This window comes from Amycolatopsis sp. cmx-11-32, assembly GCF_047608695.1.
Taxonomy (GTDB): Bacteria; Actinomycetota; Actinomycetes; order Mycobacteriales; family Pseudonocardiaceae; genus Amycolatopsis.
The window spans coordinates 610,294-667,461 of record NZ_JADNQN010000002.1 but is presented as its reverse complement, the minus strand read 5'-3'; the positions used below and the strand labels follow the sequence as shown (position 1 = coordinate 667,461).

Here is a 57,168-nt window from a genome sequence, read left to right as displayed (position 1 = left end):
CGGGCCGCCCATCCGGCGATCCTGCGGATGCCCGCCGGTGCCCGGATGCTGAGGCGGCTGCGGTCCCGTGGGACGGGGACCCATCGGACCCTGTGGTCCACGTGCGGGCGCGGGGCCATGGCCACCACCCTGGGGCGGAGGCGCGAAGCCACCCGGAGGCCCCTGAGGCGGCGGCTGCGTTGGCTGGCCCTGGAAGGGCATCTGGGTAGGAGGCTGGTCGAAACGCGGCTGCTGCGGCCCACCGTTCCCGGCGAAACCGGCGGCCTGGACGCCGTCGTGCGGCCGGTTCGGCTGTCCTCCACCCGGCGGTGGGAAACCGCCGGGTGCGGGGCCGTTTCCGGACGCCATGCCGTGGCCGCCCGTGCCGGAACCCGAGTTCGGCGCCATGCCGTACCCGCCGGAAGACGACCCGCCCGAACTCGACGGCGCACCCGTCGAGGAGGGCGCACCACCGGACGAGGAAGGTGCGCCGGTCGAAGCGGGACCGCCCGTCGAGGAGGGCGCACCGGATGAAGCGGGAGCACCGGTCGAAGCCGGGCCGCCGGACGAAGCAGCGGGCGGCATCCCACCGGACTGCGCGGGACCGGAAGCGGGTCCTTGCGCGGGGCTCGAAGAGGGCGCCTGAGTTGCATTGGAAGCGGGGCTCGGAGCCGGTCCCTGCGCTGGGCTGGGAGCCGGACTCGCCGCCGGTGCCTGTGCGGGCGTCTGGGCGGCCGCGGGTGCCTGCTGCTGATTCGCCGCCGCGGCCTGCTGCTGACCGCCCCCGTTGTCCGCGGCCGCCGCCGGAGCGTTGTGGGGTTGCGCCGCGCGCTGACCGTCACCGGTGTTCGCGGGAGTGTCGGCCGGACGTTCCGGCGGCTGCGTCGAAGACTGGCTGACCCGGTCACCGGCCGGAGAGTTGTCCGCCGTCCGCTGCGGCCCGCTTTCGGAACTCGCCGTCCGCGCCTGCGACTCGGAAGAACCGCCACTAGAGGACGAATCGCGACTCGACGAAGAATCGCCATCAGAGGACGAATCGCGGTTCGAGGAAGTGTCCGGAGAACGCGAAGGCGTTCCGGAATCGCCTGAATCCACATCCGGCGCCGGAGGACCGTCACCCGCCGTCGCGGGACCTGGCGTGTTCGCGGCGCGGATATCGCCGATCTGGCTCTTCGCCCCGTCGACACCGCCGCCGACGGCTCCGCCGGAAGCGCCCATCAGGACGTCCTTGGCCGAAAGCTTGTCGAGGTCCCCGGTGACGGTGGCCTGCCCGACCGTGCTGGCGACACCTTCGGCAGCGCCCCGCACGGCACCCCGCGCCGCGCTGTCGACGATCTGGCCGCCCACACTGTCCGAAAGTCCCTTGGTGGCGCCCTTGCCGATGCTGCTGCTGCCCGCGCCGACGACCCCGTCGACGGCGCCGCTGATCGCGGAATCCTTGGTCTTGCTGGAATCCCAGCTGTCGCGGTCGCCCTTGGCCATCTGCAGGCCCTGGATGCCCGCGTCCATGGCGAGGTTCATCGCCGTGTTCTGCAGGACTTCCTTGCCGATCTTCTTCAGGCCCTCCTTGAGAAGTTTCTCGAGGAGTTCCTTCGCGACCTTCTTGAAGCCTTCCTGCGCGAGCTTCTGCATCAGCTGCCGGAAGATCATCTGGACGGTCATGCGGGTGGCGATCTGCGCGGGCGCGATCCCGGCCGTCGAACCACCGAACGTCACCGCGGCGGCCGCGAGCATCGCGATGATCTGCGCGGCGAGGATCACCAGCGAGATGATGATCATGTACTTCGTGTACTCGACGTCCAGCGCCGTCGCGTTGCACGAGTCTCCGAGCGCCTTCGAAGAATCGGCGAGCGACTTGAAGTAGGCCTCGTCGCCTTCGACGAATTTCTTCCACGCCTCGGCGAACTTCTCCGCGCCCTCACCGGTCCAGCCGCCGAGGACCTCGGTGGCGCCCTTGGTCGCGGTGTCGGCGATCGGCTGGACGGCCTTCGACGCGTTGTGCCAGGCGTCCCGAAGTTCGCGGAGCTTGTCCTCGTCGCCTTCGGGCCAGCTTTCCCCGACGACGATCGGCAGGAGCCACTTGACCGCGTCGGGCATCTCCATACCCACGGCGCTAGACCTTCTTGTCCAGCGTCGTCTTGATCTCTTCTTCGGCGTTCTTGAACGCCGTCATCGACCGTTCGACGTTGTGCTGCATGCCCCGCAGCGCCTCGACGATGTTCGCGAACCCCTCGGACGAACCCTGCGCGCCCGGCTCGTAGTCCTTCGCGAACTCCTTGCCGGCGTCGTCGTTCCCCCAGCACTGGCCGAGCGAGTTGATCGCCGCCATCAGTTCCTTGCCGGCGTCGTCCAGCTGATCCGCGGCAATTCCCAGCTTGGCCGCGGCCGTGACGACCACGTCCGGATCCGCGGTGAATCCGCCACCGCCACCACCGCTCGTCATCAAACGCCCCTGGTCAGCCAGCTCGAAGGCGGCTCTTCCTCATTGTCGTCCTGCTGACGCACCCGTTTCGGGATCGGTTTCGGCGCGGGCGGGACGGGCGGTGCCGGAGGCGGCGGTGGGACGTCGTCTTTGCGCAGCAGCGGATCCTCGAAGTCGGCGTCGGACTTCACCGGCGCAGGCTCCTCCTCTTCGGCGAGGAAGTCCGGGATCACGGGCATCAGCCCCTGCAGCGACGGTGCGCCTTCGATGAGGTCCGAGAGGTCCGGCAGTCCTTCGGTGATCGGGGCCATCAGCTCGGCGACCTGCTGCTTGACCTGCAGCGATCCCTGGCGCACCAGGGTCAGCACGGTGTTGGCCAGCTGCGCGGGGTTGGTGCGCTCGAAGGCGTTCGGCTGGATCTCGAGTTTGCTCAGCGTGCCGGTGGAGTCGATGGTGGCGCGGACGAGGCCGTCCTGCGAAACCACCGTCGCGGCCAGCTGCGACGCGGCGTCCTGTGCGTCCCGAAGCTGGGCCGTTTGGCGCTCGAACTGTTCGAGCAGCGTGTCGACCTGGTCTTTCATGGCGGCATTACGCGCTTCGAGGCGTGCGCTGTCGTCGCCGGCCGTCGTCACTTGAGCCCCCGCGAGTGCTTGATCCCGGGCATACGCCACCCGGTGTCGGTAGCGTCACCCTAATGCCAACGGCGGAGCGGTATCGCGTGTTCTCCGTTTTCGCACGGTGAGAACGTGACCGGCGGCCCCCGCCGGCGGGGGCCGCGACCACCGGTCACCAGGAAGAACGAGAAGGCGGCCGGTGCGCTTTAGGGTCGCCTCTCGGCGGCTATGCGCAGTGTGGCTCCAGCCGGACGGTATTCCACAAAGGCGGTTCTTCAGTGAGCCCGGGGGACACGGAAAGCGCACCGACCTCTGTGTCCAACGGTGCTCGTGATGCTGTTGTTCCCTGGCCGGACGATTTGTCTCCACTCGAAGTGGGATCATGGCGGATGTGCCAGTGGACGCCGAGGTCGAACCGGGAACGCTCCTGGTCGCCGCCCCCACGATGTTCGATCCCCATTTCAAGCGGACCGTCGTGTTCGTCATCGATCACCGGGACGAGGGAACGCTCGGCGTCGTGCTCAACCGGCCGAGTGACGTCCCGGTCTACGACGTGCTCCCCAACTGGGGTGGACACGTCGCCGAACCGCAGTCGGTGTTCGTCGGCGGGCCGGTGGAGAAGAAGACCGCCCTGTGCCTTGCCGCGCTGCGGACCGGCGAGACGGCGTCCAGCGTGCCCGGCGTGATCGCGGTGCGCGGCCCGGTCGCCTTGGTCGACCTCGACACCGATCCCGAGATCCTGGTCCCGAAGGTCCGCGGGGTGCGGGTCTTCGCCGGGTACGCGGGTTGGGACTCCGGTCAGCTCGCGAGCGAGATCGAACGCGACGACTGGGTGATCGTCCCCGCGCTGCCCAGCGATGTCCTCGCCTCGCCGCACCACGACCTCTGGGGTCAGGTGCTGCGTCGTCAGGGCATCCCGCTGGCGCTGCTGGCCACCCACCCGGGAGACCTCCAGCGCAACTAGATGACTGATTCCGTGAAGATCGCGCGAAGTGCAACCCCGCGAACGCCCCTTCGGCGCGAACGCGTCATGGGGGCGTGGTCCGGCACTTGGTCCTGGTGTCCCCAATGCCACATTGGGGACACCAAACGAACCGGGAGATTCGCGCCAAGCGCCTCTGAGCAGTGTGAACACGACTTTGCCGGGACCCTGATCCTCAAGTAGGCAAGGAGGCCTTCACCAACCTTGACGATACGGACATACGGCACCCAATCGGACGATGTGACTCGAAAAGCGTCCCCTGTGGACAGTCGCAGCGCCTCGCCGAGCTTCACGTGATTTTCACGGAATCAACCGTCTAGGCGGTGGCGGTGTCGGCCTTCTTGAAGACGCCGCAGGTCCCGCAGGCGCAGCCACTGCAACCGGCGGGCCGCGCTGGTTCGGGCTCCGGGACGGTCGCGGCGGCACGGTTGCCGAGCACTCCCCCGGCGGCGACCAGCGCGATCAGTCCGAGTACACCCACCACCGAGGCGAGCACGAGCCCGGACGTCGTCGGCATGACGAGCGCGGCGGCGCCCGCGAGCACGGCGATCACGCCACCGGCCAGCGTCGGGAGCCCGGCGACCTTGTTGCCGAGGCGGAAGGCGTCGTCGCTGCGCATCGTGGCGGCGGTGCGCACGCCCGCGCCGCGGTCACGCGGCAGCTTCTCGCGCAGACCGAGGAACCCACCCCAGCCGACAAGGACACCCAGCACGATCGGGACCAGCGCTATGACGAACACTCCACGAGGATAAGCGTGACGTTCCGGCAACCTCCCGGATACCCTGATCGACTGTGCTACAGGCCATGTCACGCCGCGTCCTGAAACCACGGAGCCTAGCCGCCGCCCTGATCGGGGCCGTTCCCCTCACCTTGATGGCGGTCCCCGCCGCCCAGGCCGAGCACCGTCCGTTGCGGTTGCTCGGCGAACAGATCGTCCCGAATTCGCTGCTCTACCAGGGCACCGTCGTCGGAGGTCTGTCCAGCATCGACTACGACCACCGCACCGGTGAGTACGCGCTGATCTGCGACGACCGGTCCGCCCTCAACCCCGCGCGGTTCTACACGGCGAAGTTCTCCCTGGACGCCAAGGGACTCGGACCGGTCACTTTCACCGGCACCAAGCCGTTCCTGCGGCCCGACGGCACGACGTACCCGCCACTGGCGAAGAACGACCCCGCTCGGCCGCCGAACATGCAGACCATCGACCCCGAAGAACTGCGGGTCGACCCGTGGACCGGCCACTACCTCTGGTCGCAGGAGGGCGAGCGATTCGGTGCCGCCCTGATCGACCCGTCGATCCGCGAAGCGAAACGCGACGGGGCCTATGTCCGCGACCTGCCGATCCCCGCCAACGAGAAGATGACCGCGACCGTGGGGCCGAGGCAGAACCTCGTCCTCGAAGGCCTCACCTTCGCCGGTTTCGGCTCGCTCGTCGCGAGTTCGGTCGAGGGGCCGCTGCTGCAGGACGGCCCGGAAGCGAACACCACGTCGGGCGCCCTTTCGCGCATCACGCTGCAGTCGCGCTTCGGGCCGGTGCTCGCGCAGTACGCGTACCCACAGGAGAAGGTCTTCGCGTCACCGAACCCACCCGGCGCGTTCGCGACCACCGGCGTCTCGTCGCTGCTGGCCGTCGACCAGGCCGACCCGACGCGCTACCTCGTCATGGAACGCTCGTTCGTCACCGGTGTCGGCAACAAGATCCGGATCTACGAAATCGACACCAAGGGCGCCACGAACATCGCGAAAACACCTTCGCTTGCCGACGCCAAGAACGTCAAACCAGCCAAGAAGCGCCTGCTCGCCGACCTCGCGGACTTCAAGTTGTCCACTGTGGACAACGTCGAGGGGATGACGTGGGGCCCGCGCCTGCGCAGCGGCGAGCGCAGTCTGGTGCTCGTCAGCGACAACAACTTCTCGGCGACGCAGGTGACCCAGTTCATCGCTCTGGCGGTCCCCTCGGAACGGCTTTGACCAGCGGGTTAAACTGGTCTCATGAACATGGCTCGGCTGCTCCTTGGCCTGCCGCGCTGACCTCGGCCAATCGGCCGGGACCAGCGCGGCGACCCCTCATGCCCTCCGGGCTGGGGGGTCGAGTTGTTTTTGGAGTGGCTTGACGTGGAAGAGCACGGAGGATCGATGAACCAGGCGAGCGAAGCGCCCAGCGGCGCCGACTCGGCCCCTCAGCACCGCTACACCGCGGAGCTGGCGGGCCAGATCGAGCAGCGCTGGCAGGACTACTGGTCCGACCACGGCACCTACCACGCGCCGAACCCGGTCGGCCCGCTCGCGGACGACAGCGGCGACGTCGGGTCGGACAAGCTGTTCGTCCAGGACATGTTCCCGTACCCGTCGGGCGCGGGCCTGCACGTCGGGCACCCGTTGGGCTTCATCGCGACCGACGTTTTCGCGCGGTACCACCGCATGATCGGCCGGAACGTGCTGCACACGATGGGCTTCGACGCCTTCGGCCTGCCCGCGGAGCAGTACGCGGTCCAGACCGGGCAGCACCCGCGCAAGACCACCGAAGAGAACATGCAGACCTACCTGCGCCAGATCCGGCGCCTGGGTCTTGGACACGACGAGCGCCGCCGCGTCTCCACGATCGACCCGGACTACTACAAGTGGACCCAGTGGATCTTCCTGCAGATCTTCAACTCCTGGTACGACGAAAAGGCAGGTAAAGCTCGCCCGATCGTCGACCTGGAGACCGAGTACGCGCAGGACGAACGCCGGACGCCGGACGGCCGCAACTGGTGTGAGCTGACCCGCGCCGAGCAACTGGAGATCATCGACTCGCACCGGCTGGTCTACATCTCCGAGGCGCCGGTGAACTGGTGCCCCGGGCTGGGCACGGTGCTGTCGAACGAGGAGGTTACCTCCGACGGCCGCAGCGAGCGCGGCAATTTCCCGGTGTTCCGGCGCAGCCTGCGGCAGTGGATGATGCGGATCACCGCCTACGCCGATCGGCTGGTCGACGACCTGGACCTGCTGGACTGGCCGGAAAAGGTCAAGGCCATGCAGCGCAACTGGATCGGCCGCTCGCACGGCGCGCGCGTCTCTTTCGAGTCCGGCGAGCGGAGGATCGAGGTCTTCACCACCCGCCCGGACACCCTGTTCGGTGCCACGTACCTGGTGGTCGCGCCCGAGCATCCGCTGGTCGACGAGCTGACCGCCGCCACCTGGCCGGAAGGCGTCGACGCCCGGTGGACCGGTGAAGCCGCGAACCCGGCCGAGGCCATCGCCGCCTACCGGGTCGCCGCGTCGCGGAAGTCCGAATTGGACCGTCAGGAGAACAAGGAGAAGACCGGCGTCTTCACCGGCTCCTACGCGGTGAATCCGGCCGACGGCAAGGAAATCCCGGTCTTCGTCGCCGACTACGTCCTGATGGGCTACGGCACCGGCGCGATCATGGCCGTCCCCGGCCAGGACACACGTGACTGGGAATTCGCCGAGAAGTTCGGCCTGGAGATCATCCGCACCGTCCAGCCGACGGAAGGCTTCGGCGAGCTGGCTTTCACCGGCGACGGACCGGCGATCAACTCTGGGTTCTTGGACGGCATGGGCGTCGACGAGGCCAAGAAGACGATGATCGGCTGGCTGGAGGAGCACGGCCACGGCCGCGGCACCGTCCAGTACAAGCTGCGCGACTGGCTGTTCTCGCGCCAGCGTTACTGGGGCGAGCCGTTCCCGGTCGTCTACGACGAAGACGGCCAGGTCCACGCGCTGCCGGACAGCATGCTGCCGATCGAATTGCCCGAGGTCGCCGACTACTCGCCGGTGACCTTCGACCCGGAGGACAAAGACAGCACGCCGTCCTCGCCGCTGGCGCGCGCCACCGACTGGGTCGAGGTCGAACTGGACCTGGGCAACGGCGAGAAGACCTACCGCCGAGACATCAACACCATGCCCAACTGGGCGGGTTCCTGCTGGTACCAGCTGCGGTATCTGGACCCGACCAACCCGGACGTGTTCGTCGCGCCCGAGAACGAGGAGTACTGGGTCGGTCCGCGGCCCGCCGAGCACGGCGTCGACGATCCGGGCGGCACGGACTTGTACGTCGGCGGCGTCGAGCACGCGGTGCTGCACCTGCTGTACTCGCGGTTCTGGCACAAGGTGCTGTTCGACCTGGGCCATGTGTCGTCCAAGGAGCCGTACCGGAAGCTGTTCAACCAGGGATACGTCCAGGCGTACGCCTACACCGATTCCCGCGGCGTCTACGTTCAGGCCGACCAGGTCGAGGAACGCGACGGCAAGTTCTTCTCCGGTGACGAAGAGGTCAAGCAGGAATACGGCAAGATGGGCAAGAGCCTGAAAAATGTCGTAACGCCTGACCAGATGGCCGCCGACTACGGTGCCGACACCTTCCGTTTCTACGAGATGTCGATGGGCCCGCTGGACGTCTCGCGGCCGTGGGCGACCAAGGACGTCGTTGGCGCGCAACGATTCCTGCAGCGCCTGTGGCGACTGGTCGTCAACGAGGAAACCGGCGAGCTGCGGGTGTCCACAGTGGATGCGACGGACGCCGATCGCAAGCAGCTGCACAAGGCGGTCGCCGGTGTCCGCGAGGACTACGCGGAACTGCGGTTCAACACGGCCGGCGCGAAGCTGATCGAGCTGAACAACTACGTCACCAAGACCTATGGCGGCGCCGAGGCCACGCCGCGGGAACTGGTGGAGCCGCTGGTGCTGATGCTGGCGCCGCTGGCCCCGCACCTGGCCGAGGAGCTGTGGAAGCGCCTGGGCCACGCGGATTCCCTGGTGCACGGGCCGTTCCCGGTCGTCGACGAGAAGTACCTGGTCGAGGACACCGTGGAGTATCCGATCCAGGTCAACGGCAAGGTGCGTTCGCGTGTCACCGTGCCCGCCGACGCGGGCAAGGACGCCGTGCAGGCGGCCGCGCTGGCCGACGAGAAGGTCGCCGCCCTGGTCGGCGACGGCACACCGCGCAAGGTGATCGTCGTCCCAGGGCGTTTGGTCAACATCGTCCTGTAGCCGCGACGGCCGAAAGGCGCCAGCGTCGAGGGTCATGAGGCGATTCGATGGAGTTGTTCAAAGACAACGAAATCGAACGGAGAACACCGCATGACCCTCGACGGCAAGGTGGCATTGGTGACCGGCGGCAGCCGCGGGATCGGTGCCGCCACGGCGATCCGGCTCGCCGAGGACGGCGCTGACGTCGCACTCACCTATCAGCACAACGCCGGACTCGCGGCCGGTGTCGTGGACAAGATCAAGGCTCTCGGCCGCCGCGCGCTGGCGGTCCAGGCCGACAGCGCCGACGCCGCCGCGATCTCCTCGGCCGTCGAAACGACGGTCGCCGAATTCGGCAGGCTCGACGTGCTGGTCAACAACGCGGGCGTCGGTTTCGTCGGCCCGCTCGACCAGACGAGCCTGGCGGACATCGACCGGGTGCTCGCGGTCAACGTCCGCGGTGTCTACGTGGCCTCCCAGGCCGCGGCCCGGCACCTCGGCGACGGCGGTCGCGTGATCACCATCGGCAGCTGCATTTCGGACCGCGTGCCCGGTCCGGGGATGTCGCTGTACGCGGTGAGCAAGACCGCGCTGCTGGGCTTGACCAAGGGATTGGCCAGGGAGCTGGGGCCGCGCGGCATCACCGTCAACATCGTGCACCCCGGCCCGACCGACACCGACATGAACCCGGTCGACGGTCCGTACGCCGCCGACCAGCGGGGCCTGACGGTGTTCGACCGCTACGGCTCGCCGTCGGAGGTCGCCGCCACCGTGTCGTTCCTGGCGCGGCCGGAAAGCAAGTACGTGACCGCCACGACCGTTTCGGTCGACGGCGGGCACGCGGCCTAGCCGGTGGTCAGGCCGATCTCGCGCGCGAGATCGGCCAGCATCGCGTCGAAGAGGACGTCCGGTTTCGAGAACGGGATCGGATAGTTGCCGAAGACCTCGAGCGTGACGTGCCCGTAGAGCCGGGCCCAGAACTGGATCATCAGGTACGTCACGCCGAGGTCGAGCTTCTCCAGCGGGAACTCCGCACCGGATTCCTTCAACACGGCCAGCAATTCCGCCTGGAACGACGTGAGATCGTCGCGCAGCTCGGCGGGGACCACGTCGTTCGACGGCGTCACCAGGTCGTGCATCGCGAGCACCCGGCCCGCCGCGGCGAGGAAGATCCGCCCGAACGGCTCGTCCAGCCGGTTCCCCGCGTCTCCCGCCGGTGACGCGAAGACCAGTGTGAACTCCTTGGTGTGGGCGAGCGCCCACCGCCGGAATCCCTTGCAGATGGCGAAAAGCTGAAGCGCGCCCTCGTCCGGGAGCTGCGCGATGTCGTCGGCGAGATCCGCGACGACGTCCGCGCGAAGGTGCTCGACCAGATCGTCACGAGACCCGTAGTAGCGGTACAAGGCAGGCGCCGTGATGCCGAGTTCGCGTGCGATCGCCCGCAGCGTCACGGCCTCCGGGCCCTGCTCGACCAGGAGCGCCCGCGCCGTCCGGCGGATGTCCTGATCGGTCGCAGCCCGCTCGCGGCCCCTGCGGCTGGGGTTGTTCATCCGGGCATTCTAGGTGGTCAGTGCGCCCATTACCGGGGATCAACCCAGAAGGCGAGCCTGGAGCCTGGTGAGTGGCCGCAGCGCCAGGAAGACCGGAACGGCCATCCCGAGCGCGACGAAGAAGTGCACGATCCACGCCCCCGCCAGCGTCGGCCCGCCCCACGTGCCCTCCGGATCGCTGCCCGACCAGAAGATCCCGTACGTCGCGATGCGCCCGACAAGATAGAAGAGCAGCAAAGCGAGCAGGAACGCGACCACACTCGGACCGAAGGCCGCCACGAACCGCGGCCGTGCCCCGCCGTCATGCCCGAGCCAGCGCCGAGCGAGCCCGCGCTGGGCCTTCGCACCACCGAGGAAGCCCGGAAGTGCGAGAAGCGCGTAGATCGCGCGTTTCCAGTCCGAAATCGTCATGAACAGCACGCTATGGGCCGATGACCTGGATAAACACCGGGGCAGCCGCCGTACCGGGTAGGGAAATCCGGGGCCGCTGTGGTGATCCACGCGACCGGAGTGTGGATACGCGCGAAACGTTCCCCGATGTCAGACGGGTATGCCACACTCGGTCGCCGAATGGCTACGACGTGAACAGGGGAGGTTCGCGTGTCGAACCCTGAGCAGCTCTTCGCTGATTTCGAGGCCAAGCTGGCCGACGCCCAGCGGAAGGCGAATCAAATGCGCACCGAGATCGAAAGCGTCTCGGTGTCGGAACGCAGCAAGGACGGCCAGATCTCGGTCAAGGTCAACCATGCGGGGAACCTGGTGGGCCTGGAGATCGGCCCGTCGGCGCGGGACAACCCCGCGCTCGCGCAGGAGATCCTCCGCGTCGTCCAAAGTGCCCAGAGCAAACTGGCAGGCGCGATGCAGACCGGCGTCCCGTCCATCGCGGGCAGCGAGACGATGAACGAGCTGGTCGACCAGCTGCACAACGAGTACCCCGAACCCGAGCCGACGGGCTACGTCGAGGGCGGCCACCGGACGGTGGACGAGGACGACCGCTTCGTCGCCGAAGACGAACTCGACGCGCCTCCGCCGGCCCCCAAACCGCCCGTGCCTCCGGCTCCTCCCGCCGCGCCGCCGCGTGCCGCGCGCAGGCAGCAGACGGACCACGAGGACGACTACTTCACCGGCGGCGACTTCCTGCGCTGAGCGGGTACTTGAGGGAGGGGAACATGAGTCAGCCACCAGGACCGGGCTTCCAGGTAGATCCGGCGGTTCTGCAAGCGCATCGCGACAAGCTGGATGGTCTCACCGGTCGGATCAACACCGCGCTCGCCGCCGCGGGACAGACGATGCATCCCGAGGCTTTCGGCCTGGTCGGGATTACGCTCGCTGCTGCCTTCGCGGTCGGGCAGTCAGTCGCGGAAGACGCGGTCAAAGCGGCCGCTGACGCTGCTGACGATCACGCCGACCGGGTCGGGACTTGGCAGCAGCGCAAGGAAATTACCGAGGACGAGTACAAGAACCTCTTCAAGGTGCAGGACTGACGCATGGCTGAGAATCCCGTGATCACCACACCGAGCCCGCATTCGCCCAATCGCCTGGTCGCCACTGATGGAGCCGCGAAGGAGAGCCCGCTCGAAGGGGCGGGTCTGCTCCAGGATTTCGGTGATGCCGTCATCAAGATGGGGTCGGGAGATTGGGGCGAAGGGCTGGCCAACCTCGTGTTGGGAGGAGTTTCCTTCGCCTCGGACATGTCGGATCCGCTCGGAGCCCTCGCCAAGGCCGGGATCGGCTGGGTGATCGAACATGTGAGTTTCCTTCGGGAGCCCCTCGATTGGCTGACGGGCGATCAGGTCACGCTGGAGAATCTGGGCGGTACTTGGAGCAACATCGGCGACGAGTTGTCGAAAGTCGCTGAAGAGCTGCGGCAGGACGTGGCGAAAGACTCGGCGAACTGGACCGGCCCCGCAGCCGACGCGTACCGGGCTTTCGCGAACGATCGTGCCGACACTTACGAAGGTGTGGCGACCGGCGCACAAGGCATCTCGGTCATGATCGCGTTGTGCAAGTCCATCCTCGCTGTGATCCGCAGCGTGGTGCGCGAACTCATTTCCGAGTGTGTCTGGAAGCTGATCTGGATCATTTGCCGCTATCCCGGCCCCGCGATGCCGGCGGGCCTCGCCGCCGAGGGTGTTCCGATGGCGATCAAGTGGGCCACGAAGATCATGGACAAGGTCAAGCAGTTGACGAAGGCGTTCGGCAACGGCTCGAAGCTGGTCAAGCAGCTCGGCGAGATGTTCGGGGAGGCTTCGAGGCTCCTCAAGTCGGTTGATGGCGGTGCTGTGGCCAAGAACTTTGGCAAGGACGTCTCCGGACTGGCGAAGACTCTGGGCGACGACATCGCCGCCCTGGGGGCGTATGCGAAGACGGCCGTCACCGACGTTTCGAAGGAAGTCGGCGACGAAGTGAAGAAGAAGGTCGCTGAGGTTCCTGCCGATATCGGCAAGGAGGCGGCGAAAGAGGCGACGAAGAAGGCAGGCGAGGCAGGCGACAAGATGATCAAGGGTGACGAGGACGACAAGAAGAAGGACGGTGTCATGGCTGACCGTCCCGGTGACGCACAAGTCCAGCCGGTGTTCGATCAGCCCGGTGGCCAACGGATATCGGGGTCGATTCAGGCCTGAACTGTACTGTTCGGTTTCCGGAGGTAACCATCAGATCCGCTGGCAAAACCGCGGCCACTCGCGCTGCGGCGTGGGTGTTGCTCGTCCTGTTCGTACTCGGCGTCGTGACGCTGTTCCGCTTGTCCGGCGTCCCTGCGACGACTACCGGCTCCGACTCGGTGGGCGCGGACGCCACGGCGTTCGTCGCTGAATGTGCGGAACGAGGGCCGGTTTCGCTCAAGGGCGCCGGTTTCTACTGGGAATGCACGGCACAGGTGCAGGTGAGCCCTGAGCGACAGGCGCGCTTGATCGAGTTCGGTCCCGACGAGCTGACTTCTGGCGATCGCGAACGACCGATCTTCGTCAAGTACGCGAACGGCGATTGGCAGCGCAACACCGCGCATCCGTATGTGTTTCTCCGGGTTGTCGGACCGATAGCCATCGGTGGCCTACTATTTCTCGTCTACGCCATCGGGATCAGGTCCATCGCCGATTGGTTCGTGCCGTCGTTCACGCGAAGTAAGAAGCCCACCCACCCGAAGGCCGTGTCGCGCGAACTGCCTCTGGAGCTGTCTCTCCCTGTTCCGGACGGTGGGGATCCAAAAGGTGTATTCGCTGCGTTCACGTTCCTGACGGTGCTGGGAACCGGGTTGCTCGTGATGGCGGGAACGATGATCGTGGCGGTTTTCCGCCTGATGCCGGAGAACTGGGCCGCCTATCTCGTGGCTTCGCCATTCGGCCTGCTGGGTGGGTCGGTACTTGTGGCCATCCCGTCCGCACGCCGCAGAATGAAGGTGGCGCAAGGAGCAGCGGTCATCCCGGCCCGATTGACTGCTCGAGGTTTCCAGCAGACGGCGCGGGACGGCTCACCGAGGCAGCTCCCTTGGTCCAAGATCGAGAAGTTCGTTTTCGAGGAACGTCCTGGCGATCTGGTCGAGGTGCATCTCTCGGTCATCAATGACGACGTCGTCGCGGACTTGGCCGAGCCGTTTCGCGCCCGATCACGTCATGGCTACCTGCTCAGTCCATACGTGCCGCTCCACGAAGCCGAGCACTTGTCCACAGTGGTCGAGAACTTCAAGCCAGGGCTGACCAGCTGGCCGACCCGTGAGATCGCTCGAGGTGGCCTCGGCTTGATCGGGCCGGCGAAGAGTAGGGTCGTCCGGTTGAGGCGAAAGGCCGGGACAACCGTTCATGTGGACACTCGGGTTTCCTCGAGCCGCCCCTCGGTGTTCCGTATCTTGCTGATGCTGACGACCTGTGCTCTGGTGATCTGGTCTTTGTCCATCGGCGCTTCGGGCGGGACGTCCGTGAACCTGTTCATCATCTCCGCGCTGATGGTGGTCTATCTCGCCGTGTCCCTGTACCGGGGCCGGCGCGGGACTTTCATGGTGCGCCGGAATTCACTGGTCTGGCGCGAAATCGGGAAGAACGAGGTCCTGGTCGATCTCGCGAGTATCGACGGAATAGTCGTGAAGCCGGTGACTCCCGGCAACGGCCGGTGGTACTACTCCTTGCACGTAATCCCCCGTGATGGCGACGAGTACCAGCTTGTCGACAAAGTCGGCCGCGCCGCAGGGAAACGCGTCTTACGCGCGGCCGAGCGAGCTGTGGTTCTCGGGGGCTGACCGCATCAACGAGCGGCCTGGTTTGTACCGGCAAGGAGAACAAAGGCCGATCGGACCGGTGAGGCAGGACTGTGCGGTTTTCGGGTCATCTCAAGCCAAAATCCACCCGGTCAGGCGACGGTCGCGAATCGAGGCGGGAGAGTTCCGGCGTCCGTTGGAACGGGGCGCCGCCGGCGCCGATCACTCGGGGGGCTACGTGATCGACGCCGGCGACCCGATGCCCCGCTCTCGGCTTTCACCGGGATCGGGGCAACGTCACCGCGTGGACGCGGCAACGCATCTCAAGAGCGGGCGTGATCGCCGAAGTGACGCCCGGGGGAAGGTTATCCCCCGAAGGAGTGACGGCGTTCCGCTGCTCGTCTGATTGTCGCACTACGCGCCAGGAAAGTTACAAAGTTCTTCACATCTTCGCTGTGGGAAGGGACATGACCGGACAACTCTTGGTCATGGCATGGTTCCTTCCATGTCTTCTCAGGTACTGGTCATCGGGTCAGCCAATGCCGATCTAGTCGTCCCGGTCGACCGGCGACCCGGTGGTGGCGAAACCGTACTCGGTGGCGACACGGTCCTGTCACCGGGTGGCAAAGGCGCCAACACCGCGGTCGCCGCGGCACGGCTCGGAGCCGACGTCGCGCTGCTCGGAGCGGTCGGCGACGATCCGTACGGTGAATTGCTCAAGCGTTCGCTGGGTGAGTCCGGGGTGAACACGACGCTGTTGCGCACAAGCGAGCGTCCTACCGGGATCGCGTACATCACAGTCACGCCCGACGGCGAGAATTCGATTCTCGTCTCGCCCGGGGCCAACTCCGGCTTGCGGCCCGAGGACATCGATCTCGACGGTGCGGAGATCGTGGTGCTGTCGCTGGAGATTCCACTCGAAACCGTCGAGCACGCTGTGGCGAAGGCGGCCGGTGCCGGAGTCCGGACGCTGGTGAACCTGTCGCCGGCGGCCGAACTTTCCGCGAAAACACTCGAGAACGTCGACGTCCTGCTGGTCAACGAGCACGAGGCGGCGTTCCTTCTCGGCGGCGAGGCCGATTTCCCCAAGCTGCTCGACCTCGGTCCGAAGGCCGCGGTCGTGACGCTCGGCGCGAAGGGGGCGATGGTGGTGACCGCGGAAGGTGTGACGGAGGTGTCGTCGCCGAAGGTCGAGGCCGTCGACACCACAGGCGCCGGTGACGCCTTCGCGGGTGCGCTCGCCACGTCGCTCGCGAAGGGCGAGGGGTTGGCCGACGCGGCGCGTCAGGCTGTGAAAGTGGCCGCGATCACCGTGACCCGTCAGGGTGCGCAGCCCTCCTATCCGACAGCATCCGAACTGGAATGATGTCTTCTTCTGTGTTGTGCTGTTGGCTATGAGTCAGGTCACGCCCTCTATGAGATATGGTCTAGACCATGCCGTCTGAGTCACTGACCGGGGTCGCCGTCAGTCCCGGCCGCGCGAGCGGTCCTGTCGTCCGAGTCGCCGAACCCCTCGGCGAACCGTCGAGCACACCGGCACCGGCCGATCCCGCCGCCGAGGCCGCCCGGATCGGTCCGGCCGCCCAGATCGTGGCGGCCCGGCTCGAGAAGCTGGCCGAGACCGCGACCGGTGAGGCCGCGACGATCCTCATCACCACAGCGGCGATGGCGGCCGACCCGGCGCTCGTCTCCTCGGCGGAGCAGCTGGTCAAGACGCAGAACCTGCCCGCGTCGCGTGCGGTTCATCAGGCGGCGGGCAAGTTCGCCGACGCGCTCTCGGCCGCCGGTGGCTACATGGCCGAGCGGGCCCGCGACGTGCTCGACGTGCGCGACAGGCTCGTCGCCGAGTTGCTCGGCATCGCGCCCCCGGGCGTTCCCGACCTGGAGTCGCCGAGCGTGCTCGTCGCGCGCGACCTCGCCCCCGCCGACACCGCCGGGCTCGACCCGGAGAAGGTGCTCGCGCTCGTCACCGAAGAGGGCGGCCCCACCAGCCACACCGCGATCCTCGCCCGCGCGCTCGGCATCCCCGCCGTCGTCGCGGTCCGCGGGGTTCTCGCACTCGACGCGCAAGCGCTTGCGGTGGACGGTGACACCGGCGTGGTCGAGGTCGCGGACCCGAACGCCGAAGTCGTCACGGCCGCCAAGACCGGCGCGATCGAGTGGGACGGCACCGGCGCGACCGCCGACGGCCATCGCGTGAAGGTGCTCGGCAACGTCGGTTCCGCCACCGACGCCCAGGCCGCGGCCGAGGCGGGCGCCGAAGGTGTCGGCCTCTTCCGCACCGAGTTCTGTTACCTCGACGCCTCCGCCGAGCCGAGCGTCGAAGAGCAGCGCGAGGCCTACACCGCCGTGCTCGCCCCGTTCCGCGGCAAGCCGGTGATCGTCCGCACGCTCGACGCGGGCGCTGACAAGCCCCTCGCCTTCCTGGAGCCCGAAGTCGAGCCCAACCCGGCGCTCGGCGTACGCGGCCTTCGCGTCGCCTTCGACCGGCCCGAGATCCTCGACCGCCAGCTCGAAGCCATCGCGGGTGCCGCGCAGGACTCCGGTGCCGAGGTTTCGGTGATGGCGCCGATGGTCGCCACCGCCGCCGAGGCCGCTTGGTTCGCCGAGCGCGCCCGTGCCGCCGGTATCGCCCGCGCGGGCGTGATGATCGAGATCCCGGCCGCCGCGCTGACCGCCCGCGAGATCCTCGACGCGGTCGACTTCGTCTCCGTCGGCACCAACGACCTCGCGCAGTACACCTTCGCCGCGGATCGCCAGGTCGGCGCCGTCGCCAAGCTCAACGACCCGTGGCAGCCAGGTCTGTTGCGCCTGCTCAAGGTCATCGGCCGGGCCGCCAAGGACACCGGCAAGCCCGCCGGCGTCTGCGGTGAGGCCGCCGCCGATCCGAGGCTCGCGCTGGTCCTTGCCGGGCTCGGCCTGACCAGCCTCTCGATGAACGCGCCCGCGGTGCGCGCGGTCGGCGCGAGCCTGGCCGCGACGACGCTGGCCGAATGCGAGGCACTGGCCGAGGCGGTCTTGGCCACGTCGGACCCCGTGCTCGCGAGGCAGGCCGCCGCGAAGCGATAGCAAAGGTCCCCTGCTCCCTCGGTCCGGAAAAGATCGGGGGGCATGTCGAAACCCGGTCCACCGCTTCGACGCACTGGTGAAGACACCGAGTGCGACGAAAGGACCGGACCATGACGACCACCGAGACCCCGCGGGCGGGCCGCCGGGAATGGATCGGGCTGGCCGTACTGGCCCTCCCCACCTTCCTGGTCTCGCTCGACGTGTTCGTGCTGATCCTCGCGCTGCCGAAACTGAGCCAGAGCCTCGGCGCCGACAGCACCCAGCAGCTGTGGATCATGGACGTCTACGGCTTCATGATCGCCGGGTTCATGGTCACCATGGGCACCCTCGGCGACCGCGTCGGCCGCCGGAAACTGCTGCTCATCGGTGCCACGGCGTTCGGGCTGGCCTCCGTACTGGCGGCGTTCTCGACCAGCGCGCTGATGCTCATCGCCGCCCGCGTGATCCTCGGGATCGCCGGTGCGACGCTGGCGCCGTCGACGCTCGCCCTGATCAGCAACCTGTTCCTCGACAGCCGTCAGCGTTCCCTCGCGATCGGCATCTGGGCGGGCTGCTTCACCGTCGGCGCGATCGTCGGGCCGATGGTCGGTGGCGTGCTGTTGGAGCACTTCTGGTGGGGTTCGGTGTTCCTGCTCGGTGTCCCCGCGATGGTCCTGCTGCTGGTCGTCGGCCCGAAGTTCCTGCCCGAATACCGCAACGAGAACGCCGCCCGGATCGACCTGCCGAGCGTCGCGCTCTCGCTGGTCACGATCCTGCCCGCGGTCTACGGCATCAAGGAACTCGCCCGCGACGGCGTGCACGTGGTCCCGGCGGCCTCGCTCCTGATCGGGCTCGGGGTCGGTGTGGTGTTCGTGCGGCGCCAGCGCTCCATCGAGGACCCGCTGATCGATCTCAAGCTGTTCCGCAGCCGCGCGTTCACGACCGCTCTCGGCGGGATGTGCGCGTTCACCATGCTGGGCGGCACGACCATGCTCTTCGTCGCGCAGTTCTTCCAGATCGTGCTCGAACTCTCACCGGTCGGTGCCGCGCTGGCGTTGCTGCCGGGCATGCTCGCGTCGACCGTCAGCTTCCTGACCGCGCCGATCCTCGCCCGCCGCTTCCGGCCTGCCACCCTGATCTCCGGCGGGCTGGCCGGTGCGATCGCCGGCTTCCTGTTGCTGACGCAGGTCGAAGCCGGTGCCGGACCGGTGATCCCGTCGATCGCCTTTGCCATCACCTGCCTGTGCGGCGGCCCGCTGGTCACCCTCGGCACGGACCTTGTCGTCGGCTCCGTCCCGCCGGAGAAGGCTGGTTCGGCGGCATCGCTGTCGCAGACCGGCAACGAATTCGGCTACGCGCTGGGCATCGCGACCGTCGGGACGCTGGGCAACGCCGTCACCCAGGCCCGGATCGCCGACGCGGTTCCCGCGCACGACGCCTTCGCCAGCGGGATGCATGCGGTGTCCGGGCTGGCCGCGCTGGTGCTGGCCGCGGTCGCCTGCTTCGTGATCAAGCACCTCCGGCACGTGCGGCCGGTAGGCACCGCCTAACCGAAGAAGCCCCGCCGCGGGTACTTGATGATCAGCGACCCCCCGTGCACGCGCCCGGTGATGACGAACCGGGGCGTGCCGGGGCGGCCGTTCGACCGGGTCCGGTCGTCGAGGTTGCCGAACTTGATGTCGGTGATCGAGTTGGTGTCGACGGCGCCGTTCTCGGGGATGGTGATCTCCACCGTCCCCCATTTGGCCTGCAGTTCGATGTGCACCACCGGGTGCCGGATCTCGGCCTGGGAGAAGTCCAGCTTCGTGGCGCCGTACTTGTTCCGGATCACCATCGACTCGGGGACCAGCCAGTTCCCGTCGCGCTGCAACGCCGAGTATTTGCCGTTGAGTTCCATGACCTGTCCGGAAGACTGCGCGTAGGCGTGCGGGCCCGGCGGTGCCAACGGGTTCTGCTGTTGACGCGGCACCATTCCCGCTTCGGGATGCACCAGCCCCGGCAAATCCGTGAGCACCACGTTCAGCTCGCCGCGGGTCTTCGAGGCGAGGGCGCGGTCGGTCCGCTCGGTGAACTCGTCGAGGTTCAGCATCCCGAGGCCGATCGCCTTCTGCAGTACCTCGACGACGTGTTCGCGCTCCGCGTCGGAGACGCGGATGTCCCGTCCGGTCAACGGCTTGGTTTCGGTCGTCGGCTGCTCTTCCTCGCCCATGCTGGGAATGGTAGAACCGGATCTCACGCGCGAGATCGGGGAAATACCCTGAACAGACCCGCATTTCACCCCTGTGCCGCCCTGATGGCGGCGGTCCTCCTGCTGGCCGGATGCACCGATGTCACGTCACAACCCGCACCTGCGCCCGTGTCGACACCTCCGCCACCGTCGAAACTCGAAGGCGAACCGGTGGACTACAGCGGTTTCCGGCTTGTCATGGCGACTTCGCCGCCGTCGATCCTCGATCCCGCCAACGGCGCCATGACGCCGTTGCCCGGCGCTCCGGCCGGGGACCGGGTCAACGACGTCCTGCGGGTCGGCGAACTCCCGGTCGTGCTGTCGGCCGCCCGCTGCGGTCCGTCGTGCTTGGAGCCGTCGGAAGTGCTCGTCTACGGCGATCCCGAGAACCAGCCGTGGAAGCTGGGCAAGGCCCGCAGCGTGGCCCCGTCGGCCGACGAGACCGGCGTCTGGCTGATCCGCGACGACGGCAACGACCTCTGCCGTCTCCAGTACGTCTCCCTGCTCGGCGCCGAACGCGACCGCGGCCGCCCGGCGAGCTGCACGACGGCGGTGCGCCAAGAGGTGCCGAAAGGCTTGCTGATCACGGTGAACAGCGGGACGGCCACCGCCGAGGACGTGCTGATCGATCCCGCCACCGGCCGCACCGTGCACCAGTTCCCGCGGATACTGGCGATCACCGAGGACCGGATGTTGCTCGCCGAGCTGGTCAAGTTCTCCGTGCTCGACCTGCGCAACGATCAGCGCGTGCCGGTCGAACGGCCGGTGGCCAACGGCACGCCGAGCCAGGTGGTGCCGAGCCGCGACGGGTACAAGGTCGCCGTACTGTTCGGCGATCCCGCCTGGGCCGGGACGAGTACACAGACCGCCGACGTCTGGGTGCTCGCCCTCGACACCCTGACCTGGACCCGCGCGCCCTCGATGCCGATCGCGGCCCCGCTCAAGCAGGTCGCGATCGAATGGTCCGAGGGCGACGCCCTGGTGATCGCCACCGACGTCGTCGCGAGCTGGCACCTCGACCGGCCGCGGTGGACGATCGTGAAGACGCCGTTGCCCGCCGACCGGAACCGGCAGGTGGTGGCGGTCCCCCAGGCCTGAGCTACTCCTCATCCAGTCCGTGTTCGATCGCGTAGCGGGCCAGCTCGACGCGGTTGTGCAGCTGGAGCTTCCGCAGCGTCGACTGGACGTGGTTCTCCACCGTCCGATGCGAAAGGACGAGCTTCTCGGCGATCTGCCGCGCCGTCAGCCCCTTCGCGACCAGGCGCAGGACGTCGGTCTCGCGTTCGGTCAGCCGCGGTGGGGCGGGGCCGTCGTCCGGGGCGTCGGCCATGCGGCGGTATTCGCCGAGCACGAGCCCCGCGAGCCCGGCGGTGAACACCGGATCCCCCGCGGCCGTCCGCCTGACCGCGTCCACCAGCTCGCTCGCCGAGGCCGATTTGACCAGGTAACCGGATGCGCCGGCCTTGACCGCCTCGAGGACGTCGCTGTGCTCACCGCTCGCGGACAGCACCAGGACCTTGGTCGACGGCAGCTCCGCGGTGATCTCGCGGGTGGCGTCGACGCCCGACGTCTCGCCGAGGTTGAGGTCCATCAGCACGACGTCCGGCCGGACCGTGCGTGCGATCCGGACAGCGGCAGGCGCGTCCGGCGCGGTGGCCCGCACGTCGAAACCGTGTTCGGCCAGGTCGCGGGCGACCCCGTCCCGCCACATCGGATGGTCGTCGACCACCATCACCGACACTCCAGGTGCACCGGTCATCGCTTTCCCCTCGCCGCGACTGGAACCTTGACTTCCCATTCCGTGCCCTGGCCCGGCGCGGTGTCCAGGGCGACGCTCCCGCCCAGATCTCGCACGCGGCCCTTGATGGACTCCGCGATACCTAGATGTCCCTCGGCCGCCGCTCGTTCCAGTTCACCGGGTTCGATTCCGGGACCATCGTCACGGACGCTGACCACGACCTCGGTGCCGAGGTCCTCCAGTAGCACCCAAGCCTGCGCTTCGGCACCCGCGTGTTTCTCGACGTTCAGCAGCGCTTCGCGCGCCACCGCCACCAGTTCCGCGGTCACGTGCTCGGGCAAGCGGACCTCGCCCGCGGGCGTCGAGACCTGCACCGACGGCGTCGCGAGCAACTGCAACGCGGCCCGGAGGTCGGTGGTCCCGTTCGCACTCGGCCGCGTCGGCTCGGTGGTGACCAGTGCCCGCAGCGCGATCTCCTGCTCACCGGCCAGTTTCGCCAGCTCGGCCGCCTCCCCGCCGAATTCGGCGCCGCGTTTGCGTACCCGGGCGAGCACCTGCAGGACGCTGTCGTGGATCGACCTGGCGAGCCGCTCCCGTTCGGCCGTCGCGGCCTCCATGCGCAACGCCCTGGACAGCGCGTCCGCGGACCGGCGTGCCATGGTCGCGGCCAGCCCGATCACGAACCCGCTCGCGGTCAGCAGGAAGCCGTCCCGCGCGACGTCGACGTCGAAACGCCAGCGCACCAGCCCGGTGACCACCGAGACCACCAACCCGGCGAGCACCCCGCCGAGCGCGCCGAACCGCGTCCCGGCCGCCGCGGGCGGGACCGCCGCCCACACCGTCGTGATGAGCGGGGTGTTGGCGTCGAACTGCGCGGTGGACAGGACCCAAGCCGACGTGAACATGAGGACGACGGTCACCGCGAGATCGACGCCGACCAGCCACGGCCAACGGCTCGACGGCCGGGCGTAGAGCACGCTGCTGAGCACCGTCCAAGCCGTCATCACGCTGAACGCGGCCCACGCCAGCCACTGCTTCGCGTAGCCGTCGTAGTGGACGATGAACGAGGCCAGCGCGAAGAGCAGCGTCGTCACGCGAAGCACGATCACCCCGCGCCAGAGCGGAGTGGCCGGATCCCGCGTGTCGAGCGCCGAGACGGCTCGCCAGAGCGGGGTGTTCGTCACGACTCTGCTTCGGCCGTTTTCTCGGCGTCGTTCGGCTGCGCCGCCTGATCCCGCAGGACGTCGACCTCGTCCGGATCGGGATTCTGTTCGTGCAGCAGCGACCGGATACCGGCGTTGAGCACCGCGAGCAGCGGCACCGAAAGCAGCGCGCCGGGGATTCCCGCGGCGACCAGGCCCGCGGTGATCGCGAGCACCACCGCGAGCGGATGCAGCTTGACCGCGCGGCCGAGCAGGATCGGCTGCAGCACGTGGCTTTCCAGCTGCATGACGCCGATGACGACGGCCAGCACGATCAGCGCGCCGACGACGCCCTTCGTCACCAGCGCGATCAGCACGGCCACCGCGCCGGCGATCACCGCGCCGATGATCGGGATGAAGGCGCCGAGGAAGACCAGCGTCGCCAGCGGGATCACCAGCGGCACGCCGATGATCGCCAGCCCGATGCCGATGCCGACCGCGTCGACGACGGCCACCGCCGCCGTCGCCCGGACGTAGCTGACCAGCGAGGCGAACCCGCGCCGCCCGGCGACGTCGACCCGGTCGCGTACCCGGCCGGGTATGCCGTGGACGAGGAACTTCCAGATCTGGTCGCCGCCGGAGAGGAAGAAGATCAGGATGAACAGCGTCAGGATGAAGCCGGTGACGATCTCGCCGACCGTGCCCGCCGTGGTGAGCGCGGTGGTGGTGATCGACGCCTGGTTGTTCTGCAGGAAGCCGATCGCCTGGTTGATGAACTCCTGGATCTGCTCCTGGCGCAGGTGTAGCGGCCCGTCGATGAGCCAGCGCTTGATCTGGTTGAGGCTTTCGGTCAGCTGCTTCTGCAACTCCGGCAGGCCGGAGGAGAACTGCGCGACGACGAAGGTCAGCAGCCCGCCGAGTATCGCGAGCCCGGCGATCAGCACTATTCCGGCCGCCAGCCCGCGCGGGAACTTCAGCAGCATCAGTTTCGACACCGCGGGCGCGAGCAGCGCGGCGAGGAGCAGCGCGATCGACAGCGGGATGACGACCACCGACAGGTAGCCGATCAGGAACACGATGACGTAGAGCGCGGCGATCACCACGATGAAACGCCACGCCAGCGCGGCGCCGATCCGCAGGCCGCGGGGCACCAGGCTGGTGACGTCTTCGGTGGATTCGGAGAGGAAGGGGTTCGCCGGGTCGAATTGCGGCTGCTTGCGCTGGGGCTCGCTCACGCGCTCACCGTATCGGTCCGGGGCGACGTTCTTGAACATTCCGGGCGACGCGCACGGTCGAATTCGCCCGAAGCGACGCTTGACACACCGTTCGATGATCGACTCCGCGGTAACCAGGCCCCGCCAGGGATGATCACTGATCGTGATTTCGGGCTACACCCTGTGTTCTTCACACGATCGGGCCATCAAGGTGTTTCGAAGTCGCGCGGGCCTTCCGCACTTTGCTTATGTCGGTCTCGCACGGTGAACCGAACTGACAGGAGACCGAGTGGCGAACGCGGCGAAGAACGAGGGGCGGGGCGCGGCGCGCTTCGGTCGTCTCGCTTCGCGTGCGCTGTTCGTCCTCGGCGGCGCCGTCGCCGGTTCCGCCGCCGCCTGTGTCGTTTCCGGCGCTTCCGCTTCCGCCGATGTCGTCCCGTCCGCTCCGGTGCTTTCCACTCCCGGCACCAGCGTCACCCCGGTCACCGACGTCACCGCGGCGGGCCTGACCGACGTTTCCCGCGGCGCGTCCGGGTTCACCGGCGACGTGGCCGGTGCGGGCAAGGCCGCGATGTGCGGCGGCCGCCACCAGGAAGCCACCGCGTGGTCGCTCCCGGATGACGTCAAGCCCGTCCCCGCCGCGAAGCGCCACTGCGGCGGGGACATCCGCTCCGAGGAGCACGAAACCTCCGCCCGCGTCAGTGACGCCATCACCGATTTCACGGACAACGCCGTGATCATCCCCGCCAAGCGGACCCTCGGGGCTTTCGAGCACATCGTGCGCAAGCCCGAGGACACCCGCCAGGTGCTGGACGAGACGTTCGCCCCGTCGCCCGAGTCGCAGGACTTCGGCCGCAAGGTCTGGGGCCTCCTCGACCCGCGCGGGCACGGCGACCTCGTCACGGAGCTTCCGGTCAGCGGCGTTCCGCTCGACCCGGAGTCCCCGCTGGAGGCAGGCGGTGCCGGCGACCAGGTCACCGACTTCGCCCGGCTGGCGACGAACCAGTTCCCCGCTTCCTTCGAATCCGTCCTCCCGATGCCGGTCCTCGTGCAGCAGCACGGTGCCGTCGATCGGGCCGAGGACGTCCCGGCACGCGACGGTCACCGTGGTGACTTCCCGCGTCCGGTCACCCCGGCGCCGCTTCCCGTCGCGCCGTCCATCCCGACTGTCCCCGGTAGCGGCAACGCCCCCGGTGGTCACCTCGACGGCCTGACCCATGGCGTTCCCGCCTGGCTCGTGTCGGCCGTCGAGCGTTCCCTGACCGGCTATTCGCCGGCAGGCACGCGGTACATGCCGCTCACCCCGGGCTCGCAGCCCGGTGTCACTCCCGACTGAACACCTCCCTCCGCGGGGTAGCCGACGCGCCTCACGCCTCCCGATCCCGGGTTTGGCTTCGCGTCCGCTCCTGATCCCCCGCGAAACGGCGGTGCGCTTTTTCGCGCCCGCGATCGCTCCACCCCTCTGGTGCCCCCTCTTCGAAGGCACCTCCTCGAACCCGAAAGGGAACCCGAAATGAAGGAGAAAAACCCCATGCAATCCTGGGCAAAGCGCGGACTCCAGACCGCGTTGGTCACGGGTGGGTTGTTGATGCTGGGCACCGGCATCGCTTCGGCTGACGAACAGGTCAACCCCGACACCCCGGCCTCCCCGCTCGACGCGAACGTCAACGTTCCCCTCGAGATCGACAACAACGCCGTTGGCACGCCCCTCGGTCAGATCGACGCCCCCGGCTACGAGGGCGAGGTCGGCACCAAGCCCGTTTCGGACGCGAGGGCCTCGGTCTTGTCGGCCGGCGGTGACGGCATCGGCGGAAGGCTCCCCAGCCTCTCCGGCAAGGGGGCCATCCCCGCCCCGTTGGCGAAGGGTGAACCGGCCCACCACGCCAACGGCGGACTGACCCCGGGTGGTTTCACCACCACGGACGACATCCTCAAGGGCAACAAGGTCGTCGGTGACGTGGTCGTCCCGATCCAGGTCGTCGACAACGCCGTCGGCGTGCTCGGCGACGCCGAGGTCCACGGTCGTGACCACTCGCAGGTCTGGTCGCACAATCAGGACATCGAGACCAACGGTGAGGACTCCAGCCTCGCCGGAAACGTCGTGTCCCTGGACTGGGCGCTGCCCGTGCAGATCGCCGGCAACGGCGGCGGGTTCGCCGGCGGCACCGGCCGCGTGATCGGCGGTTCGGCCGACCAGAGCATTACCGAGACCGGCGACATCACCACCGACGGCGAGGGTTCCACCACGTCCGGCAACGTGGTGGCCGGTCAGTTCGCCACCCCCGTCCAGGTGACCGGCAACGCCGCGTCCTGGATCCTCGGCAACGGCAAGAGTTCGGGCTACGACACCGACACCGAGGCCACCTCCGGCGGCTGGGTCGATACAGACGGTGACGACAGCACCTTCGGTGGCAACGTCGGCGCGGTGCCGATCGCCCTTCCGGTCAAGGTCAACGACAACGCGGGCGCAGCGCACGGTTCGCTCGCGAACTCCGACAGCAACTCCTCCGCGGACGCGACGGCCGGAGACCTCAAGCCGGGCTGGAGCAAGGTGCCCAGCTACGTGCAGACCGGTGGGGAGGACTCGTTCGTCGCGGGTAACGCGATCGTGCCGCAGACCGCGGACGTCGCGAACGTCGGCGGTGTGGCAGGCAGCTGGGTCGGCCTCGCCAACACCGGCAAGGACGGCGGCACCAGTCACACCAGTGCCGTCGACGCCGGTGGGTTCGTCAGCAGCGAGGGCGAAGGCTCCACGGGCGGCGGCAACATCGTCGACCCGGCCGCGGCCGCCCCGTCCGAGGCGACCTGCATCGCGGGTGCCTACCTCGGCAACTCCACCGCCACGTCGTGCGAGAACACCGTCGACGCGAACGCCGGCAACGGCAGCCACACCACCGGTGAGGACTCCACCCTCGCCGGGAACATCGTCAACACCCAGGCCGCGCTGGCCCCCGAGGTCTACGGCGTCGGTGCTTCGCACATCGGCCAGGCCGCCGCCAAGGCGACCGAGACCAAGACCGTGACCGCCGGCGGTTACGACGGCACCACGGGCGACGACTCGTCCGGCTCCGGCAACATCGTCCAGGTCCCGGCCGCGGTTCCGGCCGAGGTCTTCGGTGCCGGTGGCTCGGTCGTCGGCCAGGGCTCCGGCACGGCCGACGAGAGCAAGGTCGTCTCCGGTGGCGGCGGCGGGAACACCGCCGACGACTACGGCTTCCTCAGCTCCAACCTGGCGACCGTGCCGGTTTCGGTGCCGGTGCAGGCGTTCGGGATCGGCGGCGCGCTCGCCGGCCAGGGCCACGGTGGCGCAGACGGCGACACCACGTCCAACGCCGGACACGACGTCCACGCGACCGGTGAGGGTGGCGCGGGCGCGGGCAACCTGGTCTACGGCCCGGTCTCCCTGCCGGTCCAGGCACACAACTTCGCCGCGGTGGCCGGTGGAATCGCGTCGGGCGAAGGCTCGAACCTGACCGACTCGTCGGCCGGTGGCGACGCCACCGCCGACGGTGAAGAAGGCGCGCTGGCGGGCAACATCGTCCAGACGCCGATCGGCGGCACCGTCCCGGTGACCGGTCTCGGCGTCGCGGGTGCGGGCATCGCCAAGGGCGACAGCCTGAACGACGTCATGTCGTCGGCAGGCGGCGACGCCACCACCAACGGTGACAACGGCGCGGTCGCGGGCAACATCATCGGCGCGCAGGCGCTGCCGGTGGTGCCGGTCACGCACGACGCGATCGCGGCGGCGGGTATCGCCGACGCCGAAGGCTCCGACACCATCGACGCCGTCTCGGGTGGCGACGTCGAGACCTCGAGCCTCGACGGATCGCTCTCGGGCAACATCCTCGACATCCCGGCCGCGGCCGTTCCGGAGGTGTTCGGCGACGCCATCGCGGCGGCAGGCGGCAACTCCGAGACGGACGCGGACAGCGTGATCGACGGCCAAGCCGGCGGCGACAGCAGCACGGGCGGCAGCGAAGAGGCCCTTTCCGGCGCCAACCTGCACCACCCGCTGGTGTACTCGATCCCGCTGAACAAGCTCGAGCGCCCGATGCTGGCCAGCGCGGACGAGAACTCGACCAACGACACTGAGATCAACGACGAGGACTACACCCGCATCTTCACCGACCCGGTCGGTTCGGAGATGTCGATCGACGCGCTCCCGATGCTGCCCTTCGGTGCTTCGGCGCTGAACGGTGCCGGCGCACGGCCGACCATCCCGGCGATCGGTGGCGTCCGCGCCGACGGTCCCCAGGTGGGCACCCTGCCGGTGCAGGTGGCCGGCCTGGCCGGCCTGGCCGCGCTGAAGCAGCTGGGTGCCATCCCCGCGCAGCTGCCGAAGTCGGACCTGCCCGAGCTGCCCGTCACCCCGGCCCTGCCCGGTGTCCCGGCTCTGCCGAAGACCCCGGTCCTGCCCGGTGACGCCGCTCGTGCGGACGCCCCCGAGGTCGCGCAGCTGCCTGCCCTCCCGGCGCTGACCGCGCTGCCCACCGCGGGCAAGCTGCCGGTGCAGCTCCCGACCGCCGGTGGCCTGCCGGTGGCGCTCCCGACCGCGGGTGCCCTGCCGGTTGCGCTGCCCACTGCGGGTGCCCTGCCCACCGTCGGCTCGCTGCCGGTGGCCCTCCCCAAGGCCGGCGCCCTGCCGACCGCGGGCACGCTGCCGGTGCAGCTGCCCAACTCGGGCACGCTGCCCGTCGTGAGCGGTACCCCGGCGATGCCGACCGCGCAGGTGCCGGCTCTGGCGGGCGTCGACTCGTCGCCGCTGAGCATGTTCCAGCGTTTCATCGGCACCCTGACCGGCAAGAAGTTCTACACCAGGTGAATCAGCCAGTCGGCTAGCGCCACTGAATGAACCGAAACGGGCCCGGAGGCACTCCCGGGCCCGTTTCCTTCAGCCGGGGGGCTGAAGGGGACTTTCCCCGCATCGCTTAGGGGGAAAGCGCCCTTCGCCTCGTGAGACGCGGGGAAAGTCCCCTTCAGCTAGTCGGAACCCGGGGTGAACAGCGCGTCCTGAGCCGCGCCCATCGCGGTCAGCACCGCGCCCTCCAGCACCGCGCCCCCGCCGACGGTCCCCGCCCGCACCTCGGTCCGCAGCGGCGAGATCTCCGCGAGCCGACGGCTCACCCTGGCCGCCAGCGCCTCGCCGCCCGCGCGGCCGATTTCGCCGCCGAGTACGACGCAGCCCGGGTCCAGCACGGCCGTGACCGCGGCGGCGCCGATCGCGATCCGCTCCGCGACGATCTCCAGGAACTTCTCCGAGCCGGTTTCGATCGCGTGTCTCACGGCCACCTCGGCCGCGTCGGCGTCGTCGGCGGGTGGAGCCGCGATGCCATGTTCGCGAGCCAATTCGCAGATCGCGGCGCTGCCCGCCAAAGTATGGAACCCGCCGTCGCAGTCGGTCGACGTCGGCAGCCTGCCGGGTCCCAGCGTCGGCAGGAACCCGATCTCACCCGCGCCGCCCGACGCGCCCCGCCGCAGCGAACCGTCGAGGACGATGGCCGCGCCGACACCGAAACCGAGCCACAGCAGGACGAACGTGTCCCGGTCGCGGGCGGCGCCGAGCCGCTGTTCGGCCGCGGCCGCGAGGTTGACCTCGTTTTCCAGCAGCACCGGGATGCCCAGCCGCCGCCGGAGTTCGACGACGAGTTTTCCGTGCCACGCGGGCAATCCCCCGGCAGGCCGCAACCCGCCGGTCGCCGGGTCGACCAGACCGGGCGCGCCGACGGCGATCGTGTGCAGTGTGGTCGCGCCCGCCTTGGCGGTGGTCGCCGCCAGCAGGGCGATCGCGCGTTCGACGGCCACGTCGGTGTCGACGTCGAGGTCGAACGGCAGCGAGGCCTCCGCGTGGGTCCGCCCCAGCAGGTCGGCGACCGAAACGGCCATGCCGTGCGAGCGGACGTCGAGGCCGGCGAGGTACGCGCGTTCGGCGACGATGCCGTACAACTTCGCGTTCGGCCCGCGGCGTTCTGCGCCCGCTTCGCCGACGATGGAGATCAGCCCGGCGTCCTGTAGGCGTTCGACGAGATCGGCGACGGTCGGGCGGGAGAGCCCGGTCAACGTCTTGAGCTGGGTGGCCGTCAGCGAACCCTCGCGCTGGAGCAGGTCGAGGGCGAGACGGTCGTTGATGGCCCGCGCCGTGCTCGGGGAGGCGGACGGTATCCGGATGACACTCACCGGCAGATCCTCCCAGAATTAATTATCAGGTTCCCTTCCTGATAGTTTACGCTAGCCCCGTCGAGTCGTCTTGTGGACCTTGGGGGCCCCAGTGAAAAGTGCAATAGAAACCGTCGCCGGGCCGACGCGGCGGGTGCGGCAGGCGCGGATCGCCATCGCCGCCGTCTTCGCCGTGCACGGCGCGGTGACCGGCAGTTTCGCCACCCGGATCCCGTGGATCCAGGAACACGCGGGGATCAGCGCCGGCCAGCTCGGCCTCGCGCTCGCCTTCCCCGCCATCGGCGCCTCGCTCACCATGCCGCTCGCGGCGCGCATCGGGCATCGCCTCGGCGGCCGGCAGGGGCTGCGGGTCCTGCTCGCGTACTGGACGCTGGCGCTGATCCTGCCTTCGCTGGCGGGAAACCTCTTCACCCTTTGTCTCGCCCTGTTCGTCTTCGGTACCGCCGCCGGTACCTCGGACGTGCTGATAAACGCCCTCGGTGTCGACATCGAGGAGAAGATGGGCAAGTCGGTCATGTCGGGGCTGCACGGCATGTGGACCACGGGCGCGCTCGTGGGATCCGCCGCCGGAGCGCTCGCCGCGCACGCCGCACTGGACGCCCGGGTGCATCTGGCGATCGCGTCCGTCGTGCTCACCGTCGCCGGAGCGCTCATCTGCCAAGGCGTCCTCGACGTCCGCAGCGCGCCCGACGAGCACCCGCCGCCGAGGTTCGCGCTGCCGCCGAAGTCGGCCGTGATCATCGGTGCCGTCGCGTTCTGCGCCGTCTTCGCCGAAGGGGCGAGCCTGGACTGGTCCGCCGTCTACCTGCGTGACGTCCTCGGCACGTCGCCCGGTATCGCGGCGGCGTCGACCACCGCGTTCACCTGCACGATGGCGGTCGCCCGCCTCTCCGGTGACGCGCTGGTGAGGCGCTTCGGCTCGGTCAACACCGTTCGCACGGGCGGTGTCCTCGCGACAGCGGGCGGTCTGCTGGTCGTGCTGGCCGCGCATCCGGTGATGGCGTTGGCGGGGTTCGCGTTGATCGGGCTCGGTGTCTCCGTCGTCGTTCCGCTCGCCTTCGCGGCGGCCGGGCGCGGGGGGCCGACGCCGAGCCAGTCGATCGCGGGCGTCGCGACCATCACCTACTCCTCGGGGCTCGTCGCGCCGTCGCTGATCGGCGGGATAGCCGACCTGACTTCGCTGACGGTGTCCTTCGGGCTGGTCACGCTGCTGGCGCTCGGGCTGGTGGCGGGCGCCGGGGTGCTCCGGTCCCGCTAGCCGAACTGGAGGGAGCGTTTGGCGAGGCCGTGCCAGTAGCCGTCGATGACGGTCTCGCCTTTCCCCTCGGACGAACTCGCGCCGAGCGAGACGAACAGCGGCGCGAAGTGCTCGATCCTGGGGTGCGCGATGGCGGCGGCGGGTGCCTTGTGCTGGAAGTCCAGCAACGCGTCGAGGTCGCCCTCGCGCAGGGTTTCCGCACCCCAGTGGTCGAATTCGCTCGACCACGCCGGGGGTGCGCCGTCGGCATGGCCCAGTGCGCTCAGGTTGTGGGTGAAGAAGCCGCTGCCGATGATCAGTACGCCTTCGTCGCGCAGCGGCGCGAGTTTCCGGCCGAGGTCGAACAGCTCCTGCGGGTCCAGCGACGGCATGGAGACCTGGAGCACCGGGATGTCGGCGTCCGGGTACATCTCCACGAGCGGGACGTACGCGCCGTGGTCGAGGCCGCGGTCGGGTGCGTCGTGGACGGGTGTCCGCGTCGAGCGCAGGAGTTTCCGCAGCTTTTCCGCCAGCTCGGGAGCGCCGGGCGCGGCGTATTTCACCTGGTAGAAGCGATCAGGGAAACCCCAGAAGTCGTAGACCAGCGGAACCGTGGTGGTGGCGCCGAGGGTCAGCGGCGCCTCTTCCCAGTGCGCGGAGACGACGAGGATCGCCTTCGGCTTGTCGAGGTCCGCCGACCATCCGGCGAGCTGCCGGGTCCAGGTGGCGTCGTCGGCGAGCGGCGGTGCGCCGTGGCTGAGGTAAAGCACCGGGGTCATGTCAGCTCCAGGTATTTGAACTTTCAACTACCAGGATAGACGACGCCGTGGTGCTCCGGGTTATTCCCGGGCGAGGTTCGCCGCGCCATGCGTTCCGGAATCCGATGGGTTTCATGGATACTTCCTCATGTCGATGGCAACTACATGTAGAAGTGCATGCACTTGGTGGGATGAGCAATGACGGACGCCGTGGCCGACGTGGAACGCGCGATGATCGCCATCCGGCGGAGTCAGGCGAGGCGTTCGCTGTCGAAACTCGCCCGCGACCGTGCCGAATCGATGCCGGACCAGGCCGTTCAAGGACTGCTCGACGCCGCCGAGGCGGCCGAAGAGAACGGCGAGCCGGGTACGGTCACCAGCCTCGCGGCGGCGTTGACCATCGACCAGCCGCGCGCGAGCCGTCTGGTCGCGCGGGCCGTCGAGGGTGGCTTCCTCCGGCGTGAAGCCGATCAGCGTGACGGCCGCCGTGCCGTCCTCGTGCTCACTGGCAGCGGACACGCCGAGGTGGCGCGCATGCACGAGTTCCGCCGCTCGGTGTTCGCCGAGGCGATGGCGGACTGGCCGGACGAAGACCGCCGCGAGTTCGCCCGGCTGCTGACCGCCTTCGTCCGGAACTACGGGGCACTCGGCGTGAAGTAGTTCACCAGGTTGCCGTCGGGGTCGCGAAACAGCGAGGCCGGTTCCCCATGGCATCGTGGTCGGCTTCTGCACGATTTCGGCCAGGTCCGCCTGTCGCTCGTCCTTTCACTTACCGCAGAACACCGTCCTGACCAGCTTGTTCAGTTCTGCCGGGAACCCCTGCGCCGCGTCCGCGGCGGCCCCGGCGGTGATCGAAGCGGTCATCGTCTTGCTGCCGTCCGGCGTGCTGTACATCAGCGCCGCGTAGCCGTTGTTGCTGCCGTTGTGGTTGAGGACGGTGACGGCGCAGCCCGGGCCCAAGTCCTGCGAAAACTGCCCGAGGCCGTAGAAGCCGTAGAGGCTTTCGCTCTGCGGGTGCGTTTTGCGCATCTCGGTCAACAGCCAGGCGGGGAGGAGCTTGCCGCTCTGCAGTGCCGAGAAGTACGTCTGGAGATCCTTGGTCGTCGAGATCATGTCCCCGGCGCTGGAGGCCCAGGACGGGTTCTGGTGGGTGACGTCGATCGTCTTCCACTGACCGGCGTCCTCGTAGGGGTAGTAGGCGTGGGCGTACGGCTTGGGCATCCCGGACCAGGCTCCCGGCGACAGCGTGTCCCGCAGCTTCAGCGGCCTCAGGACCCGACGGTCCAATTCGTCCGCGAAGGGGCGGCCGCTGAGCTTCTCGACCAGCAGCCTGAGCACCACGTAGTTGGTGTTGGCGTAGCTCCAGCCCGCCCCCGGCTCGAACCGGGGCGGCTTGGACAGCGACAGCCGGACCAGCTCCTCCGGCTGGTAGGTGTGGAAGCGCTTGGCCACCCATTCCGGGCCCGACCACGGAATTCCCGGCACGATCGTCCCGTCCGGGAAGTACTCGCCGGTGTAGTTGAACAGCCCGCTGGTGTGCTGCAACAGCATCCGCACGGTGATCCGCCGGTCGAAGCCGAACCGGGGCAGGAAGCCCGCGATCGGGGTGTCGAGCCCGATCCTGCCCTCGGCCACCAGTTGCAGCATCAGCGTCGCGGTGAAGTTCTTCGTGGTGCTGCCGACGCGGAAGTGGCCATCGGTCGGCGGCTTCGCGGTCCCGCCCAGCTCGCGCACCCCGGCGCTGCCGGTCCACTCGCCACGCTCGTCGCGGACGCGCAGCTGCATCCCGGCGAACCCGGCGTCGACGAAACTTTGGACGGCCTGCCGTAGCTCCGGCCGATCCCGTCCGGCGGCGGACGCCGTCGGCACGGCGACGCCTGCCAGCAGCGTGGCCGCCAGAGCCATTACCCCTGCTCGCCAGAAGATCCTGGTACCCCTCAGTGACTTGGTCATGGTGACCACGTTCGCGTGCCGCGCTGACACGGGACGGCCATGGCGCTGACACCGATTCGGGAATTGCGTTGAACGCAATTACTCCTTATAGATATTGCACTGGAAATCATGTCCCGGTGGATCGATACTGGTCTTCGGAAGCCCTCGGCAGCGGATATGCCGATCACCACCCCGAGAAGCACAGGAGACCAGTCATGCCCAGAATCGTGCGCCCGACCGCCTACGGCACGCCCGACGTCCTCACCGTGACCGAGCTGCCCACCCCGGAAGCGGCCGCCGACGGCGTGGTCGTCGAGGTCCGGGCCGCGGGGGTCAACCCGATCGACTGGAAGCTCTACAGCGGGGCTTTCCACGACGTGGACGATGACCACAGAGACGCCGCCGGGATCGCCGCTTCGATGCCCTCCATCGGTCTCGAGTGCGCGGGCGTCGTCACCGAGGTCGGTGCGGAGGTGACCGATGTGCGGGTCGGGGACGAGGTCGTCGTCTACCCCGTGACGGCCGCCTACGCCGACTACGTCACGGTCCCGGCCACCTCGATCATCAGCAAGCCCGCCGGGCTCGATTGGGCCGAGGCCGGGTCGCTGATCCTGACCGGCACCACCGCTGTCCACGCGCTGCACGCCGCCGGCGTGGGTGAAGGCGACACGGTGCTCGTCCACGGCGGGTCGGGCGGGGTCGGCTTGATGGCCGTGCAGCTGGCCGCCGCTCAGGGCGCGACGGTGATCGCCACCGCCGCCGAGCGCAACCACGCCCTGCTGCGTGAGCTCGGCGCCATCCCCGTCGTCTACGGCCCCGGGCTCGCCGACCGGGTTCGCGCCGCCGCGCCGCAGGGCGTCACCGCCGCTGTCGACTTCGCCGGTACCGACGAGGCGCTCGACGTCTCGCTGGAGCTGGTGGCCGACCCCACGCGGATCTCTTCGATCACCGGAGGGCCTCGGCGCGCCGGGGCCGGCATCAAATTGCTCGGCTACGGGCCGGGCGAGGACGCGGGCGCCGAACTCCGCGACGCCGCCCGCGGTGACCTCGTCGAGCGCGCCGGGTCAGGCTCGCTGCGTGTCATCGTCGACAGCACCTTCCCGCTCGCCGAGGCCGCGAAAGCCCACGAGGTCGGCATCGCCGGACACGCCCCCGGCAAGCTCGTGCTGATCCCCTGACCGGCGGGGTTGCGTGCAGCGCGGCATCGCTGGGCAACGCCATCCAGGTCATCGACGAGTGCCGCCCGGGGCTGCTGCGCGTTTCCCTCGACGGCCCGCGCGCCGACCAGCGCGAACCACTTCCTGCCGACGCCGGGGCCCGGCCTAGTCGGTGTCTCTCAAAGCGCGCTTTCGGATTTCCGCAGCCGGGCCGCGGCATCCGCTGGTCACCCACTCAGCCAGATCAGCGGCCCACCTCCGCGAAACCGAGGCCTCCGGCCGACAAGAAACGCGCGCGCGTGTCCTCACCCAACCTGCCAACCTCAGTTCGGGAGACACGCTCTAGTCGTGCGAGAGGTCGACGAACCGGCTGTAGTGCAGCTGGTGCGCGACGGTGATCGTCGCCGTCGGCCCGGCACGGTGCTTCGCGATGATCAGGTCCGCTTCACCGGCGCGCGGGTCGTCCCGCTCCCAGGCGTCGGGGCGGTTGACCAGGATGACGAGGTCGGCGTCCTGCTCCAGCGAACCGGACTCACGGAGGTCGGACAGCATCGGGCGTTTGTCGGTCCGCTGCTCGGGACCACGGTTCAGCTGGCTGATCGCGATCACCGGGACCTCGATCTCCTTCGCCAGCAGCTTCATCTGCCGCGAGAACTCCGAGACCTCCTGCTGCCGCGACTCGACACGCTTACCCGAGGTCATCAGCTGGAGATAGTCGAGGACGACCAGTTTGAGGTCGTTGCGCTGCTTGAGCCGCCGGGCCTTCGCGCGGATCTCCATCATCGTCATGTTCGGCGAGTCGTCGACGAACAGCGGCGCCTCGGAGACCTCGCTCATCCGGCGCGCGAGCCGTGTCCAGTCGTCGTCGGACATCTTGCCACCGCGCATGTCCGCCAGCCGGATCCGGGCTTCGGCCGAGAGCATGCGCATGACGATCTCGGTCCTGCTCATTTCCAGGGAGAAGATGACGCTGGTCAGGCCGTGTTTGATGGACGCGGAACGGGCGAAATCCAGTCCCAGCGTCGAGTTGTGGGTCGGGACCATCGATCGCCCGGCCAGATACAGATGGTCGGGCGCGTCGACTTCCACGCATCGGACCGGAACGGACGCCACGGGGCGGACATCCACGACGTAACGGAGGTGGGGGCGGACGTGGACACCGGTGAGCCGTTCCTTCTGCAGCAGATGCTTGCGCTGTAGCCAGAACACTCGGTCTTGGGTGGTGAACCCGAGGATGTACTCGGTCGAGGTCTCCTCGTTGCGCCCCTTGACCTTCTTGGTCGTGAACGAGCAGCGGTAGCCGAGGCTGACGGCCAGTTCCCGGGTCTGTTCGGCGAGCACCCTGTTCGTCACCGCGAACTGGACCGCTCCGGAATGGGTGACGGTGCCGTCGGTGTCGAACAGCCCGGCCAGCAGCGCGCGACGTTGTTCGACGGACGCCCGCAGGTAGTCCACGGGAATGTGCTTGTCGCCGAGTACGCCCATCGTGCGAAGGATCGCCTGCACACTGCCGTGCTCGGTGCGGCAGGACTGGCAAAGACGCATGCCCGAGGACGGGCGCCCGCAGTCGGGGCAGGTCGGTGCGGGCACCGGAGAACTGTGGAACCGCACCTTGCCACCGCACGAACGGCCACACGTCCGTACCTGGGAGGTTTGGGGAACGAACGGCTCTCCGCACACCTCGCAAGGCCGGTATTCCAGTGGGTCGGGGGGGACCAGTCGCAAGGTGTACGACAGCTCACCGCGGCGTTCCACCAGAAGGCTGGCTTCCGCCTCCAGGTAGCAGATGATTTCCGGGTCTGCCGTGGTGAAGCGCGCACTGGCCGAGTCCCCGTCACCCAGCCAGGCTCCGAGCGCGTAGGGGTGAAGCGGGAGATCACGCTCGGGCAGTCGCAGCGGAGCCGCGGTCTTGATCGAGTGGTTGGCACGCCGATCCGCGGTCTCACAGCGCACGGAAGCCGCCAACTCTTCCGTCGTCCGCACCGCCGGGCCGGCGGTCGAACGGCGGGACGCCCTCGTTTCGGTCAGCCATTGGTGTTCCGCGTCCGCGAGGATCACCGTGCCGTCCGAGAACTCGACCTCGTAACAAGGACGGTCGTCCATGACCTCGGTCGCGGCGACCACGGTGGTCGGACGGCCGTTCGCCCCGATCAGCCGGTCGCCGGGCTGGACTTCGCCCATGGTCGTCCAGCCGTCGGGAGTGGCTAGCGGAGTGTCCAGCGCGAGTGCCTTTCCGACGCCGGGACGGGCGGCGACGATGATCATCTGCCCGGGATGCAGGCCGTTCGTCAAATCGTCGAAGTCGGCGAACCCGGTCGGGATGCCCTGTGACTGCCCGCCGCGCGACGCGATCGCGTCGATCTCGTCCATGGTCGGCTGGAGCAGTTCTTCCAGCGCGACATAGTCCTCACTGGTGCGCCGCTCGGTGACGTCGTAGATCGCGGCCTGTGCGCGGTCGACGACCTCGTCGATGTTCGCGCCGTCGGCCGCGGCCGCGCCGTAGCCGTACTGCACGATCCGCGTGCCCGCCTCGACCAGGCGCCGCAGCACCGCCTTCTCGGAGACGATCTCCGCGTAGTATCCGGCGTTCGCCGCCGTCGGCACCGTCGCGATCAGGGTGTGCAGGTACGGGGCGCCGCCGACGCGGCCGAGTTCGCCGCGGCGTTCCAGTTCGGCGGAGACGGTGATCGGGTCGGCGGGCTCGCCGCGCCCGTAGAGGTCGAGGACGACGTCGTAGATCGCCTGGTGCGCGGGCCGGTAGAAGTCGTCGGGGCCGAGGGCTTCGATGACGTCGGCGACGGCGTCCTTCGACAGCAGCATGCCGCCGAGCACGGACTGCTCGGCCGCGATGTCCTGCGGCGGCTGGCGGTCGTATTCACCACCACGCCGACCGGGGTCGCCGGGACCCGGGTCGGACTCCGCGTACATCGGATTGCGGTCGTCGGTCAGCGCCACCGCTGCTGCCACCTCCTCAAGCATCGAACACGCGTTCGATTATGCCAGATTTTCCCCGGTCGGTCCGCCTGTGCTCACCGGCCGCCCTCCCTCGGCTTTCGGATGCTTCCTTCGGCCGGAAGAAAGCCACTGTGCGTACCGGCCAATCGGGCACGGTAGGCCCCCCGAAAGGACCAGCGCAATTTCACCTGGGGACCGCCCTGTGGACAACCTGGGGATGACTGCGGGCATCCCTTCACAGGTGACTCAAAGCCTGTGTACAACTTGTGGGCAACGACGGGATGATCTGACAAAAGCGCTGTTCAGGGGCTGTGCACACACTGTGGAGAACTTTCTTCGAATCTGTGCGGCGTGTCGGGCGATACACGTCGTTCGGCGTGTCGCACGGCGGCGCACAGGAGTGCCCTGTGGATGAATGCCACGGAGGGTGGAGGGGTGCCCCGCTGGGCTGAACGGCGTGGAATTCAGGACGCGAACAACCTGCCCTGTGCGCTCCGTAGTCGTTCTCCGAGAACCTGCTGGTCGGCGGGTGTGAAGGCGATCCTCGGCTCGCCACTCCCTGGTATCTCTTCGGTCAGCCACCGGCCCTCGGACGTATCGATGTAGTTCACCGGGCGTTCGATCCGCTGCCGCGCGCCGCTCCGGCCGCGGGCGGCGACGTACAGGCTGCCGCTGCCCATCCGGCGTAGCGCGAGGATGCGGCGAAGCTCGTCGGCCTCCTGGCTGCCGGCGCTCTGCCGTCCGCTGCGAAGCACCTCGAAGCCCTCGTCCTGCGCCGTCGACGACGAGCGCGAGACTTCGACCTGGCTCTTCGGGACGGCGACCGGGCGGCCGCGTCCCGGCGCGAGCTTCGGGATCTGGTCGAGGAACTCGGTCAGCAGTTCCTCGGGCCGCACCGAGGCGAGCGCGACGCCGTCGTGCTCGCTGTGCCGGGCGAGGACGAAACCCTCCCCACCGGCGCTGCCCGCGAGCAGGGTGAAGCTCACCGCCTTGCCCTCGAACCCGCCGTCGACCCAGCCGTAGTACTCCAGGGTCGGCCTGGCGATCGCTTCGAGTGTCGCCTTGAACCCGGGGTGCAGGCCCCGTGAGCCGAAGAGGCCCTGGCGCGCCAGCTCCTCGTTGGTCCGCTCGTCCTCGGATCGCTGCGCGTTCTCGTCGTACCAGGTCGGTGTCTCCGACAGGATCGTGTGCGGCTCGCCGCCCCGGCGGCGGATCAGCGTGATGAGGGTGCCGGTCGTGATCGTGACCTGCTTGTCCAGCACCGGAACTGCCCCCTAGTCGTTCTTGTTCGTCCAGCCCGGAACAAGACAAGCCGGGCGCGGCCCCAATCTTGGCACGCGCCCGGCTCGCTCGTGCCGACTACTCGCCGATCACCGGCGGTGCGGTGAGTTCGTCGGTCCCGAAGATGTCGTTGGGGTCGTCGCCGACGAGGTACTTGGCGCTGCGCTCCTCGTCCTCGCCGCCCTTCCCCTTGGCGCCACCGGGACCCATGCCGCCCATGCCGCCCATCATTCCGCCGGCGCCGCGACCCGCCCCGGCACCGCCCGCGCCGGCCCCGCCGGAGCCCATGCCGCCGCCCATCCCGGCCGCGCCACCGGGGGTGGCCGCGCCACTCGCGCTGCCCGGTCCGCCTGGACCGAAGCCACCGGGACCGAAGCCACCGGGACCGAAACCGCCGTCCGGGCCGAAACCGCCCGCGCCGGGGATGTCGGTGCCACCGAAGCCACCGCCTCCGCCACCACCCGGGCCGAAGCCTCCGGCGCCGGGGATCTTCGGCGGGGTGAAGCCGGACGCGTTCGTCCCGTCGTTCCAGGACGGCGGCTTGAAGTCACTACCGGGGATGTTCGGGTCGTACTGCCCGCCAGGCAGGTTCGATCCGGGCAGGTTCGACCCCGGGATGTTGCTGCCCGGCAGGTTCGAGCCAGGAAGGTTCGATCCGGGCAGATTCGAACCGGGCGCACCGATGCCGGGCATGTTCGAACCGGGGACGCTCGGCATCCCGCCGGGTGGCATCCCACCGGGCGGCATCGAACCGGGCGGCGTCGAGATGCCGCCGGGCGGCATGCCGTTGTTCCCGTTCCGGTCGCCTTGGCCGGTGTCGTTCCCGTTGCCGTCCTTGTCTTTGCCGCCGCCACCGTTGACGTCGACGTTCGTGTTCTGCCCCTCCATCTTGTTGTAGGTGGGCAGCTTCTTGCCGTTCTCGGAACTGGCCTTGAAGTACTCGTTGAACGCGTCGACGTTCGCTTGACCCTTTTGGTTGTAGTCCCGGATCGCGCGGTCGGTGTCGGTCGTCCACGGGGTGATGGAGTTGAGCAGGTTGTTCTTCGGCGGGTCCTTCGGGACCGGCTGCACCTTCGCCTTCACCGTGGTGAACGCGGTGTTCTGCTCGCCGAGGTACTTGTCGGAGTCCGTCAGCTTCTTGCCGGAGTCCTCCATCCACGTCCGCAGCGGATGCGCGCCGGACTCCTGCGCGGCTTCGGCGCCCTTACCGGTCCAGGCGGCGTCCATCTCCTTCGACAGGTCGTCGATGGTGGTCAGCCTGTCCTGGTAACCGGCCTTGAGCCGGGTCGCCGCGGCCTGCCCCTCGGAGATCGACCCGGTACCCGGACCGGTGACGATCTTCTCCCAGATGTTGTAGCAGTCGATCTTGCGATCGCCGCCCGACGCTTCGAAGTCGCCGGATTTCGTGGTCGCCAGGTTGTAGGCCGAGTACCCGGCGATGATCGGCAGCAGGAACACCCGTCAGCCCTCCTTCAACGTCTCGATCATCGCTTCCCCCACTTTGCGCGCGACGGGGCACGGATCGCTCGCGCCGGGCCCGTTGTCGTACTGCACCAGGATGTTCACGGCCAGCTGGTCGGTCACGCCGACGAAGAGGCCACATTTGCCGCTCTTGCGGCCGTCGAGCGCCGCGGCGTAGACCGCCGGATACCCGGCGACCTCGGTCGGCTCGAAGTAGTCGTCGTTGGCCTTCGTGTCGTAGACATCGCTGAGGCCGTTCTTGTTCGCGAGCACCGGGCTGATCTCGATCTGGTTCAGCCGGTCGTCCGCGGCGAAGATCGAGCAGCCGGGTCCGACGCTCGTGGTCCGCGGTTCGCCTTCGCCGAGGCCGAGATCTGATCGCTTCGCCGCTGAGAGCGCGGAGCACGCGTCGCTCTCGAGCGCCGAGGTCTTCAACGGGCTCGGCACCTTGGGCGCGGAGCCGGACGAGCCGCTCGACGCGCTCGGGGAACCGGCCCCGGTCGTGTAGGACGGTTCCGAGGACGCCGTGCCGCTCTTGGTGCCCGAACAGCCCGCGACCAGCGCGGCGGCGGCGAAAACGAGTACGAGGGAACGTCGCATCACACGGCCTTGTGCTTGTTGAGCGAAGCCTGCGTTTCGGCCTCGTTCGTGGCGATCTTCTGCTTCGCCGCGGTCAGCTGGTCGATGTAGTTCTTGACGTAGTCCTGCATCTTCTGGTTCTGCTCCAGGAACGCCTTGCCCGAGGGGTTGGCCAGCTTCTCCCAGTCGCCGCTCGCGAACTCCTTGCCGGGTGCCTTGACGTTCGCCATCAGGTTCGCGTCGGCGAAGTCCTTCTTGAGCTCGACCTGCAGGTCGGTCCACTTCTTGATGATGCCGTCGATCTTGTCCTTGTCGAAGGTGAACCCGCCGCCACCCCCGCCCGACCTCGACGCCTGCTTGTCCGGGTTGGCCGGCGCGGACACCGTGACCTTCTCCTGCCGGTTCTGCTCGGCGTTGCTGTCGTAAGCCATAGCTCCCAGATCCCCTTTTGAGTCCCCGTGCCTCGACGTCGAGTCTCGATAATGCCCCGATCCCCCGTCAAGCCTAAGACGCGGGCCTTCCGGGTGGGGTTCCGCGGAAAGCAAAAGGCGGGACCTCTCCGCGATGGAGACGTCCCGCCCGTTGCCGAAGCGGTGTTACTTGGCCTTGACCTCGAGCCGCACGTCGACGCGGACGTCGGGGTGCAGGCGGGCGCCGACCGAGTGCTTGCCCACGGTCTTGATGTGGTCCTTCAGCTCGATGACGCGCTTGTCGAGCAGCGGGCCACCGGCGGCCTTGATCGCGTCCACGATCTCGGCGGTGGTGATCGAACCGAAGAGCTTCTTCGAGCCCTCGGCCGCCTTGCCGGTCAGCTGGACGGCACCGAGGCCCTCCAGGGTCGCCTTGATCTCCTTGGCGTGGTCGAGGTCGCGGATGCGACGGCTCTCCTGCGCCCGCTTGATCGTGCGCACGTTCTTCTCCGCACCCTTGGAGGCCACGATCGCGTAGCCGCGGGGGAGCAGGTAGTTGCGCGCGTAGCCGTCCTTGACCTCGACGATGTCGCCGGGTCCACCGAGGTTGGAGACGTCGGTGGTGAGAATGATCTTCGCCATGACGTGCCTCCTTAGCGCGCGGTCGAGGTGTAGGGCAGCAGCGCCATTTCGCGGGAGTTCTTGACCGCGATGGCGATGTCACGCTGGTGCTGGCTGCAGTTGCCGGTCACCCGGCGGGCACGGATCTTGCCGCGGTCGGAGATGTACTTCCGCAGCAGGTTGGTGTCCTTGTAGTCGATGTTCTCCGGGCGGCCCTTTTTCTCGGCCTTGCAGAAAACGCAGACCTTCTTCTTGGGCTTGCGGATGGGTGGCTTGGCCACGGTTTTACTCCTGGATTCCTACGTAGTGGTTGTCTCGAGGCGTCTCGCGGAGCTTTCGCCCGCGGTGGACGCACCTGATGCGACTGTCGATCAGAAGGGCGGCTCGTCGGAGAAGCCACCGCTGCCGCCACCACTGGCGGGCGGGGCGGAACCCCACGGGTCGTCGGCGGGCGGGCCGGACTGGCTACCGCCACCGCCGCCGCCTCCACCGAAGCCGCCGCCTCCGCCGCCGCCACGGCTGACCTTGTTCACCTTGGCGGTGGCGTAGCGCAGCGACGGGCCGATCTCCTCGACCTCAAGCTCGACGACAGTGCGCTTCTCGCCTTCCTTGGTCTCGAAAGACCGCTGCTTGAGGCGCCCCTGCACGACGACTCGCGCACCGCGCGTCAGCGACTCGGCGACGTTCTCGGCCGCCTGACGCCAGATGTTGCAGCGCAGGAACAGGGCCTCGCCGTCCTTCCACTCACCGGACTGCTTGTCCAGCGTGCGCGGGGTGGACGCGACGGTGAAGTTCGCGACCGCCGCACCGGAAGGGGTGAAGCGAAGCTCCGGGTCGGACGTGAGGTTGCCGATCACCGTGATGACGGTGTCTCCAGCCATCGGGAAGTCCTTCGGCTCAGGCCTTGGCGGCGACGGGCTTGGCCGGCTTGATCTCGCGGCGCATGACCTTGGTGCGGAGCACGGTCTCCTGGAGGGAGAGCTGACGGTCCAGCTCCTTGACCGCTTCCGACGTCGAGTTCAGGTCGAGGAGCGCGTAGATGCCCTCGGCGTGCTTCCTGATCTCGTACGACAGACGGCGGCGGCCCCAGACGTCGACCTTCTCCACGCTTCCGCCGGAAGTGCGGATCACGTTGAGGAAGTTGTCCAGGGTCGGGGCGACCGTACGCTCGTCGAGCGTGGGGTCCAGGATGACCATTACCTCGTAATGGCGTGACACAACCACTCACCTCCTATGGGCTCGCGGCCACGGACTGTCCGTGGCAGGAGGGTTTGTCCAGGTAAGCGTACCTGGCGGCTTCCGGCGGCTTCGCCTCAGGTCAGGAGACGCGGCGCAGGACCCAGGTGCGGACCAGCGCGGCGGTCACCCCGGCGAGCACGAGCACCGCGAGCAGCATCGGCAGCTGGACGTCGCCGCCGGGCATGCCGTCGGTCGCGAGCGCCTCGGCGTTGCCCGCGTTGCGGACGTCGCCGTTCTGTTCTGGCGCACCGGGGAGGCCGAACTGCGGGCCACCCTCGCCGGGGAGCGGGCTGTTGGCCGGGTAGCGCACGCCCGGCGCCACCGCGACACCCGGCTGCGCGACCGGCAGGTTGCCGTAGTCGCGCGGCGGGGCGTGGCCGGTTCCGTTGCCGTTGCCGCCGGGCAGCAGATTCGGCCCCGCTGGGGTGCCGTTGGTGCCACCGCCGGTGCCGCCCTGCTGCGAGGCGGTGGTGCCGGGGGCAGGCAGCGCGGGGGCGACGTAGTTCGTGGCGACCGTGGTCAGGCCGCAGCTGCCGGCGACCTTGTGCTCGATGGAGTTCAGCGTCTTGTTCGGGTCGAGACCGAGGCCCCAGGACTTGGTCTCCTTGACCGCCTGCTTGACGGCCGCGCCGATGGCCTTGCCGTCGACCGAGCCGCCCGCGGCGTTCGGGACCGCGCCGATGTCGATCCTGTTGACCTTGGCGATGTCGTCCGCGGCGACGTCCCAGAGGGCCAGCGTGCCCGCTTCCCGCGCGCCCGCCCGCACCAGTTCCTTGACCGAGCCGCCGGTGATGGCGACGGTGTCGCCCATCCCGCCGTTCACGGTGCCGCTGCACGCGTTCGCCAGCGTGGTCGCCGCCGAGGCGGTGCCCGAGGTCAGGAACGCGCCACCGGTGACCAAAGCCGCGAGTGCGGTGACGGTGAGCGCGTTGCGGGTGGTCTGCCAGATGGTGGTCTTCCGCACGAGCGCGATCCTCCGGGTCGGTGGGGGCGTGAGGCAGTGCGTCAGGTTTTCACCCCGAGAGAAAAGCACTACCAACGGGGATAACGAGGGGGTGACCAGAAAGATACTGGAGAGCCGGGAGCGTAGCTCTCCGTTGCGGGTGGTGGCGGGGGCATGGATGGAGGCAGGACTAACTTGAAGCGGCCATTCGGCGGAGGACCCAGGTGCGGACCAGGCCCGCGCTGACCCCGGAAAGTAACAAAACGGCGATCAGTAGCGGAAGTTTCCCGTCCTGAGTGAATCCGTCGCTCGCGCTGGGTAGCGCCTCGGCTTGTCCCGCATTCTGGACATCCGGATCACCGGTCTGGTTTTCGGTCGTGATGCCGAACTGCGGCGCGTAACCCGGGATCTGACCGCCGTAACGCAGTCCGGGCGACGGGCTGAAGAGACCGGCCATCGCCATCGGGATGGAGCTGTAGTCGCGCATCGGGGCGTAGCCCGTGCTGACGCCCCACGGCAGGCCGCCGAAGTTCGGCGTGAAGGTGCCGGGCAGCAGCGGGCTGTTCGCCGCCGGGATGCCCGGGCCGGTCGCCGGGTTGCCGCCCTGCGCCGGGGCGCCGGGTCCGCCTGTCTGCGGACCGCCGCTACCGGGCGTACCGGGGGCGGGTTTCCCGGGCTGGGGCTGGGTGCCGGGGGCGGGCTTGCCGCCGCCGGTCAGTGCCTGGGTGGTGCCGGTGACGGCGCCGTTCAACGCTTCCGCGGCGGGTTCGCCGACGACCGGGACCGGCGCGATCACGGCGTTCACCACGGTCACCGTCACCTTGCAGACCGTGCCGAGCAGCGCGTTGATCGTGCCCGTGAGCACTCCGGAGACCGGTCCGGCGTGGCCGAGGTCCAGCGGGATGCCGAGCAACGGCGTCTTCCCGAGGATCCTGTCGCCGGGTTTCGCGATCACCGATCCGCCGCAGGCGGCGGTCTTCGTCTCGGCGGCGGCGGCCGTGCCAGGTATGGCGAGGGCGGCCGAGCCCGCGAGAATGAAGGCCGAGGCACCCAGGGCGGTCGCCCTCCGTGTCCGTTCGCGCATGCCTTCGACTCCTCCGTCGTCGGGTTCACCTACCTGCATAACGACGCTGAGGGAGACGAGTAACGCCCGCTCACCCGAAGAGGCCAGGCATTCGAGTGGAGCGGGCGTCACTGACGGTGAAATCAGGCGGGCTTGCCCCGCAGCCAGGCGCGGACCAGCGCCGCGGCGACGACGGCCAGCGCCAGCACCGCGAGCAGCAGCGGCAGCTTGGCCGGGGCGACCGGCGCCTGGATGGCCTGCGCGTTGCCGGTGTCCTTGTCGTCGACGGTGGGCGGCGGTACCTCGCCGGGGACGATCTCGGTGATCACCGGTGCCTGGACGAAGTTGCCGGGAAGCAGCGCCGCGTTGCTGATGACGCCGGCGATCGAGTCGCCGCCGATGCCAATGCCGGTGGAGGAGCCAGGGCCGGTTTCGACCGGGAGTTCGCTGCTCGGTCCGCCGGGCTGTCCCGGCTTCGGCGGTTCGGGCTGCGGCGGGTTCGGGCCGGGGTCCGGCGGGATCGGGCCGGGGCCTGGACCAGGGCCGGGACCCGGACCCGGACCAGGCGGGATCTCGGGGCCACCCGGGACCTCTTCGATGACGCCCTGCGTCAGGTTGCCGACCGCGTTCACGGTTCCCTGCGCGACCGGGCAGACGCCCTTCGCGGCGAGGTCGCCGACGGCGTTGTCGGTGAGGCCGGTCGCCTTGACCAGGTCGCCGACCGGCAGCGAGAGCAGCGGGTTCCGGCCCGCGGCGGTCTTGGCCTTCGAGTCCAGCCCGACGGTCAGCGCCTCAGGCGAATTGAGCGGAGCGCCCGCGTCGAGAACGAGGCCGTTGGCGGACTTCCCGTTCTGCAGTGTCGCGGCGCAGTCGCCGGAAAGGGTCGGATTCGGTTCTGCGGCCATCGCGATCGTCGGGAACGCGAGTCCGGCCGAAACCGAAAGTGCGAAACCCAAAGCCGTGATCCGCCCGGCAGTCTTCCCCATCGAGCTCGTCCTCCGCCCCTCAGACCCAACGCGGTTTTAACGGAACGCGCTCACGCTACCCCACGAGCGTGACCATCCGGTCCGCGACGGGGAAACCGGTGAGGGTGATCTCCGCCTTCCGCCTCGCCACCGCCCTCAACGGAAGAGCTTCGCTCCGCGTAGATTCTTCCAATATGAAAATCGGTGCCCATGTCCGTGACGACGACCCCCTATCCGCGGTCGCCGAACGAGACGCCGAGGTCCTCCAGTTCTTCCTTTCCGACCCGCAGGGCTGGAAGGCTCCCAAACCCCACCCGCACGGCGAAGCGATCAAAGAATCGCCCGTCGAGGTGTTCGTCCACTCGCCGTATCTGATCAACGTCGCGTCGATGAACAACCGCATCCGCATCCCCTCGCGGAAGAACGTCACGCAGCACGCGAACGGCGCGGCGGAGATCGGCGCGAAGGGACTGGTCGTGCACGGCGGCCATGTCGGTTCTTCGGAAGACGTCGAAGAAGGTCTTGTCAACTGGCGCAAGCTTTTCGAGCGTGAACAGGAGAAGGGCGGTTTCGCGGTGCCGATCCTGATCGAGAACACCGCGGGCGGCGACAACGCGATGACCCGTGACCTCGACACGATTGCCCGGCTCTGGGACAAGGTCGGCGAATTCGGCGCGGGCTTCTGTTTCGACACCTGCCACGCGTACGCGGCGGGCTGGGAGCTGACCGAGGCGGTCAAGAAGGTCAAGGCCATCACCGGCCGGATCGACCTGGTGCACCTCAACAACTCGCGCGACGAGTTCGGCTCCACCAGGGACCGGCACGCCAACGTCGTCGGCGGCGACGGCACGATCGACCCCGAGGTGCTCGCCGCGGTCGCCGCCGAGGCGGGCGCTCCCGTGATCGTCGAAACCCCGGCCGACGGCCAGGCCGCCGACATCGCCTACGTCCGCGAACGCGTCGCCTCCGCCTGACCCCGCCGCAAGTAGTCCTCTAGTTGCGCTCAAATCGCAACTAGAGGACTACTTGCGTCAGACGGGGCAGGAAGGCCGTGCGCGCGGACCACTCAAGCGGGAGTTCGTTCCCTCTTCAGCGGGAGGGCAGGGCGGGCCCGGGACGGAAGGCTCATTCCCACCAGGACGGTCCTGGCACTGGAGGGAAGTCATGAACATCAAGTCGAAGATCACCGCCGCCGCCGTACTCGCCGTCGCGGCGACGACGCTGGGCGCGACGCAGGCGAGCGCGGCGCCGGAGCGGGGTTCGGTCGTCTTGGGATCGGCGGGCGGACCGCTGACGTTCCCGGGCTACGACAATGACCCGGTCCGCTTCGATTTCGCCGCCTTCGGCGAACCCGGCAAGTCCTCGGGCCGGTTCCACGTGAACCACTTGACCAAGGACGGAAAACTCGTCGCCGACTTCGACGGCAGGGTCGACTGCGTCTCCAGCGCCGGCGACCTCGCCATCGTGACCGGCGTGATCGAACGGGCCGACATCCCCGGCCTCCCGGTGAACGTTGTCGGCCGCCGAGTCGGCTTCTCGGTGCGGGATGAGCCGCGCGGCCACGATCGGATCGGCTGGAGCTGGGCTTACGGCGGAATCGAGCACGACGTCCTGCCGTGCACCGGGCCGGTACCGTTCTTCCGGACGAGCACGGGCGGCTACACCGTCCGCTGAATCGGCTTGACCCTCACGCCACGGGAGGGTCGAACCTGATCCGCATGAAGAATCGAACCGTGTACCGGGCGGAGGACGGCGAGCACGTCGGTTACGTCGTCCCCTCGCCTGAAACTCGTCGGCAGGCAGAGACTCGTTGGCAGGCGTTGACCGTTTTCGGTTACCCGCTCGGCGGGCCCGCGGCGTTCGACGACTCCGTCGCGTTGCTGGAGGCCGAAGGCCTGGCCGTCCTCGCCGAGCGCTGGTCGGTCAAGCACGGCGACAGCTGGTTCGCCTGCCGCCTGGTCGAGACCTCGCCCGACGAGGTCGTCGTCCAGATCGACGACTTCGGCGCCGAGGACTTCGGCAGGCACCTCAAGCTGGAACGTCCTGGGCCCGAGGTGCTGAAGCGCGCTTAGCGTCCGGTGCGCCGTCGAGGAAGCCGCCGACGGGATCGTCGTCCCCGGCGAGGCGGACGGGGTCTGTGCGCGGCTGGTAGATGTCGCGGATCACCAGCGCGCACAGGCCGAGTACCGCGAGGTCGCGGACGACGACGGTGCCGAGGAACCAGTCATCGGGCAGGCCTTTGTTGTCGACGCCGAGGTAGTACATCATCCGCGGCGCCCAGACCAGCGCGTCGATGAGCATCCAGCCGAGCAGCAGCCGCCAGCGCGGGATCGCGAGTACCGCCAGCGGCACCAGCCACAGCGAGTACTGCGGGCTCCATACCTTGTTGGTCAGCAGGAACGCGGCCACCACGAGGAAGGCCAGCTGGCCGAGCCGCGGACGGCGCGGCGCCTTCAGCGCGACGTACCCGATGCCGGCACAAGCGGCGAGGAACAGCACCGCGACGATGAAGTTGAGCACGACCGGTGTTTCGCCCGCGGTGAGTTTCCCGTCGAAACCGGCCCAGCCGGACAGGTGGGAGATCACGTTGTAGAGCGAGTCCGGGTCCATCGGGCGCACCGTGTTGAGCCGGAAGAACTCCCACCAGCCGGTCGGCGCGGTGAGCGCGAACGGGACGTTGACGACCACGAACGTCGCCGCGGCGAGCCCGGCGGTGAGCGCCCACTGCTTGACCTTTCCCGCGCGCAGGCACAGGAAGAGCAGGGGGATGAGCAGGAGTAGCGGATACAGCTTCGCCGCCGCGCCGAGGCCGAGCAGGAATCCCGCGACCTCGGGCCGCCGCCGGGACCAGGCGAGCAGCGCGGTCGCGGTGAACGCGGTCGCGATGGCGTCGAAGTTGGTGAAGGTGTGCACCAGCACCAGCGGCGAGATCGCCACCAGCGCGACATCCCACGGACGGCGTTTCAGCGATCGGCCGGTCGCCCATACGGTGACGAGCCAGGCCAGCGCGAGCCAGAGCGCCGAAATGTTGAAGTAGACGGCGACCGGGAGCGCGCTGGGCAGCCAGCCGGCTTTCGCGACCGAAAGCCACGCCTCGGTGAGCTTCGCGTTGATCCACTGGAACAGCCCTGTCGCGACCGGGTACTCCATGTACCGCGTGGTCTCCTTCGCCGTTCCCGCGTCTTCGGTCCACGAAGTCACGTACGGGAAGGTGTCCGGATCGTTCAGCCGCTCGGAACTGTAGAGCGGGATGATGTCCGAGTAGCACATCGCGACGAACGGGCGGCCCGCCCGCCAATCGAGCTGGTGCGTCCCGGAGTCGTCGGTGTACTCCTGGATGCAGGACGCCTTGCCGAACCACGAGAGCAGCAGCGCGAGGCAGGCCAGCAGCAGTCCGACGCGCTGCGGCGACCAGAACCAGTGCCGCCCCACGGCCGCGTGCTCGCCGAGCGGGCCGCCGATCGGCCGGGTGGCGGCGGCAACGAGTGGTTCGTTCCAGCTCGGGATGACCCGTTCGCCGGGGGTGAGGGAGAGCGGGGCCTCGGGCTGGGTCGTCTGGTCGGACACTTGGCGGATGTTAGCGCCTACCCGGGTGACCACCCGGTGATATCGCCGCTGTCGTAGAACCCGGCCAGTACCTCGGCCGCCGCGCCGAACGCGACGACGTCATCGCCCATCTCGTCGAGATCGACCTGGATCCGTTGCCAGTGCGGCAAAGGCAGCAGTTCCCGCAGCCGTGCGGCGACCGTTTCGCGGTAGATCTCCGGCTCGGCGCGGACCGAACGCCCGGCCAGCACGACACGTTCGAGGTCGAGCACCTGGACGAGGTCGGCGAGCCCGATCCCCAGCAGGCCGGCCGCCTCCTCCGTGGTCGCCGCCGCGTTGTGCAGCACTTCGACGCAGCCGCGGCGCCCGCACGCGCAGCGCGGCCCGTCGAAGGCGAGCGTCGTGTGCCCGAATTCGCCCGCGTTGGTACGCGGCCCGCGGTACAGCCTGCCGTCGATCAGCAGGCCGACGCCGATCCCGGTGCCGACGAGCACGACGGCGGTCGCGACCTGGCCGCCTTCGGTCCAGTGCTGGGCGAAGGCGGCGGCGTTGGTGTTCTTGTCGAGCCGCACGGGTAGCCCGGTGCGTTCCGCGAGCAGGTCGCGCAGGGGGACGTGGTGCCAACCCGGCATGTTCGTGGCGTCACGGACGAGCCCCTCGCGGTGGTCGAGCGGTCCGACGGCGCCGACGCCGAGGCCGAGTACGCGTTGGCGCTCGACACCGTCGAGTAGCGCTTCGGTCGCTTCGGCGACGGCGGAAACGGCCTGGTCAGGGGTGAATCCCGGGGACAGCGGGCCGCCACGCGACGCGATGACCATCCCGGTCAGGTCGGTCCTGAGCACCCGGAAGGAGTCCCGGTCGAGCTGTGCGCCGAGTGCGTACCGGGCGTCCGCGCGCACGCGCAGCAGCGTGCGCGGCTTGCCGACGCCGGACGCGGGCTGGCGTTCCTCGTCCAGCAGGCCGGCTTCGAGCAGTTCGGGGACGATCTTCGAGACGGCCTGTTGCGTGAGCCGGGTGCGTTCGGCGAGTTCGACGCGGCTGAGGCCGCCCGCGCGCAGGATGTGCGTGAGCAGCAGCGTTCGGTTGTGCTGGCGCAGGCCGCGCAGATTGACCCCGGTCTCCGGCATAGCGCGCATCCTGCCACGACTGGCTGATTACGCAACACTGTTGTTTAATAGGGGGCATGGCTGATTTGCGAGTGGGGATCTTCGGATACGGCATCGGCGGGCGCGTCTTCCACGCCCCGCTGATCAGCGCGACGCCGGGGCTGACCCCGGCCGCCATCGTCACCTCGAACCCGGATCGGGCCGGGCAGGCGGGCGCCGACCATCCGGCCGCCGAAGTGCTGCCGGACGCGGACGCGTTGTTCGCGAAGGCGGACGACCTGGATCTGGTCGTGGTCAGCACGCCGAACCGCACGCACGTCCCGCTCGCGCTTCGGGCGATCGAGGCGGGTCTGCCCGTCGTAGTCGACAAGCCCTTCGCGCCGACGGCGGCCGAAGCGGCGAAGGTCGTCGAGGCCGCGAAGGCCAAGGGCGTCGGACTGACGGTGTTCCAGAACCGCAGGTTCGACTCGGACTTCCTGACCGTGCGGAAGCTCGTGGACGCGGGCCGTCTCGGCGACGTCTTCCGCTTCGAGTCGCGCTACGACCGCTGGGTGCCGAAGCCGCGGGACAACTGGCGCGAACTCGGCGACCCCGCCGAGGCGGGTGGGCTGCTCTACGACCTCGGCGCGCACATCGTCGACCAGGCGCTGCAGCTGTTCGGCCCGGTCGACGAGGTCTACGCGGAGGTCGACAAGCGCCGTGCCGGGGTGTCGGTCGACGACGACGTCTTCGTCGCCCTCCACCATGCCAACGGCGTGCGCTCGCACCTGTGGGCGTCCGCGCTGGCGGGGACCCGGAACCCGCGCTTCCGCGTGCTCGGCGACAAGGCGACGTTCACGAAGTACGGCCTCGACGTCCAAGAGCCGCAGATCAAGGACGGGCTCCGGCCCGGCGACCCCGGCTGGGCCGTGGAACCGGCGTCGGACGCCGGCCTGCTCGGCGTGAACGACGATGTCGAAACCGTCCCCACCGAGGTCGGCCGCTACGAGGACTTCTACGCACGGGTGCGCGACGCGCTGCTCGGCGAAGGCGAGTTCCCGGTCGATCCCGCCTCAGCCGTCGAGGCGCTCCGGGTCATCGAAGCCGCTCACCTTTCCGGTGCCGAGCGGCGCGTCGTCACCCTCTAGCTAGCCGTTGTCGCCCCGGCCGCCACCGCGGCCGTTGCCGTTGCCGTTGCCTTCGCCGTTGTTCTCACTGGACGAAGGAGGATTCCGCGAGCTGGACGGCGGGTCCTCCTCGTTCCGTGAGGACGACGGTCCGGTCGACGGTCCGGTCGACGGCGTCCCGGTCTCGCCGGTGCCCTCGTTGTCGTCGGGCGGGGTCTGCGTCGACGGGACGGTGTTGGTGTTGTCGCCCCCGCCGATGATCTTGACCTTGTCGAAGCGCTCCCCCGGCTTCCCGTTCAGGTACTGGGAGAGGAACTTCTGCCAGATCGGCCCGGCGATCGTCGAACCGAAGATCGCCTTGCCGTTCCTGCCCTTCAGCGCCTTGTCGCCGTCACCGCCGACCCACACCGAGACGGAGATCGACGGCGTGTAGCCGACCATCCAGGTCTGCGAGTTGGAGTCCTTCGCCGACGCGGGTTCGCCCGACCGGTAGGTGTGCTGCTGGGTTCCCGTCTTGCCGGCGCACTCGTGACCGTTGGGGCACTTGAGCTTCGAGAACGGGATGACACCCTTGAGCGACTCGGTGACGTTGCCGGCGATCTGCTTGCTCTTGTCGGCGTCGTCGGAGAACGCGGGGTTCGCCTCTTCCGGAGCGGAGTACGCGGCCTCGTCCTGCGAGTTGGTCACCTTGGCGACGAAGTGCTTGGTCCGCCGCTGGCCATCGGCCGCGAAGGTCGCGTACGCGGCGGCCATGTCCTCCGGGCTGACGACCGTCTTGCCACCGCCGAGGGCGATGTTGTTGTCGCCGGTGAACAGTTCGGCGGTGCCTTCGGGCGAGGGCTTGACCCCGGCCTCCTTGGCCGCTTCGGCCACCGGCCCGGTCTTGGTGACGTTGGCGACCATGTCGTAGAACACCGTGTTCGCCGAACGCTGCATCGCCTCGGACACCGTGCACTGCGCCGAGCACGAGCTGCCGGGTCCGGCGTTCCGGATCGTCTGCTTCCCGAACTGCCGGTTGTTGGACCCGTCGAACGTCGAGTTGATGCCGCCCTTGCCCGACTTCAGGTACGCGGTGAGGTCGAACGGTTTCATCGACGATCCGGGGTTCTGCGGCGTGTTCGCCCAGTCACGGCCCTTGAGATCCTGGCCGTTCGGTCCCTTCACGATGGACGGGCCGCCGTAATACGCCTTCACCCCACCGGTTTTGGGGTCGACCGCGACGAGCGCGTTGAGCAGGTTCTCGTCGGTCTGGCCCTTCATCCCGTCGGCGACCGCCTGCTCGGCCGCGGCCTGCGCCTTCGGGTCGATGGTCGTGTAGACCTTGTAGCCGCCCGTGTAGTAGACGTCGTCGGTGATACCGTGCGCGGCCAGTTCTTCCTTGACCTTGTCGCGGATGAACGGGTTCACCACCCCGGCCTGCTGCTTGTCGGTCTGCGGGATCGGCGTCGGGAACTGCAGGTTCGCGCGGTCCGCGGCGGACAGGACGTTGTTCTGCACCATGCGGTTCAGCGCCACGTTCCAGCGTTCGTTCGCGACCTTCTCGTTCTCCGAGCGGCCCGGCTGCTGGATGAGACCCGCGAACAGTGCCGCCTCGGACGCGTTCAGTTCGCCCGCGGGCTTGCCGAAGAACGCCTGCGCGGCCGATTCGATCCCGTACGCGCCACGGCCGAAGTAGATGATGTTCAGGTACGCCGCGATGATGTCCTTCTTGTCGTACGTCTGGTTCATCTTGAAGGACTTGGCGAGTTCGGTCCATTTACGGGTGAGCGACGATTCGTCGTCCCCGCTGGCGACCTTGATGTACTGCTGGGAGATGGTCGAACCACCGCCCTTGCCCGCGGTCACCTGGTTGTAGACCGCGCGCAGGATGCCGCCGACGTCGAAGCCGGAGTTCGTCTCGAAGGAGGCGTCCTCGGTGGCGATGACGGCCTTCTTGACGATGTCCGGGATCTGCTCCGGCGTCAGGATCTGCCGGTTGCCACCCTTGGGTACGTCCTTGCCCATCTCGGTGTTGTCGGCGTAGAAATAGGTCACCGCCTGGCCCTGCTTGGCCGCGATGGTCTGCGGCGACGGGACGTCGACGATGAAGTAGGTGATCACGAACGCGATCGCCGGGACGACGAAGAAGAGGCAGAACAGCGCGAGCAGCACTCGCCGGATCCGTCTCCACCGGCGCTTCTTGCGCTGTGCCGGGCTGAGGATCGGTTTCCCGTCCTCGCCGACCTCCTGCTCGTACTGGTCGTCTTCGTAAGGCTCTTCGTAGCCGCGATCCGCGTCGTAGCGGTGCTCGGTGCCGTTGTGCTCGTGATGCGTGATGAGGTCCGGCTCGTGCTGCGGCGCGACGGGCGGCCGCTGCGAACGTCGCGGCGGTTGCTGGGGCTGCGGCGGTGGACCCTGTCGCTGCCACGGCGCCTGCCCCTGGCCCTGCTGGCCGGGGCCCGTTCGCTGCCCGTATCCCGGGGGCGGGCCCCCGGCGGGACGGCGGGGTGGTCCGGCCGGGCGTTGCGGACGACGTGCGGGGTCAGGGTCCTGACCTGGCCATCCGCCGTGGGGATCGTCGTTCACTTTGACGTCCTCCGAACCTTTCGTGGGTGAGCGCGGTCCTGCGGTCGCAGGTCTCCTTCTAGTTAAGACGTATCAAATCGGTTCAGGTTCATCGGTGTGACGAAAGAACGGGGTGCCGGACCGTCGCCCGGCAGCCACCAGCCGGTGGGCCCGGCGTCGCCGGGTGGCACGTCGAGCTGGAAATGACTCACTTGAGGCGTCGTCCGGTCGGCGACGATGTCCCGGACGATCACTTCCTCACGCCGGAACAGATCGCCCCGGATGCCCGGCGGTCACCGCCCGGTCCGTGCGGTGCCCCCGCAGGTCATGGCCATCGGTTACCACGAAAAAGGTGTGCCGGGCCAATGCCCGCCACACCTTCTTCAGTCGCTTCGCCCGGTCATCACGGATCTTCGGCGTTCGGGAACAACGGATCCGAAGTACCCGGCCCCGGCCTGGTCGGCCAAGAGGGTTTGGTCGGCTTCGTGGGTTTCGTCTCGGTCGTCTCGGGCGGCTCAGTGGGGGTGGTCGGCGTCGGGGTGGTCGACGGTGTCTCGGGCGGCGTCGACTTCTCCGGCGGTTTCTGGGCCGTCGTCGTCGGCACGTAACGTGCGTCCTTGCCGATCGGCTTGACCTTGCCGAACTTCTCCGACGGCTTGCCGGTCAGGTACCGGGACATGAAGTCTTCCCAGATCGGACCGGCGATCGTCCGGCCGAAGACCGGTTTGCCGCTCTTGTCGTGCAGCGGCTTGTTGCCGTCGCCGCCGACCCAAACCGAGGTCGAGATGGTCGGCGTGTAGCCCACCATCCAGGTCTGCGCGTTGCGGTCGCGGTAGCTCGCCGGGTCGCTGTCCTTGAAGTCGTACTGCTGCGTCCCGGTCTTGCCCGCGCAGTCGTGACCCTTCGGGCATTTCAGCTTCGAATACGGGATGACTTCTTCGAGCGCGTCCGTGACGTTGCCGGCGATCTGCTTGCTCTTGTCGGCGTCGTCACTGAAGGCGGGAGTGCCCTTGGGGGTCGTCTCGTCGAACTCGACCTCGTCCTGGGAGTTGGCCAGCTTGGCGACGAAGTGCTGTTTCTGCCGGACGCCTTCACCGGCGAAGGTGGCGAACCCGGCCGCCATGTCCTCGGCCGTGGTGACCGTGCCGCCACCGCCGAGGGCGATGTTGATGTCGGGGCTCAGCTTCGCCTTGCCACCGTCGGCCTCCACCATCACGCCGGCTTCCTTCGCGGCCTTCGCCACCGGGTCGATCTTCGTCTCGTTGCGGACCATGTCGTAGAACACGGTGTTCGCGGACACCTTCATCGCTTCGGCGACCGTGCATTGCGTGCCGCAGTTGGAGCTCTCGCCCGCGTTCCGGATCGTGCGGCCGTCGAACTTCCGGTTGTTGGAGCCGTCGAAGGTCTCGCCGAGCCCCTTGCCCATCTTGAGGAACGCGGTCAGGTCGAAGGCCTTGAACGCCGAACCGGGGTTGTGCGGCACGTTCGCCCAGTCGATGGCCTGGACGTCCTGGCCCTGCGCGTTCTTCGTCCAGTCCGGGCCACCCCAGTACGCGACCACACCGCCGGACTTGGGATCGATCGCGACCAGCGCGTTCAGGATGTTCTCGTCGGTCTGGCCCTTCATCCCCTCGGCGACGGACTCCTCGGCCATCTTCTGCGCCTTGGGGTCGATCGTCGTGGTGATCTTGAAACCGCCCTGGTGCAGCCGGTCCTGGTCGTAGCCGCGGGCTTCGAGTTCGTCGATCACCCGGTTGCGGATGTGCAGGCTCAGCGTCCCGGCGTCCTCGGCCTTGGCCTGCGCCTTCGGGATCGGCTTCGGGTACTCCGCGGTGGCGCGCTGACCCTGGTCGAGCCACTTGTTCGCGACCAACTGGTCCATCACGAAGTTCCAGCGTCGCTGCGCGTACGCGTCGTTCTCGGACTTGCTCGGACCCTGGATCAGGCCGGCGAGCAGAGCGGCCTCGGCGGAGCTGAGCTCCTTCGCGGGCTTCTTGAAGTAGGCCTGCGCGGCC

General features: G+C 68.6%; 50 protein-coding genes and 1 pseudogene (2 of these 51 cut by a window edge). 21 read left to right on the top strand and 30 right to left on the bottom strand.

Annotation, left to right across the window (positions count from 1 at the left end):
- The 3 genes in view from ACM6LR_RS07950 to ACM6LR_RS07940 are tightly spaced (at most 10 nt apart) and all read right to left on the bottom strand, a layout consistent with a single transcriptional unit that may run on beyond the window.
- On the bottom strand, window positions 1-2,082 hold the start of the coding sequence (locus ACM6LR_RS07950) for a toxin glutamine deamidase domain-containing protein (protein ID WP_414943471.1). It extends 4,992 nt beyond the left edge of the window; only the first 2,082 of its 7,074 coding nucleotides appear in the window; the start codon lies at window positions 2,080-2,082; its stop codon lies beyond the left edge, outside the window.
- A gap of 10 nt (window positions 2,083-2,092) precedes the next feature.
- Window positions 2,093-2,422 carry a WXG100 family type VII secretion target gene (locus tag ACM6LR_RS07945; RefSeq protein WP_414936547.1) on the bottom strand — a complete coding sequence of 110 codons (330 nt, stop codon included), beginning with the start codon at window positions 2,420-2,422 and terminating at the stop codon, window positions 2,093-2,095.
- Entirely contained in the window at window positions 2,422-2,982 is a 561-nt protein-coding gene (locus ACM6LR_RS07940) for a YbaB/EbfC family nucleoid-associated protein (protein ID WP_414936548.1), read from the bottom strand. Before ACM6LR_RS07940 ends, ACM6LR_RS07945 begins: the two co-directional genes overlap by 1 nt.
- 415 nt (window positions 2,983-3,397) lie before the next feature.
- On the opposite strand from ACM6LR_RS07940, the gene ACM6LR_RS07935 reads away from it, so the two are divergent.
- Entirely contained in the window at window positions 3,398-3,979 is a 582-nt protein-coding gene (locus ACM6LR_RS07935; RefSeq protein WP_414936549.1) for a YqgE/AlgH family protein, read from the top strand.
- A 334-nt stretch (window positions 3,980-4,313) separates the two neighbouring features.
- Here ACM6LR_RS07935 and ACM6LR_RS07930 read toward each other — a convergent pair whose 3' ends face one another.
- Window positions 4,314-4,736, bottom strand: coding sequence for an SdpI family protein (locus ACM6LR_RS07930; RefSeq protein WP_414936550.1), 423 nt, complete (start codon window positions 4,734-4,736; stop codon window positions 4,314-4,316).
- Window positions 4,737-4,801: 65 nt separating this feature from the next.
- Between ACM6LR_RS07930 and ACM6LR_RS07925 the strand changes: the two genes are divergently transcribed.
- From ACM6LR_RS07925 to ACM6LR_RS07915, 3 genes are all read left to right on the top strand, one after another.
- Window positions 4,802-5,968, top strand: coding sequence for an esterase-like activity of phytase family protein (locus ACM6LR_RS07925; protein ID WP_414936551.1), 1,167 nt, complete (start codon window positions 4,802-4,804; stop codon window positions 5,966-5,968).
- Window positions 5,969-6,133: 165 nt separating this feature from the next.
- On the top strand, window positions 6,134-8,989 hold the full coding sequence (gene leuS, locus ACM6LR_RS07920) for a leucine--tRNA ligase (protein WP_414936552.1): 2,856 nt from the start codon (window positions 6,134-6,136) through the stop codon (window positions 8,987-8,989).
- Between the two features lie 90 nt (window positions 8,990-9,079).
- A complete protein-coding gene (locus ACM6LR_RS07915; protein ID WP_414936553.1) occupies window positions 9,080-9,817 on the top strand; it encodes an SDR family oxidoreductase in 738 nt (245 codons plus the stop codon).
- On the opposite strand, the gene ACM6LR_RS07910 is transcribed toward ACM6LR_RS07915, so the two are convergent.
- Both ACM6LR_RS07910 and ACM6LR_RS07905 read right to left on the bottom strand, forming a co-directional pair.
- The gene (locus tag ACM6LR_RS07910) at window positions 9,814-10,518 is read right to left on the bottom strand and encodes a TetR/AcrR family transcriptional regulator (RefSeq protein ID WP_414936554.1); all 705 of its coding nucleotides are present in this window, start codon (window positions 10,516-10,518) and stop codon (window positions 9,814-9,816) included. The genes ACM6LR_RS07915 and ACM6LR_RS07910 overlap by 4 nt on opposite strands.
- Before the next feature lie 39 nt (window positions 10,519-10,557).
- On the bottom strand, window positions 10,558-10,929 hold the full coding sequence (locus ACM6LR_RS07905) for a hypothetical protein (protein ID WP_414943470.1): 372 nt from the start codon (window positions 10,927-10,929) through the stop codon (window positions 10,558-10,560).
- A 189-nt stretch (window positions 10,930-11,118) separates the two neighbouring features.
- Here ACM6LR_RS07905 and ACM6LR_RS07900 point away from each other — a divergent pair, with 189 nt between their 5' ends.
- The 7 genes from ACM6LR_RS07900 to ACM6LR_RS07870 all read left to right on the top strand — a co-directional run bounded on the left by ACM6LR_RS07900 (window position 11,119) and on the right by ACM6LR_RS07870 (window position 19,305).
- A complete protein-coding gene (locus tag ACM6LR_RS07900) occupies window positions 11,119-11,664 on the top strand; it encodes a YbaB/EbfC family nucleoid-associated protein (RefSeq protein ID WP_414943469.1) in 546 nt (181 codons plus the stop codon).
- A gap of 23 nt (window positions 11,665-11,687) precedes the next feature.
- Entirely contained in the window at window positions 11,688-12,002 is a 315-nt protein-coding gene (locus ACM6LR_RS07895; RefSeq protein WP_414936557.1) for a hypothetical protein, read from the top strand.
- 3 nt (window positions 12,003-12,005) lie between these two features.
- Window positions 12,006-13,142 carry a WXG100 family type VII secretion target gene (locus ACM6LR_RS07890; protein ID WP_414936558.1) on the top strand — a complete coding sequence of 379 codons (1,137 nt, stop codon included), beginning with the start codon at window positions 12,006-12,008 and terminating at the stop codon, window positions 13,140-13,142.
- 74 nt (window positions 13,143-13,216) lie between these two features.
- The gene (locus ACM6LR_RS07885; protein WP_414943468.1) at window positions 13,217-14,749 is read left to right on the top strand and encodes a DUF6346 domain-containing protein; all 1,533 of its coding nucleotides are present in this window, start codon (window positions 13,217-13,219) and stop codon (window positions 14,747-14,749) included.
- A 463-nt stretch (window positions 14,750-15,212) separates the two neighbouring features.
- Window positions 15,213-16,073, top strand: a complete 861-nt coding sequence (locus ACM6LR_RS07880; RefSeq protein ID WP_414943467.1) for a ribokinase — start codon at window positions 15,213-15,215, stop codon at window positions 16,071-16,073.
- 68 nt (window positions 16,074-16,141) lie between these two features.
- Entirely contained in the window at window positions 16,142-17,776 is a 1,635-nt protein-coding gene (ptsP, locus tag ACM6LR_RS07875) for a phosphoenolpyruvate--protein phosphotransferase (RefSeq protein WP_414936561.1), read from the top strand.
- A gap of 110 nt (window positions 17,777-17,886) precedes the next feature.
- On the top strand, window positions 17,887-19,305 hold the full coding sequence (locus ACM6LR_RS07870; RefSeq protein ID WP_414936562.1) for an MFS transporter: 1,419 nt from the start codon (window positions 17,887-17,889) through the stop codon (window positions 19,303-19,305).
- Here ACM6LR_RS07870 and ACM6LR_RS07865 read toward each other — a convergent pair.
- Window positions 19,302-19,964, bottom strand: coding sequence for a DUF1707 SHOCT-like domain-containing protein (locus ACM6LR_RS07865; RefSeq protein WP_414936563.1), 663 nt, complete (start codon window positions 19,962-19,964; stop codon window positions 19,302-19,304). The two genes, ACM6LR_RS07870 and ACM6LR_RS07865, sit on opposite strands and share 4 nt — an antisense overlap.
- Window positions 19,965-20,111: 147 nt before the next feature.
- On the opposite strand from ACM6LR_RS07865, the gene ACM6LR_RS07860 reads away from it, so the two are divergent.
- Complete coding sequence (locus ACM6LR_RS07860; protein ID WP_414936564.1) at window positions 20,112-21,080, top strand: hypothetical protein; 969 nt, start codon at window positions 20,112-20,114, stop codon at window positions 21,078-21,080.
- Between the two features lies 1 nt (window position 21,081).
- Here the strand turns inward: ACM6LR_RS07860 and ACM6LR_RS07855 are convergent, their stop codons facing one another.
- From ACM6LR_RS07855 to ACM6LR_RS07845, 3 genes are read right to left on the bottom strand one after another with little or no spacing between them, the layout of a single operon-like run.
- Complete coding sequence (locus ACM6LR_RS07855) at window positions 21,082-21,741, bottom strand: response regulator (RefSeq protein WP_414936565.1); 660 nt, start codon at window positions 21,739-21,741, stop codon at window positions 21,082-21,084.
- Window positions 21,738-22,904 carry a MacS family sensor histidine kinase gene (macS, locus tag ACM6LR_RS07850; protein ID WP_414936566.1) on the bottom strand — a complete coding sequence of 389 codons (1,167 nt, stop codon included), beginning with the start codon at window positions 22,902-22,904 and terminating at the stop codon, window positions 21,738-21,740. Before macS ends, ACM6LR_RS07855 begins: the two co-directional genes overlap by 4 nt.
- Window positions 22,901-24,097 carry an AI-2E family transporter gene (locus ACM6LR_RS07845; protein ID WP_414936567.1) on the bottom strand — a complete coding sequence of 399 codons (1,197 nt, stop codon included), beginning with the start codon at window positions 24,095-24,097 and terminating at the stop codon, window positions 22,901-22,903. The genes macS and ACM6LR_RS07845 overlap by 4 nt, the downstream gene beginning before the upstream one ends.
- Window positions 24,098-24,365: 268 nt before the next feature.
- Between ACM6LR_RS07845 and ACM6LR_RS07840 the strand changes: the two genes are divergently transcribed.
- Together ACM6LR_RS07840 and ACM6LR_RS07835 are read left to right on the top strand one after the other, a co-directional pair.
- Window positions 24,366-25,412 carry a hypothetical protein gene (locus ACM6LR_RS07840; protein ID WP_414943466.1) on the top strand — a complete coding sequence of 349 codons (1,047 nt, stop codon included), beginning with the start codon at window positions 24,366-24,368 and terminating at the stop codon, window positions 25,410-25,412.
- A 195-nt stretch (window positions 25,413-25,607) separates the two neighbouring features.
- Window positions 25,608-28,898, top strand: a complete 3,291-nt coding sequence (locus ACM6LR_RS07835; protein ID WP_414943465.1) for a PE-PGRS family protein — start codon at window positions 25,608-25,610, stop codon at window positions 28,896-28,898.
- 158 nt (window positions 28,899-29,056) lie between these two features.
- Here the strand turns inward: ACM6LR_RS07835 and ACM6LR_RS07830 are convergent, their stop codons facing one another.
- Window positions 29,057-30,250 carry an ROK family transcriptional regulator gene (locus ACM6LR_RS07830; protein ID WP_414936570.1) on the bottom strand — a complete coding sequence of 398 codons (1,194 nt, stop codon included), beginning with the start codon at window positions 30,248-30,250 and terminating at the stop codon, window positions 29,057-29,059.
- Window positions 30,251-30,341: 91 nt separating this feature from the next.
- On the opposite strand from ACM6LR_RS07830, the gene ACM6LR_RS07825 reads away from it, so the two are divergent.
- Entirely contained in the window at window positions 30,342-31,508 is a 1,167-nt protein-coding gene (locus ACM6LR_RS07825; protein ID WP_414943464.1) for an MFS transporter, read from the top strand.
- Here ACM6LR_RS07825 and ACM6LR_RS07820 read toward each other — a convergent pair.
- Complete coding sequence (locus ACM6LR_RS07820; protein WP_414943463.1) at window positions 31,505-32,266, bottom strand: dioxygenase; 762 nt, start codon at window positions 32,264-32,266, stop codon at window positions 31,505-31,507. The genes ACM6LR_RS07825 and ACM6LR_RS07820 overlap by 4 nt on opposite strands.
- A 177-nt stretch (window positions 32,267-32,443) precedes the next feature.
- Here ACM6LR_RS07820 and ACM6LR_RS07815 point away from each other — a divergent pair, with 177 nt between their 5' ends.
- Window positions 32,444-32,905: a MarR family winged helix-turn-helix transcriptional regulator gene (locus tag ACM6LR_RS07815; RefSeq protein ID WP_414936573.1), complete on the top strand. Its 462-nt coding sequence runs from the start codon at window positions 32,444-32,446 to the stop codon at window positions 32,903-32,905.
- Here ACM6LR_RS07815 and ACM6LR_RS07810 read toward each other — a convergent pair.
- Window positions 32,881-33,001 (bottom strand): annotated as a pseudogene (locus tag ACM6LR_RS07810) (VOC family protein); the annotation flags it as partial. The gene ACM6LR_RS07815 and the pseudogene ACM6LR_RS07810 sit on opposite strands and share 25 nt — an antisense overlap.
- Before the next feature lie 9 nt (window positions 33,002-33,010).
- Entirely contained in the window at window positions 33,011-34,198 is a 1,188-nt protein-coding gene (locus ACM6LR_RS07805) for a serine hydrolase domain-containing protein (RefSeq protein ID WP_414936574.1), read from the bottom strand.
- A 194-nt stretch (window positions 34,199-34,392) separates the two neighbouring features.
- On the opposite strand from ACM6LR_RS07805, the gene ACM6LR_RS07800 reads away from it, so the two are divergent.
- A complete protein-coding gene (locus tag ACM6LR_RS07800) occupies window positions 34,393-35,355 on the top strand; it encodes an NADP-dependent oxidoreductase (protein WP_414936575.1) in 963 nt (320 codons plus the stop codon).
- Between the two features lie 321 nt (window positions 35,356-35,676).
- Here the strand turns inward: ACM6LR_RS07800 and dnaB are convergent, their stop codons facing one another.
- From dnaB to ACM6LR_RS07740, 12 genes are all read right to left on the bottom strand, one after another.
- Window positions 35,677-38,289, bottom strand: coding sequence for a replicative DNA helicase (gene dnaB / locus ACM6LR_RS07795; protein WP_414943534.1), 2,613 nt, complete (start codon window positions 38,287-38,289; stop codon window positions 35,677-35,679).
- 464 nt (window positions 38,290-38,753) lie between these two features.
- Window positions 38,754-39,551 carry an ESX secretion-associated protein EspG gene (locus ACM6LR_RS07790; protein WP_414943462.1) on the bottom strand — a complete coding sequence of 266 codons (798 nt, stop codon included), beginning with the start codon at window positions 39,549-39,551 and terminating at the stop codon, window positions 38,754-38,756.
- A 97-nt stretch (window positions 39,552-39,648) separates the two neighbouring features.
- Window positions 39,649-41,028 carry a hypothetical protein gene (locus ACM6LR_RS07785; protein ID WP_414943461.1) on the bottom strand — a complete coding sequence of 460 codons (1,380 nt, stop codon included), beginning with the start codon at window positions 41,026-41,028 and terminating at the stop codon, window positions 39,649-39,651.
- Between the two features lie 3 nt (window positions 41,029-41,031).
- Window positions 41,032-41,631 (bottom strand): DUF3558 domain-containing protein, encoded by a 600-nt coding sequence (locus tag ACM6LR_RS07780; protein ID WP_414943460.1) that lies wholly within the window; start codon window positions 41,629-41,631, stop codon window positions 41,032-41,034.
- Entirely contained in the window at window positions 41,631-42,041 is a 411-nt protein-coding gene (locus ACM6LR_RS07775) for a hypothetical protein (protein WP_414936579.1), read from the bottom strand. The genes ACM6LR_RS07780 and ACM6LR_RS07775 overlap by 1 nt, the downstream gene beginning before the upstream one ends.
- A gap of 165 nt (window positions 42,042-42,206) precedes the next feature.
- A complete protein-coding gene (gene rplI, locus ACM6LR_RS07770; protein ID WP_414936580.1) occupies window positions 42,207-42,662 on the bottom strand; it encodes a 50S ribosomal protein L9 in 456 nt (151 codons plus the stop codon).
- A gap of 11 nt (window positions 42,663-42,673) precedes the next feature.
- Complete coding sequence (gene rpsR / locus ACM6LR_RS07765; RefSeq protein ID WP_005168122.1) at window positions 42,674-42,922, bottom strand: 30S ribosomal protein S18; 249 nt, start codon at window positions 42,920-42,922, stop codon at window positions 42,674-42,676.
- 90 nt (window positions 42,923-43,012) lie between these two features.
- Window positions 43,013-43,522 carry a single-stranded DNA-binding protein gene (locus tag ACM6LR_RS07760; RefSeq protein ID WP_414936581.1) on the bottom strand — a complete coding sequence of 170 codons (510 nt, stop codon included), beginning with the start codon at window positions 43,520-43,522 and terminating at the stop codon, window positions 43,013-43,015.
- 16 nt (window positions 43,523-43,538) lie between these two features.
- On the bottom strand, window positions 43,539-43,859 hold the full coding sequence (gene rpsF, locus ACM6LR_RS07755) for a 30S ribosomal protein S6 (RefSeq protein ID WP_414936582.1): 321 nt from the start codon (window positions 43,857-43,859) through the stop codon (window positions 43,539-43,541).
- Between the two features lie 100 nt (window positions 43,860-43,959).
- Window positions 43,960-44,844 (bottom strand): hypothetical protein, encoded by an 885-nt coding sequence (locus tag ACM6LR_RS07750; protein WP_414936583.1) that lies wholly within the window; start codon window positions 44,842-44,844, stop codon window positions 43,960-43,962.
- A 169-nt stretch (window positions 44,845-45,013) separates the two neighbouring features.
- Window positions 45,014-45,907, bottom strand: a complete 894-nt coding sequence (locus ACM6LR_RS07745; protein WP_414936584.1) for a hypothetical protein — start codon at window positions 45,905-45,907, stop codon at window positions 45,014-45,016.
- Between the two features lie 122 nt (window positions 45,908-46,029).
- Window positions 46,030-46,872 (bottom strand): hypothetical protein, encoded by an 843-nt coding sequence (locus tag ACM6LR_RS07740; RefSeq protein WP_414943459.1) that lies wholly within the window; start codon window positions 46,870-46,872, stop codon window positions 46,030-46,032.
- Between the two features lie 173 nt (window positions 46,873-47,045).
- Between ACM6LR_RS07740 and ACM6LR_RS07735 the strand changes: the two genes are divergently transcribed.
- The 3 genes from ACM6LR_RS07735 (at window position 47,046) to ACM6LR_RS07725 (ending at window position 48,923) form a co-directional block, all read left to right on the top strand.
- Entirely contained in the window at window positions 47,046-47,825 is a 780-nt protein-coding gene (locus ACM6LR_RS07735; RefSeq protein ID WP_414943458.1) for a deoxyribonuclease IV, read from the top strand.
- Window positions 47,826-48,015: 190 nt separating this feature from the next.
- Window positions 48,016-48,525, top strand: a complete 510-nt coding sequence (locus tag ACM6LR_RS07730; protein ID WP_414936587.1) for a hypothetical protein — start codon at window positions 48,016-48,018, stop codon at window positions 48,523-48,525.
- A gap of 44 nt (window positions 48,526-48,569) precedes the next feature.
- Window positions 48,570-48,923: a hypothetical protein gene (locus ACM6LR_RS07725; RefSeq protein WP_414936588.1), complete on the top strand. Its 354-nt coding sequence runs from the start codon at window positions 48,570-48,572 to the stop codon at window positions 48,921-48,923.
- On the opposite strand, the gene ACM6LR_RS07720 is transcribed toward ACM6LR_RS07725, so the two are convergent.
- Both ACM6LR_RS07720 and ACM6LR_RS07715 read right to left on the bottom strand, forming a co-directional pair.
- On the bottom strand, window positions 48,880-50,418 hold the full coding sequence (locus tag ACM6LR_RS07720; protein WP_414943457.1) for a glycosyltransferase family 87 protein: 1,539 nt from the start codon (window positions 50,416-50,418) through the stop codon (window positions 48,880-48,882). The two genes, ACM6LR_RS07725 and ACM6LR_RS07720, sit on opposite strands and share 44 nt — an antisense overlap.
- Window positions 50,419-50,435: 17 nt before the next feature.
- Complete coding sequence (locus tag ACM6LR_RS07715; RefSeq protein WP_414936590.1) at window positions 50,436-51,524, bottom strand: ROK family transcriptional regulator; 1,089 nt, start codon at window positions 51,522-51,524, stop codon at window positions 50,436-50,438.
- A gap of 56 nt (window positions 51,525-51,580) precedes the next feature.
- Between ACM6LR_RS07715 and ACM6LR_RS07710 the strand changes: the two genes are divergently transcribed.
- Window positions 51,581-52,630, top strand: coding sequence for a Gfo/Idh/MocA family oxidoreductase (locus ACM6LR_RS07710; RefSeq protein WP_414936591.1), 1,050 nt, complete (start codon window positions 51,581-51,583; stop codon window positions 52,628-52,630).
- On the opposite strand, the gene ACM6LR_RS07705 is transcribed toward ACM6LR_RS07710, so the two are convergent.
- Both ACM6LR_RS07705 and ACM6LR_RS07700 read right to left on the bottom strand, forming a co-directional pair.
- Window positions 52,631-55,174: a transglycosylase domain-containing protein gene (locus ACM6LR_RS07705; protein ID WP_414943456.1), complete on the bottom strand. Its 2,544-nt coding sequence runs from the start codon at window positions 55,172-55,174 to the stop codon at window positions 52,631-52,633.
- A 382-nt stretch (window positions 55,175-55,556) separates the two neighbouring features.
- A protein-coding gene (locus ACM6LR_RS07700) for a transglycosylase domain-containing protein (RefSeq protein WP_414937105.1) crosses the window boundary here: on the bottom strand, window positions 55,557-57,168 show its 3' portion. 755 nt of this gene lie beyond the right edge of the window; the window shows 1,612 of its 2,367 coding nt (coding positions 756-2,367); its start codon lies off the right edge, out of view; its stop codon occupies window positions 55,557-55,559.

Coding starts and splice junctions, on each gene's coding strand:
- ACM6LR_RS07945 (WP_414936547.1), bottom strand. CDS start 2,422: ATGACGAGCGGTGGTGGCGGTGGCGGATTCACCGCGGATCCGGACGTG.
- ACM6LR_RS07940 (WP_414936548.1), bottom strand. CDS start 2,982: ATGAAAGACCAGGTCGACACGCTGCTCGAACAGTTCGAGCGCCAAACG.
- ACM6LR_RS07935 (WP_414936549.1), top strand. CDS start 3,398: ATGGCGGATGTGCCAGTGGACGCCGAGGTCGAACCGGGAACGCTCCTG.
- ACM6LR_RS07925 (WP_414936551.1), top strand. CDS start 4,802: ATGTCACGCCGCGTCCTGAAACCACGGAGCCTAGCCGCCGCCCTGATC.
- leuS (WP_414936552.1), top strand. CDS start 6,134: ATGAACCAGGCGAGCGAAGCGCCCAGCGGCGCCGACTCGGCCCCTCAG.
- ACM6LR_RS07915 (WP_414936553.1), top strand. CDS start 9,080: ATGACCCTCGACGGCAAGGTGGCATTGGTGACCGGCGGCAGCCGCGGG.
- ACM6LR_RS07910 (WP_414936554.1), bottom strand. CDS start 10,518: ATGAACAACCCCAGCCGCAGGGGCCGCGAGCGGGCTGCGACCGATCAG.
- ACM6LR_RS07905 (WP_414943470.1), bottom strand. CDS start 10,929: ATGACGATTTCGGACTGGAAACGCGCGATCTACGCGCTTCTCGCACTT.
- ACM6LR_RS07895 (WP_414936557.1), top strand. CDS start 11,688: ATGAGTCAGCCACCAGGACCGGGCTTCCAGGTAGATCCGGCGGTTCTG.
- ACM6LR_RS07890 (WP_414936558.1), top strand. CDS start 12,006: ATGGCTGAGAATCCCGTGATCACCACACCGAGCCCGCATTCGCCCAAT.
- ACM6LR_RS07880 (WP_414943467.1), top strand. CDS start 15,213: ATGTCTTCTCAGGTACTGGTCATCGGGTCAGCCAATGCCGATCTAGTC.
- ptsP (WP_414936561.1), top strand. CDS start 16,142: ATGCCGTCTGAGTCACTGACCGGGGTCGCCGTCAGTCCCGGCCGCGCG.
- ACM6LR_RS07870 (WP_414936562.1), top strand. CDS start 17,887: ATGACGACCACCGAGACCCCGCGGGCGGGCCGCCGGGAATGGATCGGG.
- ACM6LR_RS07865 (WP_414936563.1), bottom strand. CDS start 19,964: ATGGGCGAGGAAGAGCAGCCGACGACCGAAACCAAGCCGTTGACCGGA.
- ACM6LR_RS07855 (WP_414936565.1), bottom strand. CDS start 21,741: ATGACCGGTGCACCTGGAGTGTCGGTGATGGTGGTCGACGACCATCCG.
- ACM6LR_RS07835 (WP_414943465.1), top strand. CDS start 25,608: ATGCAATCCTGGGCAAAGCGCGGACTCCAGACCGCGTTGGTCACGGGT.
- ACM6LR_RS07820 (WP_414943463.1), bottom strand. CDS start 32,266: ATGACCCCGGTGCTTTACCTCAGCCACGGCGCACCGCCGCTCGCCGAC.
- ACM6LR_RS07815 (WP_414936573.1), top strand. CDS start 32,444: ATGACGGACGCCGTGGCCGACGTGGAACGCGCGATGATCGCCATCCGG.
- ACM6LR_RS07805 (WP_414936574.1), bottom strand. CDS start 34,198: ATGACCAAGTCACTGAGGGGTACCAGGATCTTCTGGCGAGCAGGGGTA.
- ACM6LR_RS07800 (WP_414936575.1), top strand. CDS start 34,393: ATGCCCAGAATCGTGCGCCCGACCGCCTACGGCACGCCCGACGTCCTC.
- ACM6LR_RS07780 (WP_414943460.1), bottom strand. CDS start 41,631: ATGCGACGTTCCCTCGTACTCGTTTTCGCCGCCGCCGCGCTGGTCGCG.
- ACM6LR_RS07775 (WP_414936579.1), bottom strand. CDS start 42,041: ATGGCTTACGACAGCAACGCCGAGCAGAACCGGCAGGAGAAGGTCACG.
- rplI (WP_414936580.1), bottom strand. CDS start 42,662: ATGGCGAAGATCATTCTCACCACCGACGTCTCCAACCTCGGTGGACCC.
- ACM6LR_RS07760 (WP_414936581.1), bottom strand. CDS start 43,522: ATGGCTGGAGACACCGTCATCACGGTGATCGGCAACCTCACGTCCGAC.
- ACM6LR_RS07745 (WP_414936584.1), bottom strand. CDS start 45,907: ATGCGCGAACGGACACGGAGGGCGACCGCCCTGGGTGCCTCGGCCTTC.
- ACM6LR_RS07740 (WP_414943459.1), bottom strand. CDS start 46,872: ATGGGGAAGACTGCCGGGCGGATCACGGCTTTGGGTTTCGCACTTTCG.
- ACM6LR_RS07735 (WP_414943458.1), top strand. CDS start 47,046: ATGAAAATCGGTGCCCATGTCCGTGACGACGACCCCCTATCCGCGGTC.
- ACM6LR_RS07730 (WP_414936587.1), top strand. CDS start 48,016: ATGAACATCAAGTCGAAGATCACCGCCGCCGCCGTACTCGCCGTCGCG.
- ACM6LR_RS07725 (WP_414936588.1), top strand. CDS start 48,570: ATGAAGAATCGAACCGTGTACCGGGCGGAGGACGGCGAGCACGTCGGT.
- ACM6LR_RS07715 (WP_414936590.1), bottom strand. CDS start 51,524: ATGCCGGAGACCGGGGTCAATCTGCGCGGCCTGCGCCAGCACAACCGA.
- ACM6LR_RS07710 (WP_414936591.1), top strand. CDS start 51,581: ATGGCTGATTTGCGAGTGGGGATCTTCGGATACGGCATCGGCGGGCGC.